Annotated in this window: 54 protein-coding genes and 3 tRNA genes (2 of these 57 running past the window's edge); 20 read left to right on the top strand and 37 right to left on the bottom strand. The window is 35.1% G+C overall.

Annotation, left to right across the window (positions count from 1 at the left end; all coding sequences use genetic code 11):
* The 12 genes from darH to flxA all read right to left on the bottom strand — a co-directional run.
* A protein-coding gene (gene darH / locus AC3IS6_RS05575; protein WP_291286425.1) for a BtrH-related acyltransferase DarH crosses the window boundary here: on the bottom strand, positions 1 to 913 show its 5' portion. 86 nt of this gene lie to the left of the window's left edge; only the first 913 of its 999 coding nucleotides appear in the window; it begins with the start codon at positions 911 to 913; its stop codon lies beyond the left edge, outside the window.
* Positions 913 to 1,317 (bottom strand): flexirubin biosynthesis protein DarG, encoded by a 405-nt coding sequence (DarG, locus tag AC3IS6_RS05580; RefSeq protein WP_489164030.1) that lies wholly within the window; start codon positions 1,315 to 1,317, stop codon positions 913 to 915. The genes darH and DarG overlap by 1 nt, the downstream gene beginning before the upstream one ends.
* Before the next feature lie 23 nt (positions 1,318 to 1,340).
* The gene (locus AC3IS6_RS05585; RefSeq protein WP_489164031.1) at positions 1,341 to 1,805 is read right to left on the bottom strand and encodes a hotdog family protein; all 465 of its coding nucleotides are present in this window, start codon (positions 1,803 to 1,805) and stop codon (positions 1,341 to 1,343) included.
* A gap of 10 nt (positions 1,806 to 1,815) precedes the next feature.
* Positions 1,816 to 2,247, bottom strand: a complete 432-nt coding sequence (locus AC3IS6_RS05590; RefSeq protein WP_489164032.1) for a hotdog family protein — start codon at positions 2,245 to 2,247, stop codon at positions 1,816 to 1,818.
* On the bottom strand, positions 2,247 to 3,380 hold the full coding sequence (darB, locus tag AC3IS6_RS05595; protein ID WP_489164033.1) for a dialkylresorcinol biosynthesis protein DarB: 1,134 nt from the start codon (positions 3,378 to 3,380) through the stop codon (positions 2,247 to 2,249). Before darB ends, AC3IS6_RS05590 begins: the two co-directional genes overlap by 1 nt.
* Before the next feature lie 16 nt (positions 3,381 to 3,396).
* Positions 3,397 to 4,299: an NADPH-dependent FMN reductase family protein gene (locus AC3IS6_RS05600; RefSeq protein ID WP_489164034.1), complete on the bottom strand. Its 903-nt coding sequence runs from the start codon at positions 4,297 to 4,299 to the stop codon at positions 3,397 to 3,399.
* 328 nt (positions 4,300 to 4,627) lie between these two features.
* Positions 4,628 to 5,506, bottom strand: a complete 879-nt coding sequence (locus AC3IS6_RS05605) for a lysophospholipid acyltransferase family protein (RefSeq protein WP_489164035.1) — start codon at positions 5,504 to 5,506, stop codon at positions 4,628 to 4,630.
* Positions 5,506 to 5,760, bottom strand: a complete 255-nt coding sequence (locus AC3IS6_RS05610) for an acyl carrier protein (RefSeq protein ID WP_173964737.1) — start codon at positions 5,758 to 5,760, stop codon at positions 5,506 to 5,508. Before AC3IS6_RS05610 ends, AC3IS6_RS05605 begins: the two co-directional genes overlap by 1 nt.
* Positions 5,753 to 6,988, bottom strand: coding sequence for a beta-ketoacyl-[acyl-carrier-protein] synthase family protein (locus AC3IS6_RS05615; RefSeq protein WP_489164036.1), 1,236 nt, complete (start codon positions 6,986 to 6,988; stop codon positions 5,753 to 5,755). Before AC3IS6_RS05615 ends, AC3IS6_RS05610 begins: the two co-directional genes overlap by 8 nt.
* A gap of 186 nt (positions 6,989 to 7,174) precedes the next feature.
* Positions 7,175 to 7,906: a flexirubin biosynthesis SDR family reductase FlxB gene (gene flxB / locus AC3IS6_RS05620; protein ID WP_173964739.1), complete on the bottom strand. Its 732-nt coding sequence runs from the start codon at positions 7,904 to 7,906 to the stop codon at positions 7,175 to 7,177.
* 93 nt (positions 7,907 to 7,999) lie between these two features.
* Positions 8,000 to 9,235 carry a WG repeat-containing protein gene (locus AC3IS6_RS05625; RefSeq protein ID WP_489164037.1) on the bottom strand — a complete coding sequence of 412 codons (1,236 nt, stop codon included), beginning with the start codon at positions 9,233 to 9,235 and terminating at the stop codon, positions 8,000 to 8,002.
* Between the two features lie 39 nt (positions 9,236 to 9,274).
* The gene (flxA, locus tag AC3IS6_RS05630; RefSeq protein ID WP_263362345.1) at positions 9,275 to 10,795 is read right to left on the bottom strand and encodes a flexirubin biosynthesis tyrosine ammonia-lyase FlxA; all 1,521 of its coding nucleotides are present in this window, start codon (positions 10,793 to 10,795) and stop codon (positions 9,275 to 9,277) included.
* 101 nt (positions 10,796 to 10,896) lie between these two features.
* Here flxA and AC3IS6_RS05635 point away from each other — a divergent pair, with 101 nt between their 5' ends.
* Positions 10,897 to 12,147, top strand: coding sequence for an NAD(P)/FAD-dependent oxidoreductase (locus AC3IS6_RS05635; RefSeq protein WP_489164038.1), 1,251 nt, complete (start codon positions 10,897 to 10,899; stop codon positions 12,145 to 12,147).
* A gap of 630 nt (positions 12,148 to 12,777) precedes the next feature.
* Here AC3IS6_RS05635 and AC3IS6_RS05640 read toward each other — a convergent pair.
* From AC3IS6_RS05640 to AC3IS6_RS05660, 5 genes are all read right to left on the bottom strand, one after another.
* Positions 12,778 to 15,627: a T9SS type A sorting domain-containing protein gene (locus AC3IS6_RS05640; protein ID WP_489164039.1), complete on the bottom strand. Its 2,850-nt coding sequence runs from the start codon at positions 15,625 to 15,627 to the stop codon at positions 12,778 to 12,780.
* A gap of 442 nt (positions 15,628 to 16,069) precedes the next feature.
* A complete protein-coding gene (locus tag AC3IS6_RS05645) occupies positions 16,070 to 17,755 on the bottom strand; it encodes a sodium/sugar symporter (protein ID WP_489164040.1) in 1,686 nt (561 codons plus the stop codon).
* A 243-nt stretch (positions 17,756 to 17,998) separates the two neighbouring features.
* The gene (locus AC3IS6_RS05650) at positions 17,999 to 19,054 is read right to left on the bottom strand and encodes a UDP-glucose--hexose-1-phosphate uridylyltransferase (RefSeq protein WP_489164041.1); all 1,056 of its coding nucleotides are present in this window, start codon (positions 19,052 to 19,054) and stop codon (positions 17,999 to 18,001) included.
* Between the two features lie 17 nt (positions 19,055 to 19,071).
* Complete coding sequence (gene galK, locus AC3IS6_RS05655) at positions 19,072 to 20,232, bottom strand: galactokinase (RefSeq protein ID WP_489164042.1); 1,161 nt, start codon at positions 20,230 to 20,232, stop codon at positions 19,072 to 19,074.
* A 51-nt stretch (positions 20,233 to 20,283) separates the two neighbouring features.
* Positions 20,284 to 21,339, bottom strand: a complete 1,056-nt coding sequence (locus AC3IS6_RS05660; protein WP_489164043.1) for an aldose epimerase family protein — start codon at positions 21,337 to 21,339, stop codon at positions 20,284 to 20,286.
* Between the two features lie 102 nt (positions 21,340 to 21,441).
* Here AC3IS6_RS05660 and AC3IS6_RS05665 point away from each other — a divergent pair, with 102 nt between their 5' ends.
* Positions 21,442 to 22,440: a GntR family transcriptional regulator gene (locus tag AC3IS6_RS05665; protein ID WP_489164044.1), complete on the top strand. Its 999-nt coding sequence runs from the start codon at positions 21,442 to 21,444 to the stop codon at positions 22,438 to 22,440.
* Between the two features lie 78 nt (positions 22,441 to 22,518).
* Here the strand turns inward: AC3IS6_RS05665 and AC3IS6_RS05670 are convergent, their stop codons facing one another.
* The gene (locus tag AC3IS6_RS05670; protein ID WP_489164045.1) at positions 22,519 to 23,208 is read right to left on the bottom strand and encodes an NUDIX hydrolase; all 690 of its coding nucleotides are present in this window, start codon (positions 23,206 to 23,208) and stop codon (positions 22,519 to 22,521) included.
* 574 nt (positions 23,209 to 23,782) lie between these two features.
* On the opposite strand from AC3IS6_RS05670, the gene AC3IS6_RS05675 reads away from it, so the two are divergent.
* Both AC3IS6_RS05675 and AC3IS6_RS05680 read left to right on the top strand, forming a co-directional pair.
* Positions 23,783 to 24,253 (top strand): OsmC family protein, encoded by a 471-nt coding sequence (locus AC3IS6_RS05675; protein WP_489164046.1) that lies wholly within the window; start codon positions 23,783 to 23,785, stop codon positions 24,251 to 24,253.
* Between the two features lie 400 nt (positions 24,254 to 24,653).
* Positions 24,654 to 26,057 (top strand): hypothetical protein, encoded by a 1,404-nt coding sequence (locus AC3IS6_RS05680; RefSeq protein ID WP_489164047.1) that lies wholly within the window; start codon positions 24,654 to 24,656, stop codon positions 26,055 to 26,057.
* A 394-nt stretch (positions 26,058 to 26,451) separates the two neighbouring features.
* Here the strand turns inward: AC3IS6_RS05680 and AC3IS6_RS05685 are convergent, their stop codons facing one another.
* Complete coding sequence (locus tag AC3IS6_RS05685; protein ID WP_489164048.1) at positions 26,452 to 26,733, bottom strand: hypothetical protein; 282 nt, start codon at positions 26,731 to 26,733, stop codon at positions 26,452 to 26,454.
* 177 nt (positions 26,734 to 26,910) lie between these two features.
* Between AC3IS6_RS05685 and AC3IS6_RS05690 the strand changes: the two genes are divergently transcribed.
* Both AC3IS6_RS05690 and AC3IS6_RS05695 read left to right on the top strand, forming a co-directional pair.
* Positions 26,911 to 27,312 carry a helix-turn-helix domain-containing protein gene (locus AC3IS6_RS05690; protein ID WP_489164049.1) on the top strand — a complete coding sequence of 134 codons (402 nt, stop codon included), beginning with the start codon at positions 26,911 to 26,913 and terminating at the stop codon, positions 27,310 to 27,312.
* Positions 27,313 to 27,896: 584 nt separating this feature from the next.
* A complete protein-coding gene (locus tag AC3IS6_RS05695; RefSeq protein ID WP_489164050.1) occupies positions 27,897 to 30,941 on the top strand; it encodes an ELWxxDGT repeat protein in 3,045 nt (1,014 codons plus the stop codon).
* A gap of 123 nt (positions 30,942 to 31,064) precedes the next feature.
* Here the strand turns inward: AC3IS6_RS05695 and AC3IS6_RS05700 are convergent, their stop codons facing one another.
* The 3 genes from AC3IS6_RS05700 to AC3IS6_RS05710 all read right to left on the bottom strand — a co-directional run bounded on the left by AC3IS6_RS05700 (position 31,065) and on the right by AC3IS6_RS05710 (position 34,684).
* A complete protein-coding gene (locus AC3IS6_RS05700) occupies positions 31,065 to 32,576 on the bottom strand; it encodes a hypothetical protein (protein WP_489164051.1) in 1,512 nt (503 codons plus the stop codon).
* Positions 32,577 to 32,606: 30 nt separating this feature from the next.
* The gene (locus AC3IS6_RS05705; RefSeq protein ID WP_489164052.1) at positions 32,607 to 33,284 is read right to left on the bottom strand and encodes a hypothetical protein; all 678 of its coding nucleotides are present in this window, start codon (positions 33,282 to 33,284) and stop codon (positions 32,607 to 32,609) included.
* A 203-nt stretch (positions 33,285 to 33,487) separates the two neighbouring features.
* On the bottom strand, positions 33,488 to 34,684 hold the full coding sequence (locus AC3IS6_RS05710) for a C1 family peptidase (RefSeq protein WP_489164053.1): 1,197 nt from the start codon (positions 34,682 to 34,684) through the stop codon (positions 33,488 to 33,490).
* Between the two features lie 242 nt (positions 34,685 to 34,926).
* Between AC3IS6_RS05710 and AC3IS6_RS05715 the strand changes: the two genes are divergently transcribed.
* Positions 34,927 to 35,724, top strand: a complete 798-nt coding sequence (locus AC3IS6_RS05715) for an AraC family transcriptional regulator (RefSeq protein ID WP_489164054.1) — start codon at positions 34,927 to 34,929, stop codon at positions 35,722 to 35,724.
* Positions 35,725 to 35,803: 79 nt separating this feature from the next.
* Complete coding sequence (locus tag AC3IS6_RS05720; protein ID WP_489164055.1) at positions 35,804 to 36,664, top strand: CPBP family intramembrane glutamic endopeptidase; 861 nt, start codon at positions 35,804 to 35,806, stop codon at positions 36,662 to 36,664.
* Positions 36,665 to 36,819: 155 nt separating this feature from the next.
* On the opposite strand, the gene AC3IS6_RS05725 is transcribed toward AC3IS6_RS05720, so the two are convergent.
* From AC3IS6_RS05725 to AC3IS6_RS05750, 6 genes are all read right to left on the bottom strand, one after another.
* Positions 36,820 to 37,401 carry a DUF4136 domain-containing protein gene (locus AC3IS6_RS05725; RefSeq protein ID WP_489164056.1) on the bottom strand — a complete coding sequence of 194 codons (582 nt, stop codon included), beginning with the start codon at positions 37,399 to 37,401 and terminating at the stop codon, positions 36,820 to 36,822.
* A gap of 457 nt (positions 37,402 to 37,858) precedes the next feature.
* A complete protein-coding gene (gene pyk, locus AC3IS6_RS05730; RefSeq protein WP_489164057.1) occupies positions 37,859 to 39,292 on the bottom strand; it encodes a pyruvate kinase in 1,434 nt (477 codons plus the stop codon).
* A gap of 5 nt (positions 39,293 to 39,297) precedes the next feature.
* Complete coding sequence (locus tag AC3IS6_RS05735) at positions 39,298 to 39,786, bottom strand: IPExxxVDY family protein (protein ID WP_173964763.1); 489 nt, start codon at positions 39,784 to 39,786, stop codon at positions 39,298 to 39,300.
* A gap of 125 nt (positions 39,787 to 39,911) precedes the next feature.
* A complete protein-coding gene (gene rnc, locus AC3IS6_RS05740; protein ID WP_489164058.1) occupies positions 39,912 to 40,652 on the bottom strand; it encodes a ribonuclease III in 741 nt (246 codons plus the stop codon).
* 9 nt (positions 40,653 to 40,661) lie between these two features.
* On the bottom strand, positions 40,662 to 41,915 hold the full coding sequence (gene fabF / locus AC3IS6_RS05745; RefSeq protein ID WP_173964765.1) for a beta-ketoacyl-ACP synthase II: 1,254 nt from the start codon (positions 41,913 to 41,915) through the stop codon (positions 40,662 to 40,664).
* A gap of 242 nt (positions 41,916 to 42,157) precedes the next feature.
* On the bottom strand, positions 42,158 to 42,394 hold the full coding sequence (locus AC3IS6_RS05750; protein WP_007137004.1) for an acyl carrier protein: 237 nt from the start codon (positions 42,392 to 42,394) through the stop codon (positions 42,158 to 42,160).
* Positions 42,395 to 42,569: 175 nt separating this feature from the next.
* Here AC3IS6_RS05750 and purN point away from each other — a divergent pair, with 175 nt between their 5' ends.
* Positions 42,570 to 43,133 (top strand): phosphoribosylglycinamide formyltransferase, encoded by a 564-nt coding sequence (gene purN, locus AC3IS6_RS05755; protein WP_489164059.1) that lies wholly within the window; start codon positions 42,570 to 42,572, stop codon positions 43,131 to 43,133.
* 143 nt (positions 43,134 to 43,276) lie between these two features.
* Entirely contained in the window at positions 43,277 to 43,753 is a 477-nt protein-coding gene (gene rnhA / locus AC3IS6_RS05760; RefSeq protein WP_055097607.1) for a ribonuclease HI, read from the top strand.
* 67 nt (positions 43,754 to 43,820) lie between these two features.
* Here the strand turns inward: rnhA and AC3IS6_RS05765 are convergent, their stop codons facing one another.
* A complete protein-coding gene (locus tag AC3IS6_RS05765; protein WP_173965406.1) occupies positions 43,821 to 44,168 on the bottom strand; it encodes a DUF6249 domain-containing protein in 348 nt (115 codons plus the stop codon).
* A gap of 262 nt (positions 44,169 to 44,430) precedes the next feature.
* On the opposite strand from AC3IS6_RS05765, the gene AC3IS6_RS05770 reads away from it, so the two are divergent.
* Both AC3IS6_RS05770 and AC3IS6_RS05775 read left to right on the top strand, forming a co-directional pair.
* Positions 44,431 to 45,018, top strand: a complete 588-nt coding sequence (locus AC3IS6_RS05770) for an RNA polymerase sigma factor (protein ID WP_281923131.1) — start codon at positions 44,431 to 44,433, stop codon at positions 45,016 to 45,018.
* The gene (locus AC3IS6_RS05775; RefSeq protein ID WP_489164060.1) at positions 45,002 to 45,397 is read left to right on the top strand and encodes a hypothetical protein; all 396 of its coding nucleotides are present in this window, start codon (positions 45,002 to 45,004) and stop codon (positions 45,395 to 45,397) included. The genes AC3IS6_RS05770 and AC3IS6_RS05775 overlap by 17 nt, the downstream gene beginning before the upstream one ends.
* Before the next feature lie 3 nt (positions 45,398 to 45,400).
* Here AC3IS6_RS05775 and AC3IS6_RS05780 read toward each other — a convergent pair whose 3' ends face one another.
* Positions 45,401 to 45,958 carry a hypothetical protein gene (locus AC3IS6_RS05780; RefSeq protein WP_489164061.1) on the bottom strand — a complete coding sequence of 186 codons (558 nt, stop codon included), beginning with the start codon at positions 45,956 to 45,958 and terminating at the stop codon, positions 45,401 to 45,403.
* A 246-nt stretch (positions 45,959 to 46,204) separates the two neighbouring features.
* Between AC3IS6_RS05780 and AC3IS6_RS05785 the strand changes: the two genes are divergently transcribed.
* Complete coding sequence (locus AC3IS6_RS05785; protein WP_173965402.1) at positions 46,205 to 47,128, top strand: PfkB family carbohydrate kinase; 924 nt, start codon at positions 46,205 to 46,207, stop codon at positions 47,126 to 47,128.
* A gap of 82 nt (positions 47,129 to 47,210) precedes the next feature.
* Complete coding sequence (locus tag AC3IS6_RS05790; RefSeq protein WP_489164062.1) at positions 47,211 to 49,109, top strand: amidophosphoribosyltransferase; 1,899 nt, start codon at positions 47,211 to 47,213, stop codon at positions 49,107 to 49,109.
* A 467-nt stretch (positions 49,110 to 49,576) separates the two neighbouring features.
* Here AC3IS6_RS05790 and AC3IS6_RS05795 read toward each other — a convergent pair whose 3' ends face one another.
* On the bottom strand, positions 49,577 to 50,185 hold the full coding sequence (locus AC3IS6_RS05795; protein ID WP_489164063.1) for a superoxide dismutase: 609 nt from the start codon (positions 50,183 to 50,185) through the stop codon (positions 49,577 to 49,579).
* A 138-nt stretch (positions 50,186 to 50,323) separates the two neighbouring features.
* Entirely contained in the window at positions 50,324 to 50,950 is a 627-nt protein-coding gene (pth, locus tag AC3IS6_RS05800) for an aminoacyl-tRNA hydrolase (protein WP_489164064.1), read from the bottom strand.
* Positions 50,951 to 51,038: 88 nt separating this feature from the next.
* On the opposite strand from pth, the gene AC3IS6_RS05805 reads away from it, so the two are divergent.
* The gene (locus AC3IS6_RS05805; RefSeq protein WP_489164065.1) at positions 51,039 to 51,221 is read left to right on the top strand and encodes a hypothetical protein; all 183 of its coding nucleotides are present in this window, start codon (positions 51,039 to 51,041) and stop codon (positions 51,219 to 51,221) included.
* A gap of 107 nt (positions 51,222 to 51,328) precedes the next feature.
* Here AC3IS6_RS05805 and AC3IS6_RS05810 read toward each other — a convergent pair whose 3' ends face one another.
* On the bottom strand, positions 51,329 to 51,940 hold the full coding sequence (locus AC3IS6_RS05810; protein ID WP_489164066.1) for a 50S ribosomal protein L25/general stress protein Ctc: 612 nt from the start codon (positions 51,938 to 51,940) through the stop codon (positions 51,329 to 51,331).
* A 116-nt stretch (positions 51,941 to 52,056) separates the two neighbouring features.
* Positions 52,057 to 52,998 (bottom strand): ribose-phosphate pyrophosphokinase, encoded by a 942-nt coding sequence (locus AC3IS6_RS05815; RefSeq protein ID WP_173965398.1) that lies wholly within the window; start codon positions 52,996 to 52,998, stop codon positions 52,057 to 52,059.
* 228 nt (positions 52,999 to 53,226) lie between these two features.
* Here AC3IS6_RS05815 and AC3IS6_RS05820 point away from each other — a divergent pair.
* Both AC3IS6_RS05820 and AC3IS6_RS05825 read left to right on the top strand, forming a co-directional pair.
* Positions 53,227 to 53,306: transfer RNA gene (locus tag AC3IS6_RS05820), tRNA-Leu, on the top strand.
* 286 nt (positions 53,307 to 53,592) lie between these two features.
* Positions 53,593 to 54,021: an SRPBCC family protein gene (locus AC3IS6_RS05825; RefSeq protein WP_489164067.1), complete on the top strand. Its 429-nt coding sequence runs from the start codon at positions 53,593 to 53,595 to the stop codon at positions 54,019 to 54,021.
* 144 nt (positions 54,022 to 54,165) lie between these two features.
* Here AC3IS6_RS05825 and AC3IS6_RS05830 read toward each other — a convergent pair.
* The 3 genes from AC3IS6_RS05830 to rseP form a co-directional block, all read right to left on the bottom strand.
* Positions 54,166 to 54,239 (bottom strand) — tRNA-Asn (locus AC3IS6_RS05830).
* Positions 54,240 to 54,275: 36 nt separating this feature from the next.
* Positions 54,276 to 54,349, bottom strand: a tRNA-Asn gene (locus AC3IS6_RS05835).
* Positions 54,350 to 54,435: 86 nt separating this feature from the next.
* Entirely contained in the window at positions 54,436 to 55,776 is a 1,341-nt protein-coding gene (gene rseP / locus AC3IS6_RS05840) for an RIP metalloprotease RseP (RefSeq protein ID WP_489164068.1), read from the bottom strand.
* Positions 55,777 to 56,137: 361 nt separating this feature from the next.
* Between rseP and AC3IS6_RS05845 the strand changes: the two genes are divergently transcribed.
* The 3 genes from AC3IS6_RS05845 to AC3IS6_RS05855 all read left to right on the top strand — a co-directional run.
* Entirely contained in the window at positions 56,138 to 56,458 is a 321-nt protein-coding gene (locus tag AC3IS6_RS05845) for a hypothetical protein (RefSeq protein WP_489164069.1), read from the top strand.
* Between the two features lie 60 nt (positions 56,459 to 56,518).
* Complete coding sequence (locus AC3IS6_RS05850) at positions 56,519 to 56,665, top strand: hypothetical protein (protein WP_489164070.1); 147 nt, start codon at positions 56,519 to 56,521, stop codon at positions 56,663 to 56,665.
* Between the two features lie 346 nt (positions 56,666 to 57,011).
* Positions 57,012 to 57,671: the 5' portion of an NADH:flavin oxidoreductase/NADH oxidase gene (locus AC3IS6_RS05855; protein WP_489164071.1), read on the top strand. 411 nt of this gene lie beyond the right edge of the window; 660 of the gene's 1,071 nt are visible here — the first part of the coding sequence; the start codon lies at positions 57,012 to 57,014; the stop codon falls past the right edge of the window.

Genomic DNA, 57,671 nt, shown 5'->3' on the forward strand with positions numbered 1-57,671 from the left:
CATCTTCTTTGGCGCTTCTGTTTTTGTAAATTCGGGAAGCTTCAACCGCAAAGTCTCTCCATGAATCTCCAATTTGTGTCATTTCTTTAGAAAGCACTTTCAATTCTTCATTATTTAAGATAACCGAAGCTTCCTGTAAAAAAGCGGCATAGATAAATCGAAAACCTCCGCCACCTGTACCAATTTCTTCCTGCATGCGCACCATTTGTGCCAAATAGTGATTGGCTTTTTTAGTACCGTGTTTTACGGGCCATTTTCTAATTTGCTTCGAAACAAATTTAATTCCGCGTACCCCAATAATAGGCATGGGTGCCAACATATCGCGACAGGTATTTTTGATTCCTTTGATAATGGCGCTTTTCAAATCGACGTCTTTCGGAATTTGAATCGGATAGTACATTTGTCCTCTTGGTGCAAAAGCTCCTTTGGCAAAACGTACCTTGTCCAGTTCGTCATGTGTCAGGGTGGTAACGGTTTCCATAACAGGATCACTCACCAGATAATCAGTTTCGGTTTTTCCGTAAACGACTAAATTGTGTGCGTTAAAATGAAAGCGGTATTCATCAGGAAAATAACTCAAATGATACACGCCAACTTGTAATCCGGTTGGGATATTGTTCTTTAAATTTTCGTCCAAAGCCTTATTGGCATTTGTTGTTGAAGAAAACTTTTGTCTTTTTATTTTTAAGTTTAAACGGCTTGCTAGTTTGTTAAAGATCTGTCCAGGCAAAGTTCTGTAACTAATTGCGGGAGCATGATTTACTTTTATAAACGGCAGGTATACGAAGAAAAGTCCCGAACCAATACCAAAAACCATCGGCTCGCTGATATTTAGTCCGTTGTTTTTTAACAAATTCGAAGCCACTCCATTTTCGCAATGAGCAGATTGATGATGTGTAAAATTAGTTTGCATTACGCGGTTTTAATATTTTTTAATTCAGCGATTGAAATTTCAAAAGCATCGGCATATTTCTGTAAAACAGAGTTGTTTAATTTGGCAAAAACGGCTGGTTTAAAATGTCTTTTTACGCGCCATTTCCACATTCCAACATAACTGGATAAAATAGTAAGATCCATTTTGTTGAGTTCCATATAATAACAAATCGGACTTACTTCTCCAGTTTCTACCTGTTGTTTTGCTTCGGCAATTCGTTCGTTTATTTCATCGATCGAATTGGATAATGCGATGGTTTTAGGTTCCCAACCAGTGCTTAAGGTTGTGGTATAGTCGCCATTTTCATCGGTGGCATAAAGCAGTTCTTTCAGATTGTTTTTGGTGAGATTGCCTTTGTCTTGTGGTACATTTTCTTTTTCCATGGCCTTTTTCTTTTCGATTGTAACTATTCCGGAACCGAAATTGTTTTTTGAATGAACAGATTAATTTCGCATTCCAAAAGTATTTTGTCAGCAAGCAGACTTTCGCAGCTCATGGTACATAGCGTATAATCGTCGCCCGCAAATTTTGAAACCAGATTGGCTTTGGTAATAATAGTATCACCTACTTTTGGTAGTGTAAGTATTTTCAGGTTTTTTATCGCACTGATAAAGCCTAGTACATTTACATTTTCGTTTTCTGTTCCGTCTTCGTCAAAAAAATATTTTTTGCCTACAATAGACGAACAGGTTTGTGCGGTGTTTTCAATTAACCCGGCTTCAATAAAAGTGTTGTTTTCAACAAAAATATTATCTTCCCGGATCAAAAATGTGGTTTCTACAAAACTGGAATCTATATCCAAAATTAAATCCACCATAAGCAGCGGTGCTCGGTGGGGCAAATAGTTTTGTATGTCAACTCCGGTTTTCATACCTAATATATTATTTGGCTAAAACGGTTTTCATTTGTCCGTTCGCAATTTCTTCGTTATTCAGATAAGTTACAATGTTTACTAGCGTAATTCCGGCAAACTCCTGTAAAATAGTTATGTTAGATTGAATCGTTTCATTGACTTTTGGCAATTTTTTGATTTCAATTTCTTTGATCGAACCAATGTAACCCGTTGGGGCAGTTTCGTTTTTCAGGAAAAACTGGTAGCCGGTGTGCAAAGCCACGGACTGTGCCATATGTTCGATTAACCCTGCTTCTAAAAAGGTGTCGTTGTCAGAAAAAATGTTGTCGCTTTGGATTTTTAAACCCGCAACCAGTGAAGTTTCGTTAAACGAATACATTTTATCTACCATTACAAAAGGAAACTTTTGTGGCAATAAATTCTCGACGGCGTCTTTCTCTAAAAGTAAAGATGTTTCCATTAGCAAACCGTTAAATAAGCATAAGCAAAGGAGAATCTTCCGCTCTCGGGAACAGACAATAGAATACGATCTCCCTTTTTTAAATTTCCTGAATTCATTAATTCTTCCAAAGCTAAGTAAATAGAGGCTGAACCAACATTCCCCACTCTTGAAAGATTCATGAACCATTTTTCATCGGCCATCCCGATTCCTTTTTCGGTCAGTCCTTTTTTTAATCCTTCCACAAAAAAGTTAGAAGAAACATGAGGAATAAAATAATCAATCTGATCGGAGGTGATGTTGTTTTTATCCATAGCCTCTTTCATGCTCTCCGCTCCTTTAGAAAGAATAAATTCATCTAATAATTTTACATCCTGTTTGATGGCAAAAACCGATTCGTTTAACCATTGCTCCGGTGCATAATCGCTCCAGGCTTTGATCTCGCCATTTTCTAATTTATCACCACCGGCATACATACAGGTTTCTAATTCGTAAGCATAGGAAAAGGCTTCCATCCATTCAATTTTTAAAGAGACAGGTCCTTTTGGCTGGTTCTCTAATAAAAATGCTCCCGCTCCATCAGACAACATCCAGCGTAAAAAATCTTTTTTAAATGCAATGATAGGCTGTTCTTCCAGGTTTTTCAGATTGGCAGCTTCATGGTTGTACATCTGGGCATTTAGCCAGGTCGAAACTTTTTCAGATCCTGTGCAAACGGCATTTTTTGAGTTTCCTGATTTTACAGACAGAAAACCAAATTTTAAAGAATTCATACCCGCACAGCAAACTCCTGTTGATGAATTTAGTTCTACAGATTTGTTTTTTAATAAACCGTGTACCATCGCGGCATGTGAAGGCAGGAAGATATCAGGAGTTGAGGTTCCGCACGAAAGTACTTCAAGGTCCTGTGCTGTAAAGTTTTCGTCGAACAACTGCACGATTGCATTTCGCGTTAACTCGGCGTTGTTATGGGTGCTTTTTCCGGATTTATCTATAGCGTAATAACGGCTTGTAATTTTATTATTGCGCAAAATAATGCGTCTTGCTTTAGAAGCAGCATCATTAATGAGGCCTAAATAGCTTTCCATCTCGTCATTAGAAATGGCTTCATTTGGCAAATATTTTGCGGCTTTGGTAATATATACTTCAAACATAATCTAATTTCGTCTTCTAAACTCCTTGATAATATTGAGTTTCTCTTTTTATGGTTTTTAACTTAAAGGGGTAGGTAATAAGGTGCAATATATACACTATTGGCGAGATTAACCATATTGCCAGGAATAAATAAACATTAAATACTTTAAGAAGCGTTTTTCTGTTTTTTTGATTTTTATAAATCAGATTCGACCATTTATTAAAAATTTTATTTGCAGTTTTATCAACGGTTACCAGATAGGGGCTGATTTTAACGGCGTCAATGGCAACCAGTTTAGGTTGTAAATGCTGTAATTGATTTTGATTGAATTCAGAAAGGATCACTTCTCCAAATTTATCTGACTCCTGTATGTCTTTCTCGGATACTCCCGGTAACGGAAAAATGCCAAGATATTTTTTCTTAACGCCTGAAAACATCCATTCTACAATCGTGATTACACTGATTAAATTTCCAACGCGATCTACTAAAGCAACGTTTCCAACTAACTGAGAATTGGACTCTTTTAGTAAAACTTTGATTTTTTCCTGTGCCATAATCCACATATTGCGAGAGCCGCTGATGGTGATGACAGGGGTGTTGTTTAGTATTTTTTTAGCATCGGCGCTTTTTAGAAAGGAATTTATAGGAATGGAAGGAGATAAATACCAAACCTGATAATGAAATAATACCAAATCGTATTTTGTGTTTAGAATTTCTTCCGGAAGGGGTTTTAATTCGGTTGGAATTTGTAGAAATGATTCCGGGAAAGCGTCAAAAAAAGCAGCTTTATTCCATGGAAAAGGAAAGGGTTGCTGCAGTTGTATTTCGTGAAAAGTTACATTTATTTCTTCTGAATTTAGGAACGGTTTTGCAATATTTTGTGCAATTGTTCCCAGTTGTCCAGACTGCGTATAATAAATAACGAGAACGTTTTTCATGGAGGTTTACTTACTTTGGTTGCGAACAAAAATAAGTAAATTTATTTAAACGAATTTTCTTGTTTAAACGAATCGTTTTTGGCGATGAATTTTTGTTGTTTTTTTATCTCGCAAAGATGCGAGGGCGCAAAGTTTTAATTTGAAATGAGTTTTTAAGTACAGTTTGTCATTTCGACCGAAGGGAGAAATCACACAAGAAACTCCGCAAACTAAGTCGACAATCTTTGTGACTAAAAGGGTGTGATTTCTCCCTTCGGTCGAAATGACAAAAAAGAAGAAAAAACGTTGCGCCCTCGCGTCTTTGCGAGATGCTGAGATCCTTTAAGTCTTATCTCAAATCATTCCAGAAATCGAAATAATTGAACCATTGCAAAGGATATTTTTGCAGAATAGTTTCAACGCTTTGTACATATTCTTTCAGTAACCCTTTTTCATCACGATGTTTCACGGTAGCTTCTCTGGCGTACAAATGATAATGTAAATTGGGTTCTTTCATGACATACACAAAAACAACAGGAACTTTTAATCGTGAAGCAATTAAAAACGGACCTGCCGGAAAATGAGCTTCCTGACCCAATATTTTTTCCGAAAGAGATTTTGTGCCTTCAAAGTAGCGGTCACCGGTAAAACAAACCAATTCGTTATTGGCCAATGCAGCATTGATCTCAAAGATATGAGAAAGATCCTCTTTGATAATGATAAATTTTACAGTAGGTTTTTGAGTAACGCTTTCCAGATACTTTTTTATGGAAGAATGTTCCAGATCAGTAGTAACCAGATTGATTTGAAAATTGAGATCGATATCACCAAGGAAATGTTCGGCAATTTCAAAATTTCCAACATGGGCACTAATCAAAACACCTCCTTTTTTTTCAGCCAAAAGCTTTTTCAGGACCTCAATTCCGTCAAATTCATAAGTGAACTTATTTCGCATTCCTGCCGAAATCGAGATTTTATCAATGATGGTTTGTCCAAAAGTGTAATAACTTTTGAAAACCATTTTTTTAGATTTGAACCAGGAATACTGTAGCCTTTCTTTAAAGTAATAGAAAATGGCTTTGTTGCTTTTTTTTAAAAACAAAAAGTAATACGAAGCAACAAAATAAAGCAGGACATAAGCAGCCTTAACACCCGCTTTTTGTATTAAAAAAACGAATATTCTATAGCCTAAAACTGTACCTTTTGATTTGCCATCCCATTGACTCATTAAACAGCTTTAGCTTTTAGTTTGGTTTCGATAAGGTCATAGAAATTCTGAAAAGTAGCAATTCCAACAAAATCAACTTCTACCAGTTTTACACCAAAGTTAGCTTCGATTGAGACTACTAAGTCTACATAATCTAAACTATCTAATCCAAGTGTATCTTTTAAATTAGCATCTGGTTCAATATCATCATTGTCTACTTCAAATTCATCAACCAAAAAACCATTAATTCTTGCTATAATCTCTTCTTTATTCATCGTTCAATTTAAACTTTTTAACCACCAACGCAGAGTTGGTTCCTCCGAACCCGAAGGAATTGGACAAAAATATGTCAAATTTTTTGTTTAAAGTAGTTTTGACCAAATTTAATTTAGCAGCATCTTCGTCTGGATTCTCTAAATTGATGTTTGGGGCAATGAAATCGTGCTGCATCATTAAGATAGAGTAAATTACCTCACTTGCTCCGGCCATCCAGCATTCGTGACCTGTCATTGATTTGGTAGAACTTACATACGGATTTTTCTCTCCAAAAACCTCAAAGATCGCCTTGGCTTCATTTCCGTCCCCCACTGGAGTTGAGGTTGCATGAGCATTTATATAATCAACATCGGTTGCTTTTAGTTGCGCATCATCAAGCGCTCGCTGCATGGCTATAGACGGGCCTTCGACATTGGGAGTTGAGATATGTCCGCCATTTGAAGAGAATCCGTAGCCGGCAACTTCGGCAATAATGGTAGCACCTCTGGCAATTGCTGATTCATAGCTTTCCAGAATTAACGTTGCACCGCCACCACTTGGAATTAATCCGTCGCGATCCTTGTCAAAAGGGCGGGAAGCTTTTTCGGGTTCGTTTTCTCTGGCCGAAAAAACACCCAAACCATCGAAACTGCTCATGGCGTATCTGTTGATTTCCTGCGCGCCTCCGCAAATGATAACATCCTGGAATCCGCTTTTTATTAAAAAATAAGCGAGACCTATAGAGTGTGATCCACTGGCACAGGCTGCACTTATGGTAAGATTGATACCACGAAGTTTAAAAATCGTTGATAAATTCATTGTAACCGTTGAATTCATCGATTTAAAAATAGCTCCCGAACCTATTAAGGCGGTGTCTTTTTTTTCTCGTACAATGTCATTAGCGTCAATAACAGCTTTTGAGACACTGTCATTTCCGTACATAATACCGACTTCGCGATTATCAAAAAAAGCGTCATCAATATTTGCATTTTTCAATGCTTCGATAGTAGCCATATAAGCATATTCGGTTTCTTCACCAATGCTCATACGCTGTCTGCGGGTCAATAAATTTTTTAAATCAGCTTTCGGAACCATTCCCGTTAGGGCAGATTGAAAACCAAATTCTTTTCTTTCAGAATCAAACTGAATACCAGATTTTCCGTTGTATAAAGATTCCTTTACTTCATCTAAAGAAGTTCCGATACAAGAATAAATTCCCATCCCAGTAATTACAACTCTCTTATTCATCGTCTTTAAAAGTAATTTTTATCCGTTACTTGCAATTTTTAACACATAGAAAGATAGCTTTTGTAAATTCAAAATAGGCGTTTCACTTATTTGAAATACACATAGCGATCTATGTGAAAGAAATCTATTTCTTTTTTGTAGTCTTTGTACATAAAAATCTATGTTTCTATGTGTTTAAAATATTTTCTAAGAATAAATTCCTCCGTTTATATTTATAATTTCTCCTGTAATGTAACTTGATTTTTTTGAAATCAAAAAGCTTACCAAATCTGCAACTTCCTCGGCTTCACCAAAACGGCTTGCCGGAATTAGTTTTAGTAATTCTTTTTCGTCCAATTGGCTTGTCATATCGGTTTTGATAAAACCTGGCGCTACAGCATTTACAGTAATGTTTCGTTTAGCAACTTCCTGAGCCAATGCTTTTGTGGCCGCAACAATTGCACCTTTTGCTGCCGAGTAATTGGTTTGTCCGGCTGTTCCTTTTACACCCGAAACAGAAACCATATTAACAATTCGGCCATATTTATTGCGCAGCATTTTTTGGATGAAAAACTGCGTTACATTAAAAAATCCGTTTAAACTCGTGTTTACTACACCGTTCCAGTCTTCGGGAGTCATCCACATAAAAAGACCGTCTTTTGTAATTCCGGCGTTGTTGACGATAGCTTCTACAATAGCTTCAGGATTAGCTTCCTGCCATTGTGTTAACGTTTTTTGTACCTCTTCAAAATTGGAAACATCGAAACCTAAGATTTCGCCTGTTGCTCCTAATTTTTGTATTTCCTGAAGTGTTGCTTCAGCAGCTGTTTTATTCGAGTGGTAGTTAATCAGGATATGATAATTTGCATCAACGGCTAATTTTTTACAAATAGCACTTCCAATTCCTCGTGAACCGCCAGTTACTAATACACATTTCATATTCAGAATTTATTTTTTTAATCGCCCGGTATGGAATTACTTTTCTTATCGGTAATTGCATAGACAGCGTTTGTTTTTATGAGTTAATAGGTTTTATTTTTTCTTTTTAGCTGTCGATTTTACAGCTGTTTTTGTCTCTGACTTTGTCGCAGTTTTTGTTTCTGCTTTTGGTTTTTCAGGAGCGACTTCGGCTGTGCTATTTCTTTCTCCTGATTGCGAAAATAGTTCGGCATTTTCAAACCATTGATTGCCTAACACGGTTCCGTCTGGTTTAAGAAATCCCCATTTTCCTTCGTTTTTTACGCGTGCCACACCATCAATAAAACCTTTGTCTTGTTTTACAAATAACGCAATGACAAATCCGTTTGCCGTGATACCGTATTGCGTTGGAATAACCAATTTTCCGGTTTGATTGATGAATCCCCAGTTTTTTTCTTTTACGGGAGCCAGTCCGTCTGGACTAAAAACTTCGGCGTCGCTGTAAGTAGGTTCAATTACAAATTCTGCTTTCGGATTGATAAACCCCCATTTTGAACCTACACAAACCGGAGCTAAGTTTTTTGAGAACGCTTTTACTTTGTCGTATATCGGGGTAATCACCCAATTTCCTTTTAAGTCAATAAACCCAATCTTACCATTTTTCTTGGCATAGGTCAGATCCTGAGTGTCAAAATCCCAGATTTTTTCAGCTCCATCGACCGGAATAAAAGTTCCGGAGCTAACAATTCCAAAGATCTTATCTTTTCTTGCCCAGCTTGTGTTTTTGAAATAATTGCCTATTTCCTCGTAAACAGGCTCAATCACTTCTTTACCGGCAGCATTAATAATTCCCCATTTTTTATTGTTTTCAACTCTTGCAAAACCGTTTTCAAAAGATTTGATTTGATCGTATTTTGGTTCCAGAACAACGGCCATTTTCGAATTGATTAATCCTACTTTACCGCTTTGTCTGATAAATGCTACGCCATCTTCAAAGTCAAAAAGTTTTTCTGAAAAAGGAGCTTTCTGGATTTCACCTTTTGTATTAATATAAACCCAATCCTTGTCTTTTTGAACAATTGCAATTCCGCTGTTGAAATCTTTTACATTCTTAAAATCAGCAGGAATTACCCATGCACCTTTAGCATCTATAAAACCCCATTTTCCATTGTTTTCTACAGCCGCCAGTCCCTCAGAAAAGCTTTTTGCCGATTTGTACTGAGGCTCAATCTTAAAATTTCCGTCTTTGGAGATGTATCCAATTTTAGAATCTTTTTTAACTAAAGCCAATTCCTGACTATTAACAAATTGAATAGTGAATGCAAATAAAAAAATAAGTGTCTTTTTCATGATTTTAAAGGTTCAATATTAATAATGTAAAAATAAGTATTAACTGTGAATCAGGTAATCTTTTACTTTTTGAACAAAAGGATACATGACCTGATCTTCTTTAAATTCAGGAATGATGTTTCGAACATCGTCATACCATTTTTTGGTAACAGATGAAATTTTGTCTTTTTGTCCTAAGTAATCAATTGCCTGAACAATAGTAATCATTTCGATACTTAAAACCTCAAAAGAATTCTCGATCACTTTTGAAGTAATAACTGCTGCATTGGTTCCCATACTCACAATATCCTGATTGTCGTTGTTGTTCGGGATGCTGTGAACGTACATTGGGTTAGATAACATTTGGCTTTCGGCAGTTGTTGAGGTGGCAGTAAACTGTACCCCCTGCATTCCGAAATTAAATCCTAAAGTTCCTAAGTTGACAAACGGAGGAAGAATTTCGTTGATTTTTGAATTCAACAAATAATTCAGCTGACGTTCAGCTAACATGGTCAGTTTGGTAATAACAATTTTTAGTTTATCCATTTCAAGCGAAATATAATCACCGTGGAAGTTTCCTCCGTGATAAACGTGTTTGTTTTTTACATCTATAATAGGATTGTCGTTTGCTGAGTTAAATTCGTCTTCGAGAATAGAAGCAACGTTATTAATTGTTTCTAAAACCGGACCTAAAATTTGAGGTACGCAACGCAACGAATAGTATTCCTGAACTTTTTCTTTAAAGATTTCTTCAGTGTTTTCTCCTGAATATAAGTGATCTTCTCTTTTACGGATTAAGGTACTGTCGGAAAGATTTTGTCTCATTCTTGAGGCTACTTCCTGTTGCCCTTTGTGACGTTTAGTTTGGTTTAATTCTTCAGAGAAGTGATCGTCGTATGCCTGAACCAATTCGTTAATTGCACAGGAACATTTTAGCGACCAGTCTAATAATTTATTGGCATGATGCACATTTACAACCCCAATTCCGGTCATTACCGAAGTTCCGTTTATTAACGCCAGACCTTCTCTGATTTCTACCTGAATAGGTTTTAAACCTTCGATTTCAAAAACTTCAGAAGTTGGTCTTCTGTCTCCTTTGTAAAAAACTTCGCCTTCACCAATTAAAACCAAAGCCAGGTGTGACAATTGTACCAAATCTCCGCTGGCACCTACACCACCGTGTTCAAAAATAAGAGGAGTAATATCTTTGTTGATTAGTTCTGCCATTAGGTGAATTACAGAAGGATGAACACCTGAATTTCCTAATGATAAAGTATTTAAACGAGCCAGTATTGCTGCTTTTGCACAAACAGGACTCAAAGGTTTTCCTGTTCCTGAAGAGTGGCTTCTAATTAAATTGTATTGTAATTGTATCTGGTCGGATTCTTTAATTCTATATTGAGCCATTGGTCCAAAACCAGTGTTTACACCATATATTACTTTGTTTCCTGAAAATTCTTTTAGGAAATTGAAGCTTTCATTCACTCTGTTTAAAACAGCATCGCTTATCGAAACTTTGTTGTTTGAAAATATAATAGATTCGAATTCTGCTAAACTTAAATATTCATTAATTGTATTCATTAAACTGGTTTTGATTGTGCTAATTTAATTTTATTTATCAAAATAAATGTAGTTATTTTGATGATGGCAAATGTAGGTTAATAATTGATAATAATTTTAATATGATAAAGGAGTTTGTTGATGTTTTAGTCATTGGCGCAGGACCATCAGGATGTGTCTCGGCATCGTATCTTCATAAAAATAATATTAAGATAAAAGTAGTTGAAAAAACGAGGTTTCCGAGGCTTGTAGTAGGGGAAAGTCTTATTCCGCGAGTAATGGATCATTTTGCTGAGGCTGAGCTTTTTGAAAGTCTCGATGCTATGAATTTTGAGAAAAAACTTGGTGCTCGTTTTATCAGAGGAGAAGAAATTTGTGTTTTTGATTTCAGCAAAAAATTTGGAGAAGGCTGGGACTGGACCTGGCAGGTGCCACGTGCAGATTTTGACCATACGATGGCGCAGGAAGTACTTAGGAAAGGGATTGATCTGGAATTTGAAACAGAGGTACTGGAAGTGTCTTTTGAGGGTAAAAACTCTAAAACAATTGTAAAAGATAAGGATGGAAATCTAAAAGAAATCCATGCTAAATTCATTATTGATTCCAGTGGATACGGACGTGTTTTACCAAGACTTTTAGATTTGGATACCCCTTCAAAATTAGATCCGCATTCTTCGATATTTACACACGTAAAAGATATTAATAGGGAAGAAGGAGAAGAAGGAACTCAAATTTCATTTGATATTCTGGAAACCGAAGTCTGGTTATGGGTAATTCCTTTCTCTAACGGAAATACCAGTTTAGGAGTGGTAGGGCCAACCGATTTTATTAATTCGCTTTCAGAAAATAAGGATAATGCCGAGGCTTTAAAAAATGCCATTCAGAAATCCGATTATTATATCAAAAGATTTAAAGGAACAGAATTTTTGTTTGAACCGGTAAAACTCGAAAATTATTCACGAGCGGTAAAAAAAATGTACGGTGATGGTTTTGCTTTGACGGGTAACAGTTCGGAATTTTTAGATCCTGTTTTCTCCTCGGGAGTTGCCTTTGCAACTGAATCCGGAATGTTGGCAGCAAAATTATACCTTAAAGAATCACAAGGAATCGCTGTGGATTGGGAAGTCGAGTTTACACAATATATGAAACGCGGAATAGCCGTTTTTACTACGTATGTACAGGAATGGTATACAGGAAATCTTCAGACTTTATTTTTTCATCAGCCGGAAAATCCGGATGTGAAGGAAAAGATATGTTCGGTACTAGCGGGATATGTTTGGAATGAGGAAAATCCGTTTGTCAAAAAACACGATCATGTGATTAAGAATATGGCGTATTTACTGAATATGCAAAAAGAACAAAGCCCTGAATAATCAGGGCTTTTTATTTGGGTAATTGTTTCTATTGGAGTATCATATTTCGCCCCTATGGGGCTCTTTTTTGTGGTTTCTTTTCTGTTTTTATTTAGATAATCGGCCTTGTCTGCTCTGTCGGAGCAAAATATTTATACCAAATAAATCCAGTCGGGAAGGAAGCTCCAGTGGAGCGGTATATTTCGCCTCCACAGTTTTTCTTCATTTTCCTAAAATTCTTTAATTGCAAAATATTTAATGTACAGCTTTCCTTACAAGAAATAAGTTCCGGGAAGCTGTTGCTCTGAAAGAGCCCTGGCAATAACATGGTGCGAAGTACCATGAATAATGATGATGCTTCTTTTAGCCCTGTAGGGGCGAAAGCCTAACCCAAAAAGTACGTGTCTTATTTTATTATATTTTTGAAAGTAAGCGGTTTTTTAATTAAGATCTTATGTTTTGTTTATCGCTGCTTATGCCCTTTCAGGGCAATATGGTTCATTATCTTAATTCATAGTGTGTTGTACTATTTTTATACTTTTGGGTTTTCATCCCTTTTTTAAACAAAAGATGTCGTTTAAACAATAAAAGAGATGCCGAATAACATCTCTTTTATCTTATCTAAAAATAATTTTACGCTTAAGATCCTGTTTAGTTTTTTAATATTTTGTTAGAGATCTTTTTACCATTTTCAAGTTTTACGGCTACTATATACCATCCGTTTTGAAGCCCCGAAAGATTTACTTTGTTTTTATTTTTCAGGGTGATAACATTTTCACCATTCATATCAAAAATATATACGACTTCAACTTTTTCTTTTGTGTCGATACTTAGCTCTTCCTTAACGGGGTTAGGGTAAATAATCAGAGAAGAATCAAAACTTAGATCATCATTTATTGTAGTAGCAGTACTGGACTTGCTAGTGCTAGAAGTTTGATTGATATAATAATCCTGCAATTTTTGAATCCAAAAATGATCATCAGTCAGAGTAGTTCCCGGGTTTCCAATTCCATCCGTACTAGCTCCTACACCTGCTCCCATTAAGACAAGCTTGGTTCCGCTACTTTTTACCTCTGCAAAGTGATTTCCAAAAGTGACTTTTTTTGTGACGGGATTAACCTGAAGTTTAGGGTCGGCATGTTTATTCTGGCTGAAATAGTTATAACGATTCGTGTCATTTGAGAAATTTACGGTATCCCCAAAGAAAAAAGTAGTAGCAGAATCTTCGTAGTGCTGGCTGGTATTATTTAAAACTTGGAAAGGACCTGCTGTTCGTTCATTTAGAGTCTCTGAACCATTGATATGTCCTACCGGGATTTGCCAGAGAACAACATGTTTACCGGAGGCTTCATAAAGTTTTTGAACAAAATTTAGGTAATTCATCCAGTGGTCATTATTCCAGAACCAGGTATAAGAGAAGGGATCAGCAGGGTTTCCAGTGCTTCCGGCGCCCATGGCATCAAGACCATATTTGTCGATAGAAATAAAATCTGCATTATTAGACATAATTCCCATACTATTGGTGTATTGAAAAATATCTGCAGCGGTTTGTTTAATTTTGTTAAGCTGGGTAGTAAAAGTCCCGGTATCCGTTTCTCTGATAATTCCTTTTGGACCGGCTACACCAGCTTTTGCCCAAAGATTAAGCTGCCATCCAAATTCCATATTGAGGTTTTCGTCTGTTCTTTTCTTGTTGAGCTCAAAATTGATTCTTTCTACCAGCGTTTTCAAAGTACCTACATTTTGGGCAATACTTGTTGCATTTACGGCTGTTGTAGTAGTTATAGGTTCGTTAAACTGTTGCATATAGCCCAGGAAATCAGGCTCTAATACCACTCCAAAAAACTCATCTCCCAGTTCAGCTTTAACCTGATTCAGAAAAAGGTTGAGATTATTGAAATAAGCCGTCATATAGGAAGGATCTTTTACGTGTGCCAGATCCAGCTCGTAAGATTCGCTTCCGTCGGGAATGTTATAAAAAACAAAGAAAGGAATGAGCCCCATTTTTATAGAATTCCTTGCAAATTTTATAGCTCTGTCAGGCTGCCAGGTATTCCATCCGGCGATTGGCCCTCCATTGATATAGATGTATCGTACATCCATTCGGTTATTCTTGAGCAGATTGCTGTCGTCGATATTGTTGTTGTAAAAATTGACATCATCGGTAGTGTCTTCGGATACAGATCCTACAGAAACATAATCAGGATAGCGTAACGGGCTTCCATTGGTATTGTCTATTCTTAAGCCAAGATGATATATCGTACCATCTGAAGTTGTGATCTGAAGTCCGGATCTGCCTGCTTTTTTAGGAGTGATTTTTAAAGTATTTCCGGTAATCGTGTAATCAAATACAGTAATGTTTCTTCTTTTTAATGAAGTGATACTCTTATCAAACACGAATGTTTTAGGTATTCCATTAACCGCTTTTATTTGATTGGGAAGTGAAGCAAAGGAAATATTTTGTGTGGCAGGATTCACAAGATTAAGTTGTAAACCGGATGTTGTTGTGGTACCATTGTTGTCTGTGACTGCTATTTGTAGTGAATTGTTTCCATAATTCTGAGGTGTCCAATTAAAGGTATAAGAATTTTGTGGATTGGTAGTCACAGTAGTATTCGTTCCGGCGGTGAGATCCTTAAAAAGTATGTTGCTAATTGAACTCCCGGACGAAGGCTGAATAGTAAAAGTAATGCTTATAGGCGAAAAATTAAGTTGAGTATAGGAAGTGGCGTTAGGTGGACCGGTAATGGTTACAACAGGAGGAGAAGTAACCGCAATTTTAACAGTTGTGTTTACGATGGTGCTTACCCCAACCGAATTTATAGCGGTATATCGAACGTTGTAATCCCCATAAGCGATTGGGGTCCAGTTGTACAATACAGTGTTACCGGATAAGCTCATATTGTAAGTTGTATAAGAAGATTCCGTTGTCTTTTTTATATCGACCTTAGTTTGTGTTGCCGACAAGCCATACAGATTGAGTGATGCGGTAAGATTGATAGCCGATAATGTGCTTTTTATAATAATTTGCCCATCTGCGTAGGCAGGAGAAATGGTTATGGGCTTGATACACACACCAAGAAAAGTGTAAGCAGAAGACTGATCAGGAATTTCTGTTCCGACGACCCAGTACTTGGCTTTATAGACACCATTATTGTATCTTATAATGTTGTTTACATTGTAGTTGGGTGTTGAGCTGTTCCAGTCAGAAACAGTATTACATGCGGTATAAGCCAGAGATGGATTATTAATAATTAATTGTTCGTCACAGCTTCCTACTGCAGACCAGACACTGCTTGATCCGGGAGTACTGCCGGCTCCTTGAGACCAGGAATTGTTTTTGTACACAATATTGTTATAACGGACATAAGAGTTACTGGAATATTGCGTGACGGAGTACCAAGCTGGAATTCCGCAGGAGCTGCCCAACTGGGCTTTAGCCAGAGTTGGAATAAAACAGACAAGAAAAGAGAAAAATAAAAGTTTATAATTTTTTATCATAGTAAAAACATTTAATACGTTATACATTCCGTTAATTGTGATTGTTTGAAAAAACGTATAGTTTTAGTCTCTTTAAATTTGGTACCTAAAGTTTAAAGATTAACCATACGTAAATCAAATATAGTAAGAAATTACTTTACACAACCACTCAGGAATGTAAGTGAAATATTTGAATTTCAGTAGTTTGGTTTTCTATTTCGAAAAAAAATGTAAAAAATTTAGTGACAACTATTTTGTGAGAAATAGTGTAAAATAAGGCAGTGACCTACAATAATTAAAAACCCGACAAGCTCTAAAACTTGTCGGGTTTAATAAAATTTGGTATGTAAAAGTTTGATTAGCAATGGTTAAAAAAGTGCATTTTTCCTAAATTAATAACATAATTTTTAAAAAATGTGATTTTCTTGGAACCGTTTTATTTTTTTGTTTTCAAAAAAATATTCTACCAGAACTTAATGTACAAACCTGCAATTATCAATACTGTAATGACGATTAAAACGGTCGTTTGCGGTTTTACTTTAAACATTTCGGAATCGATTTCAAATGCCTTAGGATTTACTTTTGGTCCTGCAAAACTTATCGCGATCATTGCTAAAGCGGTAAAGATGAATGATAGTCCCATACAAATGTGGAAAGGAATTTCAAATGCTCCTTTTCCGTTTGGATATGCGGTGTATAATAAAGTCTCATTTCCAAATAATGCAGGAGCATATTCGTTGAATAATATTGACAATGCAAACCCTAAAATTACACCCACCACGGCAGCAGCTCCAGTAGTTCGTTTCCAGAACATCCCTAATACGAACATGGCAAAAACTCCGGGACTGATAAATCCGGTGTATTTTTGGATGTAGGTAAATCCTCCGACACCTCCAATTCCTAAAACATCATTCCATGTAAACAACACAGCCAAAAGCATTGCGGCAAAAACAGCAATTCGGCCAATGTTTACCTGTTGTTTTTCACCAGCTTCTTTCTGAATGTATTTTTTATGAATATCTAGTGTATAGATAGTCGAAATACTGTTTACTTTTCCGGCTAACGAAGCTACAATTGCAGCGGTTAATGCTGCTACCGAAAGCCCTTTTAATCCTGTAGGCAAGAAAGTAAGTACGGCAGAATAGGCTCCGTCTTTTCCTCCAACTAATTGTGGTAAATGTCCGTTTTGATATAAAACGTAAGCAGCAATACCGGGTAACATTACGATTAAAGGCATTAACAATTTTAGCATACCTGCAAATAAAATACCGGTACGGGCTGTTTGCAAATCAGCACCCAGAGCTCTTTGCGTAATGTATTGATTACATCCCCAGTAATTTAAGTTGATGATCCAGATACCGGCAAGGTAAGACATCAATCCAGGGAAAGTCAGATATTTGTTAATGTCAAGCTGAGAGGATGTTGCGGTTGGTTTTGGAATAATCATTTTAAAATGTTCCGGAGCTTCTCTCATCAAAACTTTAAAACCTTCGATTGCATTTTCACCAACATGAAAATAGTGTCCTACAGTTGTTAAAGCGATATAAGAAGTGACTAAACCTCCAATGATTAAAACAGCAACCTGAATAACATCGGTATAAGCGACAACCTTCATACCTCCAAGAGAGATAAACAAAGCAAACAGAGCCAATCCGATCATGATAATGTGAAGATATTCTCCTCCGGCCATGCCATTAATAGCGACAGCACCCAAATACAAAATAGAGGTTAAGTTTACAAAAACGTATAAAAACAACCAGAAAACGGCCATGATTAAAGCAGTCGATTCATTATAACGTGTTTTTAAAAATTGCGGCATCGTGTAAATCTTGTTCTTAAGGTACACGGGAATAAACCAAACGGCAACGACTATCAAACTAATGGCTGCAATCCATTCGTAAGCGGCAACGGCAATTCCTAAAAAGAAACCTTCACCACTCATTCCAATAAATTGCTCTGCCGAGATATTTGAGGCAATCAAAGATGCTCCAATAGCCCACCAGGTCAGGTTTCCTTCGGCCAAAAAGTAAGCTTTAGCATCTTGTTCGTCTTGTTTACGTTTTCGGTAAACCGTATAACCGTAGGCCGAGACTACGATGAAGTAAATAATAAAAACCGCATAATCTGCGAAAGCAAGGTTCTGGTTCATTGATGATAATAATTTTATAATTAGTAAAGGTGATTGTTTGATTAATACAGGGTGAAAAAACAGTATTTCGATGAGGTGGTTTAAATACTGTTTTTTCTTTTTAATGTTGGTTTAAGATTTAATATTCGTTTTTGTTGTGATTTGTATGGTAAAAATGAGGGGCCAGAACCAAAAGGGAAAACACACAATTGCGAACACACTGTTTTTTAGTGATTCTTAAAAGGTGTATATTTTTTTTGTTTCTTATTTTTTCTTCGATTTGTAATGGATGTCTGATTGCTGTCTTAAAACTTCGGCACTTCTTTCAGGAGTAATGTCTCTTTGGGATTCGCCTAACATTTCATAACCAACCATAAATTTCTTTACTGTCGCTGATCGCAACAAAGGCGGATAAAAATGCATGTGAAAATGCCATTCCGGATGCTCTAAACCATCTGTAGGAGACTGATGGATTCCTGACGAATAAGGAAATGAAGTACTAAATAAATTATCGTATTTGATAGTTAGTTGTTTTAAAATCACTGCAAAGGAATTGGTTTCTTCTTCCGTAAAATCAGTAATTTTATTCAGGACTCTTTTGCTTACAATCATAGTTTCATAAGGCCATGTTGCCCAAAACGGAACGAGAGCAATAAAGTCATCGTTTTCGATTACCACACGATCCCCCGTTCTTAATTCAGCCTGAATATAATCCTGAAGTAGTGTTCGGTTGTTTTTATCAAAGTACGATTTCAGGCTGTTTTGTGTTTTTTCAACCTGAGTTGGAAGTGATGACTGTGCCCAGATTTGTCCATGAGGATGGGGATTACTGCAACCCATAATACTTCCTTTGTTTTCAAAAATCTGAACGTGATTGATGTATTTGATACTTCCCAGATCAGTGTATTCTTTTTGCCAGATTTTAATAATGTTTTCAATTGCACCAATTTCCATCTCTGGCAAAGTGAGGTCGTGCCTTGGCGAAAAGCAGACTACTCTGGAAATTCCCTGCTCGGGTTTTGCTTTAAAAAAGGTGTGTTTGATATCTTCTTCAAATATAATTTCGTCCTGCTTCATAGCAGCAAAATCATTCTCAAAGACAAAGCTGTCTTTGTAGGTCGGATTATGTTCCCCATTAGCGCGAACGTTGCCTGGACATAAGTAACAGGTTGGGTCATGCTCTGGAAGAGTTTCGGTTGCAAGGGTCTCGTTTTGCCCTTGCCACGGACGTTTAGCACGGTGTGGTGATACTAAAATCCATTCGTTTAGTAATGGATTGAAACGTCTGTGTGGATCTTCGTTAATGTCAAAATTTTTCATTTGTAGTTTTTATGATATTAAAGTAGTCTTGTTCCGTTAGATATTGTTACATCATAGAATTTTAATTCAATCCCAAATGTATTTAAATAAAGATTTGAAAACTTGTTTTTTACCTCATTTTCATACCCTTTTTTAATAAAATTGATGGTGCACCCCCCAAAACCACCCCCCATTAGGCGTGACCCAACAATAAAATCATTTGTTTTTGCATTATTTACGAGCATATCCAGCTCGGGACAACTTACTTCGTATTCTTGTGATAAACCATAATGTGCTTCAAAAAGCAATTGTCCTAAAAGTTCAATATTTCCCTGATCTAAAGCTTCGCAGGCCTTTACTACGCGGTTAATTTCCTTTACGACAAAATGTACTCTTTTAAAAATGGTCGGTGTCATTTGATCCTGAATGCTCAAAAGCTGTTCTTCGGTACAATCTCTAAAGCTTTTTATTTGTGGAAAATGATGTTTTATAATCGTTAGACCTTGTTCGCACTCCAGTCTTCTGGTATTGTATTCAGAGGTAAAAAGGGAATGTTTTACATTACTGTCAAACAAAACCAGAGCATAATCTTTAAAATCAGCATTGTGATATTCAAAATCCAGCGTATTACAATCTAGCTTTATAACCTTGTTTTCAAGACCATGAACGCTTGAAAACTGATCCATAATACCACAATTGATACCCACCCAGTGTTCGGCCTTTTGTCCTAGTAAAGCGATGTCGGCTTTTTTGATTTTTAAATCGAAGAGTGCTGTGATTCCGAAAATCATTCCGCATTCTAAAGCCGCCGAAGAAGATAAACCTGAACCCACCGGAATGTTACTGCTAAAAACACAGTTGAAACCTTCGAATACAAAACCGTTCTCCTGTAATTGCTTGATTACACCGCGAAGATAATTTGTCCAGACATCGTCACTTAAACGGATTTCTGCTTTTAAATCAATTTCAAAGGCTTCGTTCAAATCGATGGCAATTATTTTAGAACTGTTGGTATTGTTTTTCTCAAAGGCAAAACAAATTATTTTGTCAATGGCCGCTGGTAAAACATAGCCGTCATTGTAATCAATATGTTCTCCGATAATATTGATCCTTCCGGGAGAGAGCACGACTTTTTGAGGAGCCGATCCGAACGACTTTTCAAAAAAGGCGATTGTGTTTTGTATTAGAATATCATTCATTATGTTGGGGTTGAAAGAAATAGCTTGTAATTCTGGTTGTCTTTTTAACAGTTAGTTGATGTTTTCAAATTGGTAAAGGGTTTTGTGGTGATAGGTTTCGCCTTTTTTTAAAACCGAATTCGGAAAATGTCTGTGGTTAGGTGCATCCGGAAAGTTTTGTGTTTCGAAACAAATTCCGCTAAATGGGTGGTAAGTTGCATTTTCTTTTCCTCTTAAAGTCTCGAAACAATTCCCGCCTACATAAATATGAATGCTGGGCTGATTGGTAAAAACCTTCATCTGCAGATTGTTTTTAGCACTTGATAAAATGGCAGCGACCTTATTTTCTGACTCGATTACAAAAGAATTGTCAATCGATTCCGGACACTTTTTAGGCACTCTAAAATCAAAATCATGCTGAGAAAGAGCAATGAAATTTCCTGTTGGGATATTCTCTGCATTAGTTTCCAATATTTTATCAGAATCAATAAATAGCATTTGATTTGACAAGTCTGCATCATGTCCGTCAAGATTAAAATAACTGTGATGCGTAAGATTTACGACAGTATCTTTGGTTGAGGTGGCCGTATATTCTAATTTTAATTCGTTTTCTTCGGTTAAGGTATAAGTTAAATCAACCTGCAAAGCTCCCGGGTAATGCTCTTCTAAATCTTCACTCAAAAGACTTAAAATTATCGAAGGATTATCGCCGGAAGTAATATGGGTAATGTTCCATATTTTTTGTCCAAAGCCAATGTTTCCGCCATGTAAAGCATTACCGTTATTATTGGTATTCAGTTGAAAGGTTTTATCGTTTAAAGTAAAAGCACCTTTATCGATTCGTCCGGCGTAACGCCCAACAGTAGTCCCGAGGTAAGGAGCACTTGGTAAATCATAAGAAGCCAGATAAGATTGCAAAGTATCGAAACCTAAAACAACATCAACAAGTCCGACCGTTGCAACCGGAATTTGCAGAGAGGTTAATGTCGCACCGTAATTGATAATTTGTGCTTTCATCCCGTTTTTATTACATAATTCAAAAGAAAGAATTTCTTCGTTATCGGGTAATAAACCAAATGATTTCATGGCAGATTTATCCAGAATATGTGATATACGTTTTATTTCCATATTTTTTTTACCAAAAATGAAATCCAAAAATAGAAACAATATCTGTTTTTACATACCAGTACCTACCAGTTTTTTGTATATTGCACCAAAATCCATTTTTGTATGAACATAATTTCCATTCAAAGTAATATTGGTTTGCCCAAATACAAACAGATAATTCTGTCTGTAGAAAAAGCAATTGAAGAAGAAAAATTGGTAAAAGGGGATCGGCTTCCGTCAGTAAATAAAGTTTGTCTGGCTTTTTCGTTATCACGTGATACCGTATTATTAGGTTATGATGAGCTCAAAAAAAGGGGAATTATTTATGCCATTCCGGGCAAGGGTTATTATGTTAAAAGCGTTGAAATCAATATCAAACAGAAGATTTTTTTACTGTTTGATGAGTTAAACAGTTTTAAAGAAGACATCTACAATTCGTTCATAAAAAATATTGGAAAAAATGTTCAGGTCGATATTTTCTTTCATCACTTTAATGTTCAGGTATTTCAAAAACTGATTACTGACAGTAACGGAAATTATACAAAATACATTATAATGCCGACCAATTTAACCGATGTGACCGATGCTATAAAAAACCTACCAGTAGGGGAAGTTATCATACTGGATCAAACCAATTCGGATCTAAAATCGTATCCGGCGATCTATCAAAATCACGAGAAAGATATTTTCGAAGGTTTAATTAAAGGAAAAGCGAGAATGAATAAGTATAAAAAGCTCATTCTGATTTTCCCTGGATTTAGAGAACCATTGGGAATGAAAACCGGCTTTATTGCTTTTTGTACAAAGTATGATCTTAAACATGATATTATCACCGAATTTACAAACGGTGAGATTAGTGTAGGAGATTTGTACATTATTCCAAACGATCGTGATTTGGTTCGTGTAATTGAAAATGCAAGATCGCAAAGTCTCAAACTCGGAACCGATTTTGGGATTATTTCCTATAATGAAACTCCTTTAAAAAAGGTTGTTGCCAATGGCATTACCACCATTTCAACGGATTTTGAAATGATGGGAGAAATTTTGGCCAATATGGTATTACTGGGGCACAAGGAACAAATAGAAAATAAATCGTCTCTACTGATTCGAAACTCATTATGATTTTTTAGTTTTTGTACAATTATTTGGACTGTGCCGTAAAATTTTAAGCTTATTTTTTAAGACCGTACCGCCAGACTTTTACAAGTTCAAAACAAAATTGTTGCGTAATTTTTCCTCGTATTTTTCCTTATTGAAGGTGTAGAGATAAGATCCTTTTCGGGAAGACTGCATGTCTTTTTCGTCCAGTTTGTTCAGAATCTCCATCGAATTAATTTTGCTGATAAAGTTTCGTTTGTCTAATTCTTTGCTCAAAATAGCTTCATACAATTCTAATAATTGACGCATTGTGAATTTTTCAGGAAGCAATTCAAAACCAATTGGTTTGATAGAAGTTTTATAACGCAACATTTTAATGGCTTGTTCTACCATTTCGTTATGATCAAAAATTAAACTTGGGGCATCGGCAACGCTAAACCATTGAGCATGGTAGTTTTTAATTAGCTCGGCATTGTGGTTTTCAATATTAATCAAAGCATAATACGAAACTGAAATGGTTCTTTCTGCCGGGTCACGATCAATGTCGCTGTAAGCATATAACTGCTCCATATAAACATCGTGTAAACCTGTATAAGTATTTAAAACTCTTATAGCGGCATTGTCCAGTACTTCATCTTGTTTTAATAAACCTCCCATCAATGACCATTTTCCTTTTTCGGGTTCAAAGCCTCTTTTGATTAAAAGAATTTTCAAACCTTCACGATCAAATCCAAAAATAATGCAATCTACTGCTAATAAAACTTTATCTGCAGCACTATAACTGTTAAGCATATTCAAATTTTTAGTGGTAAATATTTAAGCCTTTTAATTTTGTTATTCAATTTATTAAATGTCGTATTTGCATTTAAAAATGTAACTGTTTGTAAAAGTTACATCCTACAAAAGTAATGGTTTTTTGATGCTAATATCATTATCAAAGCGATCATTTTTTAACTTTTTTCGCGAGTTTTTTTGAATAAAACGCCTATTTATACTGCAAAGTGTCATTTTTACGCAATACAATAGAAGGAAAATTCGTACTTATATGAGAAGTATTTTAAAGATCATTTTGAAGATAAACGGGTTTTGTTAAACATGATTTTGATAAAGATTATTTTATTGGTGTAACAAGACCATTAGGTAAACAAGCCTGTTTGACGGGAATAAATTATGTGGATAACCGAATTGCAACTGTTCAATTGATAGCGCCACATCCAATAAAATAATTACAGACTCAATTCCCCAATTAGAGAGAATGACCGGAAGCAATTCTGGCCACTTTTTGTTTTAGAGAAGTTTGAAGTTTGCTCTTTCGAAGGATTAATTCAAAAACCATAACTTCGCAAGAACAAAAGCGACAATCGAAATGAAACATCTATTTAGAGCAGTAGTAAAATGGACTTTAAAGCAAAAGCAGGAAGATTCAACTAAGAGGTTTTACAGCAAAAGCCACCAGATTCGGATTGAGGGAAAACCGGTTTTAGATGTTTCGGCAGCCAAAGCTTTTAAGGGTGATCCTGAATTGTACAATCCCGAAGATTTGCTATTGAGCAGTTTGGTTTCCTGTCACATGATGTCGTATTTGTATGTATGCTCTCAAAACGGAATAGAAGTTCTCGAATATTCAGATGAGGCAGAAGCAACGCTTGAAGTTTCCCCCAACGGAAGTGGGCGCTTTGTTTTGGCTCATTTAAACCCTAAAGTAAAAATTGCTAACGCTAATCAGATCGAACTGGCGAATGCACTTCATACCAAAGCCAACCAATTGTGTTTTATTGCCAATTCCTGTAATTTCCCTGTATTACATCATGGGAGCTGCGAGGTTCTTACCGTGTAAGTTATAAATGACGTCTTACCCCAAAAAAATGAAAAACTAAAGGTTTAGTTTTGATTTGCTTTTTTCGTGACTACTTTATAAGTCAATTTTTTTAATTTCAAACAGCATCATCATTTTAGAAGTTTTCTCTAATTTGACTAATTCCTTTTTGATAGCTGCTTATAATCTCTCTTTTTTAGGCATTTTTGAGCTTCTGAAGAAGCAGTAATTTCAATTTTAAGGGTTTAAAAAGAGTGTGGTTTTACCAGTTCTTACACAGAAAAACCAGTTATTACATCATACATACCACTTCTTACATACCAAAAATGTTACGTTTTTCACATTATATCTTTGCACTTAAGTATTGAATAATAAGTTATTGATCGTTTAAAGGTATTTTTTTAAAACAAAAACAAAAACAATGAAAAAGATTATAAGTTTAAGCCTCATTCTTATGGCTTTCGCCTCATGCTCTCATGAGGAAGAGAAATCAAGTGAAAATAAACCGGTTGTAGTTGAAGAAATTAAAGATAAGGACACAAGTATATTAGGTGGCTATTCTTCTTTTGAAGTAGATGTAAATGGTACGCCATACAATATAAATACTATTGCCAGTATGGGATACCGAGGCGCAAAAAGTAGTTATGGTTTTAGTCCCTATATTAATTTTGAGATTAATGATGACAATAGCGTTGATGTGTTATGGCTGAATAAAAGCGAAACTTCAAGCGCTGGTCGTAAGCTGAGCAAAATTTCTCTTGACACCAAAAGCTTTGTAAAAAACATTCCTGTACCTGCTGTTGCTAATGTACGAGATAGCTGGTATTTGAACTTTTGCGGTTTAAAAAACGGAGATTATATTGTAGGTTATTCTAAACCAAACAAAGGACCAAATGATGCAAGGGTTTATCATGATGCAGTATATACCAGATTTGATGAATCGGGCAGTGTAAAGTTTTCCGGAATAGGCATGAGTGCTAATTTTGGAGACGGATTTTGGGATCCGGGAACATCGAGTACAAGTCAAATTATATATAATAAAAAAGAAAATGTTTTAGGGCTGTATTCTGGACGTCATGGATATGGAGGACATCAGGCAGGATGGATTGCTTTTATGAATGCGTCAACAGGAGAACCAATAAAAGATAGTAAAGGTCAGAATAGTGGGGATGAGTGGTATATCTCGCATAATTTTGATCAAAGAATCTTAATACCATCTCATAACAGTAAAAAGTACTATACTTTGGCACATGGAGATGCTGGTAATAACAGGGCACTTTTGACAGAGATATGGGATCAGGAAGTTTATTTAGTCACTGGAAACGGAACGCGTTACCGATATTTCGATAAAATTCCCGATAATCCCGGAAATAATAATTATACCGGAACCAGAACGGGAGATTTTATAGAATTGCCCAATGGAAATGTAGCAGTGATGTATTGCACAGAACATGGCAGAAAACAAAGAGATCTTAAACTTGTTATTCTTGGAGGAATGCAAGCAAATAAACCTAGTACATTAAAAGAAGCCTGGGTAACAGAAAATACCGAAAATTTTGTTGGATGGGGCATGCAGATGCATTTGTATGGAAATGATAAAATACTTCTTGCATGGAATGTATTTAAGGATGAAAAAACAGCTGTAGGTACTTATTTTGCGCTTGCAGATCTTAATGGAAATATAATCTCTAAAATAGAAGAATATCCAGAGGCTTTATTAAATCATGGTCAATCTATGAAAATAACCAAAGACGGCAAAAAACTGGTATTTGTTTCTGCCGGAAGTGGAAACAAATTGAAAATAAATGTAATTAATATTAAATAAAAACATCAGACTTTTTAACCCTATAGTTGATGATTCTTTTGTTTACGGATTCGGATTTCTAAATCATTCATAATTTTTTTAAAACAGTTTTTACTAGGAAGCGCTGCAAATTTTGCAGCGCTTTTTTTTATAACAATGTCATGGATTCAGGATTTGAATACAGGCTTTTTCGATTTCCTAATCAGTAAAAGGTTTCTGCGTTCCTTGCGTAAACCTTTGCGGTCTTTGCGGTTAAAAAAGCACGCGGATGTACGCAGATTTTTTTATATTATTTGTCTGAAGATAATTTTTATTCTTAATGTTATAAGTTCTTTTTATATGTCCCTTAGAAATCCGTTTTTATCAGCGTTTTTGCAAAGCGAATCTGCTTAATCCGCGTTCATTTTTTTAAGTGCTAATTTGGGTTCAACATTTCGATACTGGCTTTTTCGATTTCCTGATCAGTAAAAGGATCTAAGGCTTTTGCCAGCATTTTACTGGTTTTAATACAACTGATCATTTTGGTTCGCAGATCGAGATCGTCTCCAATTTCGGTTTTGAGAATGTCCTCAAAAATTTCGGTTAAATAATCGGGTTGGTATCTAAATTCTCCTTCCATCCAAAGCACCGACAGAAATTGAGCTACTGCTGAGATTACTTCATTTTGATTTTGCGGAGTGTAATTTTCTTTTTGCATGGCGTTAAGTTTTTAGATTTATAATTTTTCATTCGTATGAAAAAGATTACTTTTGTTTGAGTCGAAATTAAGCAATAGATGGCATGATTTCCAACAAAGTAAAATTGTATATCACTAAGGCAGACTTGTGTTTTACTACAACAATAATTTCTCAACAATTTTAAATATCTTTGAACTATGAGCACAGTAACAAAACCAAAACATATCGGCAGAAACATTAGCCGAATCAGAGAACTGAGAGGTATGAAACAAGAAGCTTTAGCAATTGCTATTGGTGTGAGCCAACAATCTGTTTCTAATATTGAAGGAAGCGAAATCGTTGATGATGAAAAACTGGCAAAAATTGCTGAGGTACTTGGCGTTTCGGCTGAAGCAATTAAAAATTATAGTGACGAAACAGTACTTAATGTTATAAATAATACTTTTACCAATACTAGTCACGATAGTTCAACTATCAACTCAATTTGCATTCAGCCTAATTTCAATCCACTTGACAAAGTCGTGGAACTTTACGAACGCTTGGTTTTGGCGGAGAAAGAGAAAGTAGAATATTTAGAAAAATTATTGAAAGAGAAGTAATTCTTTTTTAAACATAATATCATTCATATAAAAGAGAGATCTCAAACGAGATCTCTTTTTTTGTTTTAGCGTGTCTGTTTACATTTAAAAGTTTTTGAAACAAAACAGGAATTAAAAATATTTTGTTACGCTTTTTGAAACAAAATTAGAATTTTAGAAAAAATGTTACCGTTTTTGGAACAAATTTGAATAAAATAATAATTTGTTACGGTTTCTTCTTGAAAATAAAATAACAATCAAATTCAAAATTTAGTTCGATTGATAAGGTTGTAGCACTATACAAATGCTTGGTTCTGGCTGAAAATGATAAAGTGGAGCATTTGGGGAAGTTGTTGAAGGGCTAGTAGGGGTTTTGTGAGATTTTATTATGTTCTTCTGAGGATTAGAATTAGATTAAATAGATCCATTTTTGTATAATCAATCTTGTGAAAAACATTTAATAAACACACACATACACATATTTCTTACTTTTAATTACTAAACAGTTTTAAATCTTAATGTTTTTTTTAAATTCGTCATTTGATTAAATCAAGCTAAAATCGCTATTTAACTAATTCAATTACTTTTAGAATAAAAAAAAATACATGAAGAAAACACTACTATTTGCATTATTTCTTTTTATAAACTTTATAAAAGCTCAGACATTAGCCACAACTTATGATGCAACTGCGATCGAAATTAACCTTACTGGGCAAGGTTACGGTCCTAAAAATTTAACTAAAACAAAGACGAAAATCTTCTTTTCGGCTGAAAATAAGACCGAGGGAAGAGAATTATGGACATTCAATCCTGTTACAAACATTACGACGTTGGTTAAAGATATTTATCCAGGAGAATATAGTGGTATTGAAAATTCTGTTTTTTTTGTGATAGATGAAATTTTATATTTCTCTGCAAATGATGGGGTAAGTGGACAAGAATTATGGAGAAGTGATGGCACAACTAATGGAACTTATATTGTAAAAGATATTAATCCCGTCGGAAGCAGCTCAATAACTAACCTTATTGCATACGAAAACAATATTGTATTTAGTGCAAATGATAATATTAATGGACAGGAGCTATGGATTAGTGATGGAACTGCTTCTGGAACAAAAATTCTAAAAGATATCAGAAATGGAATTAAAGGCAGTGATATTTCAGAGTTTTTCTTTTTTAATGATGCATTGTTTTTTTTAGCTAACGATGGAATAAACGGAAATGAATTATGGAAAAGTGACGGTACAACAGATGGTACAACTATGCTAAAAGATATAAATCCAGGACTATACAACAGTATGATGCCTCCAGGTAAATTTATCGTTTTTAAAGATAATTTTTATTTTCTTGCAAATGATGGTGAAAATGGAAACGAATTATGGAGAAGTGATGGAACAACAAATGGTACACAATTATTTAAAGAACTAATTCCTGGATATAGTGGTAATTTTAGCAATATAAATGGGGCTACAACAGATTCCTATTTTGTTTTTGCTGCTGCAGCTCCATCTGTTGGAATAGAATTATGGAAAAGCGATGGAACAGCTGCTGGAACCTTTTTCTTAAAAGATATTAATCCTTTATCATTACAGAGCTCCCTATTTAACGCTCAATTTGTTACCTTCAACAATAAAGTTTTCTTTACGGCTAATGACGGGACTCTAGGAACAGAATTATGGGCAACAGATGGTACAGAAAATGGAACACAAATAGTTAAAGATATCTGGCCAGGACTACTTGGCAGTTATATTTACAAACTGACTTCAACTGCTAATTTCTTAATTTTCTCAGCATCAGAAAACAATCATGATTCCAGTAGTTTATGGAAAAGCGACGGAACAACCTTGGGGACTAACATTCTAAAGGACATTGAAACAAGATCGACTACAGCTTATGAATTAGATTTTATAGAATTAAACAATAACATTTATTTCCAAGCGGGATATAATGGCATAAATGGCGTTGAATTGTGGAAAACTGATGGTACAATAAATAACACTGTATTGGTTAAAGATATTGATCACAGGGGCTCTTCTAATCCTAAAAAATTTACCCATTTTGATGGTAAACTAATTTTCGCAGCTAATAATGGAGTTAATCAAGAAGAAGTATTTATAACCGATGGTACAATTGAAGGTACCAGAATGCTTAAAGACATAGAGGTTAGAAATAATTTTATTTCTAGTGACTATAAATTTATTTTTACTAAGTCAGGAAAAAATGTTTTTTTTAGAACAACAGATGGTTCTACCGGTTTTGAATTATACAAAACAGATGGCTCAGAAAATGGAACTCAATTAGTAAAAGATATTGCTCCAGGAAGCGCTAGTGGTTTAAGTGATTATCAGTTACTTATGGAATTTAATAATGTTTTTTATTTTAAAGCTGATGATAAAGTTCACGGTGAAGAGCTATGGAGAAGTGATGGAACTGACGAGGGAACTTATATGCTTAAAGACATTAATCCCGGATCAGGAAGTGGGATATATGGTTCGAATATACCGTATTTTAATCCCTATCTTATTACAAACGAGAAATATTTTGCAGTAATAAATAACACGTTATACTTCTCTGCTTTTGATGGTAATGATTATTCTATTTGGAAAACGGATGGGACTTCAGGAGGAACAATTAAAATTATCAATACTCAATCAACAGGAGGTCTAAGTAATCCACCAATAATAATAAATTCAGTAAAGGGAAAATTTTTCTTTAAAACTACTACAGCTAATCCTAATTACGGATCGGGATATGATAGTTTGTGGTCAACAGATGGTACACAAAACGGAACAAAATTATTAGGTAAATGGATGCCTGTAGATAATCAATTTGTACAAGGTGTTGTATACAATAACGATTTTTATTGTACTCTACAAACGGATCAAGGGCAAGCAATACTAAAATCTGATGGTACAACTTCAGGTACAAATATTTTAAAAAACGATTTACCGATTGGTAATTATTTTAAATCTCTAAAATCTTGTGGGAAATATTTATATTTTACTACGAGTAGTGATCTTTATTCGATTGAAAATGAAATATGGCGGACCGATGGAACAACTAATAATACTGTTTCTCTTGAAAAAATAGAGCCACTACCCTTCGGATACATTTCTAATTGCACTTGTGTTCAAAATAATTTACTTTATATCAAAAATGGTATGTCAAGCAAAAAAATTTATTATTTCAATGATGGAATAAGGACACCGAACTATTTTGAAGTTAACGTAAGTAATTCTGAAAATTTTAAAGAAAATGAAGGAATTATGAGTTTAGTAAATTATGGTCAGAACTTAATTCTAACAGGATATACCGAAAACGGCGGAGCTGAACTTTATTACTTAAAAATGGAAGGACTGCTTGGACTGAATAATCCCGATAAAGACAATTCAAAGTTAGATAAGTTAAGTAATATTAACCTTTTCCCAAATCCAGCCTCCTTAAATGAAAGAATTTATGTTACTACTAATGACCATACTGAAATAAAAAATATAGAAATATATAATGTTTTAGGTGCAAAGATTCAAAGTGGGGATTTTAATGTTTCTGAAAAGACTAATTTGGATTTAAAAATACTTAGCAAAGGAATCTATTTTGTTAAAATAGAAACTCAAAATTATACAGAAGTTAAGAAGTTGCTTATAAATTAATTACTGTGATTTATGAAATAGAAAAAGCGCTACAAATTTTTGCAGCGCTTTTTCCATTTTATAAAAGAGCTCGAATAAACCCCTAACTTCTTAACCATATCTAGAGGAATTCTCGATTTTATACTACGCCGGAATTTTCCCTTCTGAGATGAATTTCAAACCTGAAATACTGGGTAAAAACAAATACAAACTACCATCTGTACGCACAAAACGTGTTAGGTTTGGGGTTTCTATATAAGTTCCCTTTTTATTATAAGCAAAAATAGAATTGTCCGGACTAGTATCTTCGACCTGTGGTCCAAAAATTGGATCAACTCCACTACGATTGGGTGATGTATCCGGATTTCTAAAACCTCCCCGCTCCAACCAGGCTTTGGTAACAAAACGAAACTGAAAATCAAGAACAGCTCCAATAAACAATCCAACCAATCCTCGTTGTATGCCAGGTTTTTCGGCAGGATCATACACGGGACCGTAAGGTGATGCCCGCCTTAGAATTCGATGGGTTTCGGCATTATCATCATTGTCGGTCACGTTTATGTCATCACGTGGGTTTGCTCTCCGTATGTGTGCTGCATAAGGACATTTTAAAGCCAGTTCATCACTGCTTTGATCGCCTTGCTGATTTGGACTTGCCTTTAAGTAATTAAAGTTGGTAAAGTTGAAGTTTTTGGTACTGGGTTCTCCCAGACTTTTATCTTCTTTATTGGGAGATACAACAAGAGGTGTACCGTCGCGCCAGCGTCCGCAAATCTTTGCAGCCATTAATTCGGGTGAAGTTTCACTGTTGGAATGAATGAAAGCATTAAACTTGGCTTCGTCCTGATACAACAATCTAAAAGCCGCAAAAGTGCCATTTACTAATAGGGTATGGGCATTATAATCCTTTGCTTTTTTACTTATTACAAAGCGATCCAAAGGTACTTTTGGTCGGTCATCGATACTGCTTATGCCCATTAATTTTAGCATTTTGGGTTTGTTCCACAAAATATCATCAATACGTGGCTGAGACAAACTATCGCGATATCCAAAATGTACATAATCTGAATTTCCGTCGACGGTTATGGGATCTGAATCCTGATAATATGCCGGAACTACAGCTGGTCCTGATGGCGTTTCGGCTATCATACCCAACAAATCCGAATAGTATTTTTCTCTGTTTTCAGTTGTTAAGGTAAAAAGCGTCAATTGAATATGAAGCTCACTGCCATCAGTACTTGGTGCTTCTTTTGCAATCCACCCTCCGTTTTTCCACCAGTTTGCAGGAGCACTCTCTCCGGTGTCACCCATTAGTCGGGCATCAGTTATTGCTCCTTTTTTAAAGGCTAGAAATACTTCGGCACTCGAGTCATCCTTGACCGTTTTACTATTATCTTTACCTATCAGTTTTTCTAAACCGAAGTATGTAAAACCAATATTAAGACAATAGTCCGGTTTTTGCATGTTTTCCCAAGGCTCTGCACTGGTGATCGACAAACCACCGGGAGCGGTTCCCGAAGCAAGATCTGCACAAAATTGTTTTGCTCCGTCGGGATCTTTTATACTGAAAATAATATATCGGATGTGAGGGAAATTATAACCTCGTAATATTAGTCCCTGTATATCATTCATCTCAATTTGATTGGAATTACTCATCGTTTATCTTCATTAAGATTAGATTTAAAACTATTCGCAATCCGGTTTTTGAGCTTTTGGGAAATTATAACTTACCTGACCCGGAACTGCTGGCCATGTTTTATCGGCATTTGGATAGTTATCAATAATTTTTGCTACTGTAAGTCCTGGAAAGTTGGTGCCAAAAATATATTTTCCATCTTTATCACCTGCAGAAAAAACAGGATCTCCAAAATTGTAACGCATCAACAAGCAGTAAAATGCAGCTTTATTTTTAACCACTCCGCCTCTGTCTTTGTCTCTTATAAATTTTGCCGATGTTGGTCCATCCGGATCCACACCCGGAATTCCTTCTTCGTCCATAAGATGTAACAAGAAGTTTAAACCCTTCACAACCTCCTTTATCTTGAAGAACGCTCCGATATAATCATCAAATTGCCCGTCATAGATAGACATTACTACCAATACATCTTTTCCCGGATAAGACTGAAATCCCGGAACAGGTATCCCTGGAGTTGGAGCTCCGTCTGCTTGTGCATAAATGGTAAAATAATGTACTCCTGTTGTTTTACGGAGATCTCCAACGGGAGGTTCTGTAGTGGCAGCTTCTCTAATGCTTTGAGCAGCAAGTAATGCTTCGGGCAAAGTGCCTTTTTTTAATGGAATAAATAAAAATAACAGATGTTGCTGATCTGTAATAGGTACTGTGATTACTGGGGGTGTTGACATGATTTAGTTGTTTATTGGATTGCCCTACTCTGTTAAGGCTTTTCGGGAGACGCCTCTTAATTGCTTAAGCAAGACGAATTTAGACATACTAAACACAATCAATACCAGTACTTATACCTGATTTACAATAGGTTAAATTTCAAAAAAAATAGCGCTGCAAGTAATTGCAGCGCTATTTTATATTTTTGAAAATATGGAATAAATTATACCCCTAATTTTTTAGCAATCTCAGCAGGGATTCCGCCTTTGTTTACTAATAAAGCAGTTGTTTTGTATTTTACAAAATTCTTAGTTACAAACAAGAAACCTTTGTAGTCGTTTGTTTCTCCCCATGAATTTTTAACGATGTAATATTCTTTTCCGCTTTGATCTTTGGCAAGACCAATGATGTGCATTCCGTGATCGTCAGTAGTAGTGTAGTTGTCAAATGCAGTCTGACGCATTTCAGGAGTAATTTCCGGCTCAGCTTTTGGTCCGTTAAACATGTCTGCTTTTTCTTCAGCAGTCATGTCGTCGAATTTTTTTGTAGCCACATAAGCTACACCATTTTTCCAGCTAAAGCTTTTCTCGCTCACATCTGTTGCCCACGCTACAGTATATCCTTTTTTCAGTGCATTGTCGATAACATCGGTCATGTCGTTTACTTTTACGTTGTAAACCTGATCCAATGACCAGTTATCCGGCACCATCATAGTCGTTTTTTGGTAGTATGGAGAGGTAGTAAAAGAAGACATTTCTATATACTCATCAGGATTAATTCCTACCACTTCTTTAGCAAAAGTTTGAGGTGTATAGTTTTTTCCTTTGTAGTTAAAGTTATCCGGTACTTTACCTAAATAAGAATCAATTACCGCTGCATAGGCTTTTTTCCAGTTTGGTGTCAGCTCTCCGTTAGGGTTTTTTACTACTACTGCCAAAACACTTTCGATTAAAGCGCCCATTTCGCCAAATTTGTTTTTATCTGTTCCGTAGTTTAATCCTGTATATACTTCTCTCGGAACAGTTCCGTACTTTTTGTACATATTAATTACATCATGCAAAGCTCCACCGTCACCAAGACTAATAGCTCCATGCATACGAACATAGTTTTCTCCTTTGTCAACATATACGTTTCTTGCCGAAAAAATTTGAGACAATTCAACCGGTTGCTTTCCTAAACGAATCATTTCTGATTCTAAGAATGAGTTGGTTGAATAACTCCAGCAAGTTCCTGATGAACCCTGAGCTTTTACAGAAGTTGTTCCTAAATTGATAACCTCGGTAAATTTAAAGTTTTCTTTACTTTTGTCGCTGGCGTTTAATTTAAGTGAGTTTACTAAAACGTCCTGCGCAAAACAGCCTGCTGTTCCAGCCAAAAATACCGATGCTGCAAACACTGATTTGAATGAAAATGTATTCATAATTTATATTTAATGTTTTGATAAATTAGTTGTCGTAATTTAAATTTTGTTACAAAACAATTAAATTTTAACTAATAAAACTAACCTGAAACCGTTAATTTTTATAAAATGTTTTTTTTAAGCTAGAAAAACCTACAAACAATGTAAAATCAGATACGATTTTAGAATCAAATCCAAATGACGATTTGTTTCTCTAAAATATGTAGTATTTTGGTTCTTGTAATTACCTTTAATATTACAAAATGTACGAGCTCGAAAAAGAGAAATATCTAGGAAACACCAAAAACATTTTTAACAATACGCAAGGGATTGCTGTAGTTGAAACTGAATATAAAAGTAAGGTTTACGAAGGTTGGCATTCGCACAATAATGCGCACATTACTCTTTTCCTAAAAGGAGGAACAGCCGAAAAACGAAAAAACTCCAGTACTATTGTGGGCCCGGGATCGTTATTGTTTTACCATAGTGATGAACTGCATCTTAATCAGGAGACGCTGTTTCCGTCTAAAAACATTAATATTGAAATTGAAGAAAATCTGTTGAAAGAACTTCAGTTAACAGAAGCCATTATCGAAAGATCGGTTCAGAATACGACATTGGCTAAATTTTTAATTCTGAAGATTTTTAAAGAATCTCAGATTGCCGATGCTTTTTCCGGAGATACCATTGCAATGTTGTTTGCACAATTATCCAAAGACAATAATCATTTGGACCAATTTGAAAAAAGCCCGTTCTGGGTAAAAAACTTAAACGAATTATTAAATGATTGCTGGAACGAGAATCCAAGTCTGCACGATCTGGGACAGATTTTAAATTTAAACCCCATTACGATTTCTAAACATTTTCCTAAATACTTTGGCTGTACTTTGGGAGAATATATGCGTCGAATTAAAATAGATCGTTCGCTTACGCTTATACAATCTAACCAAACGAATCTAACCGAAATTGGTTTTCAATGTGGTTTTGCAGATCAAAGTCACTTTATAAGAACCTTTAAAAATCAAACCGGATTTTTACCCAAACAATTTCAAAAATTATAACGAAGGCAAATTTCATTCTATTTTTTGGTTTTGGTGCCAGCTACTTTTGCTACATCATAAATCACTAAATCAAATTAAAATGGAAACGCTTACTTTAAAACAAAAAACGTTTAATTCTCCCATAACCAAAGTTATTCTTGCCTTACTTACTTTTATGGCAGTTGTTATTATTGGTCAGCAAATTGCAGCAAAATTACTGGGATTAACTCCACTTGATAAAGATTATCGTAATCTTTTAAAAGGGCTTTTTGTTTCGGCATCATGCATTTTTAGTTACATTCTTTTTTTTAAAAAGTATGATAAAAGAATAATAAAAGAATTAGCATTAAAAGGGCTTTCAAGAAATCTGCTTATTGGAACTTCAATCGGTTTTATTTTGCAATCACTCACTATTTTAGTGATTTATATTAACGGAAGTTATAGTGTTGTAAGTATCAATCCTATTTCGTTTATCTTGATTCCGTTTTCCATTATGTTTACTGTTGCCATTATTGAAGAAATATTGGTACGTGGTATTATATTTAGAATTATGGAGGAAAAACTGGGAAGTTATATTTCACTTACAATTTCCTCAATACTATTTGGTGTTTTTCATCTTGCAAATCCGCATAGTAGCTTTCTGTCGGGCTTATGCATTACTACCGCAGGTTTTTTATTTGGCGCCGCTTTTATTTACAGTCGTAGTTTATGGTTTCCGATTGCATTACATTTTGCCTGGAATTTTACACAATCAGGCATTTACGGAGCAATCACATCTGGAAACGAAAAAACGAGTAGTTTAATCGTGAGCAAAATACAAGGTTCAGTATTGATAACTGGAGGAGAATTTGGACCCGAAGGAAGTATTCAGGCGACATTGTTTTGTCTTATTGCGACTATTATCTTATTGGTATTAAGTCATAAAGAGCATAAGATTATAAAGCCTTACTGGATTAAATAGTTTTTAGCTACTAATTTCACGTATTGATATATCAATACAAATTCCCGACCTGGTTAAGTCGGGAGTTTTTTAATTCCATCCTAGATGGGCTTCGGTTACGATACTGAGTTAACAGATCTGTAGTGTATTTTAGAGATTGTTTTTAGGGTATAAGCTTATTTTTTTGTTAATCCGGGAGGAAATCCGGCCATAATTTTTTTGATAGATGAGGTAATAAATTCTTCCGGATTGTTGGGTTTGCTGTCTATTTGAGCATTACCAATTCCTTGCCATACCAGTTTTTGTGTTTTTGTAGATACAATATCAATGATCAGAGAGCCATCAACATAATCGTAGGTATTGACTGTTGTATTGGCGCCTCCCATGATGGGACCTCCACCCCAATATCGATATGGACGATACATACCGCCATAACCATAAAAATCTGTGTTTGCTGATACTGAAGTTTTGGTTTTTAAGATCGATACTGCATTTACTTTGAGATCCGGGTTTGTAGTGGTTTCTGTAAAACCTTTACTAATCATTTCGCTACGGATGGCTTTTGTTACACGATCAACATTTAATTGACTGACCTGTCCTTCCTGTGCTTTTAAGTCGTAAACAGTAAACGTTTTGTACTCGTTGAAATTAGTACTGGGATCATAATCGGTGGTAACTTTTACAGTAGGTGAGCAGCTGTAAATTAAACCCAATAGAAGTATTGGGATTATACGAAGATTCTTTCTTTTAATATTCATCTTGTGGTGTTTAAATTAATGATTAAATTAGTTTAATTTGATATTATTAAAATTTTGATAAAATCCAGAGTATAAATAAAAGGGAATGTTTTTGTAAGTAATTATTATTAATATATATATCGCTACGTAGTTAAAGATAAATTATTTTATTTAAACGGCATAATACTAGATGTAAAATTCTTACTTGTTAGTCTTCAACAATTGATCACGATTAAAGAAAATTCCAGGTTTTATGCGGGTATTGTTTTCCCTGAAGTACAACCTAATTGTTCTGTTCATCTTTAGAAATAATCCGATAAAACAGATCTTTGTAAATCATGTATTTCCAGCTTCGACTATGATTTTGACCACAGAGCTGGTGGTAAGATTTTTTTTAAGTGTTTTAAAATTAAACAATAAAAAAGCCATTCGATAATCGAATGGCTTTTCGGTGTGAATGTATACTTTAAAAAGTGAACTATTCTATTTCAGAAACTCTCATGGTGTTTACCATTCCTTTTTCTTTAATTGGCATTGCTGCAAGGTTGATTAGATAATCTCCTTTTACAACATATCCTTTTTCTCTTGCGATTTCGTTAACATCAGTTACAGTATCATCTGTACTTTCGTCTTTGTCATAGAAGTAAGACCTTACTCCCCATAATAAATTCAATTGTGTTAAGATTCTTCTGTTTGAAGTAAATACTAAAATATGTGCAGATGGTCTCCAGGCTGAAATTTGGAAAGCCGTATAACCACTGTTTGTCAAAGTACAAATTGCTTTTGCCTTGATTTCATTAGCCAATAAAGCTGCTTGATGGCAAACCGTTTTAGTAACAAAACGTTTTGTTTTAATTTGTGGCGTGTTTTGTGGAACCTGAATAAGCGGAGAATCTTCAACCGCCTCACAAATTTGTGTCATTTTTTGAATAACCTGTACCGGATAGTTTCCTGTAGCAGTTTCTCCGGATAACATTACCGCATCGGCACCATCCATTACTGAGTTAGCAACGTCGTTTACTTCAGCTCTTGTAGGAGTTAAACTTGTAATCATTGTTTCCATCATTTGTGTAGCAACGATAACCGGAATTCTCGCAGTTTTTGCTCTGCGGATCAAGTCTTTTTGTACCAATGGTACTTCGTGAGCTGGAAGTTCAACACCCAAATCTCCACGAGCTACCATTAAAGCATCACAATAAGCTACAATTTTATCAATGTTCTCAAGAGCTTCCGGCATTTCAATTTTAGCTACAATTGGAATTTTATGCTCTGAATGTTTAGCGATTAATTCTTGAAGATCTTGCAAATCGCGAGGTGTTTTTACAAACGAAAGTGCAATCCAGTCTACTTTTTGTTCAATAGCAAAAATAGCATCAGCAATATCTTTCTCTGTTAAAGCCGGTAAAGAAATCTTAGTGTTTGGAAGATTAACTCCTTTTTTAGACTTTAATTCTCCACCCTGAATAACTTTAGCAGTAACTTCTGATTTTTTATCAGTAGTAAGAATTTCGAAAATCAATTTACCGTCGTCCAATAAAATGCGCTCTCCCGGATTAACATCATTTGGGAAATTTTGATATTTCATGAATACTTTCTGAGCAGTTCCAATAATATCTTCAGCAGTTGTAAAAGTAATGATGTCACCATCATTTACAACTGTTCCTTCTTCCATTGCCCCAACTCTAAGCTTTGGCCCCTGTAAATCTCCTAAGATTGCAGTAGTGTAACCAAACTCTTCATTAAGACCTCTAATAATATTGATTTTATCTTTTACTCCTTCGTAATCAGCATGCGAAAAATTGATTCTAAACACATTAACCCCTGCCTCGATCATATCCTTGATAATCTCCCTCGTACTACATGCAGGCCCAAGTGTAGCAACAATTTTGGTTTTTTTGTTTGTTTTTAGCATTTTTTTTAAAAAATTAGATTGTTTTTTGATTTTATTTTGTCGGTATCGACAGCATATATAGCTGCAATACTTTCTATTTTGTTTAATTGTTGTTGAATTTCTGAAAAGTCAAGAGCTTCTTCGCTATTGTCTACTTTCAGGAAAAAATCTACTTTTTTGAATTCAGGAAGTAAATGAATTGTTGTTGAAACCTCACTTGTCTCATTGGAAAACAAATCTTGAGAATCATTTTTACTCACTGAAATGATCTCATTTTTATTCTGAATCAGATTCCATGAAACTGCTTTTTCGGAATCATAATAATAAAATCTCGAAAAATTTGCCTCGCCTTCTTTAGTTTGAGCATGGATCTCGTTTTTGCTCTTACTTAAGTTTATCGGAAGGTTTTTATTGATAAAATAGGCCAATCTGTAATCTTCCAATGAAGTGTGGATTGCCATTAAATAATAATCAATTTCGTCAAATTCGTCTAAATCCAATCTATGAATAGCCATGTCATGAAAAATAAAGGTGTAAATATACTATTTCTAACGGAGCATCGATAGTTAAGAAGTGTATGTTTTTGTTAAATTATAAACGAAAACGTTATAGCTTTAAGATAGTTACAAGTGTTTTGTAGCTATTTCTTGTCTATTTTTTCCTGAAATGCAAAATATGCCCTTTGTGAGGCTTTTTCTTCTGCTTTCTTTTTTGAAGTTGCGCGTGCTCTTGCGACTACTTTATCGTCTATACTTAATTTGACGCCAAACAGGCGTTGGCCATCAATGCCGTTATCTTCAAAAATGTCATAGTGAAAGATTCTTTTTTCTTTCTGACACCATTCGATAACCAAGCTTTTATAGCTAATTACTTTTCCCTCAAGTCGAGCTATATCTACATAAGGTGTAATCACTCTTTTTTGAATAAATTTTTCACAAAACGAATATCCTTTATCCAGATAAATGGCTCCAATAAGGGATTCGAAAATATTACCATGAATGTTTTCTCCAAAGTGCTGGATAGGAACTTTGCTTTCTACAAAGCGAACCAGATTCAGATCTTTACCCAACTCATTCAAATGCTCGCGACTTACAATTTTCGAACGCATTTTAGTAAGATAACCTTCGTCACCGTTGGGCGCTTTATTAAACAAATGTGCTGCAATTACGGCACTTAACATAGCGTCTCCTAAAAATTCCAATCGTTCGTAATTGATCGGGTGTCCCGACTCGTCTAATTTATTTGAAGATCGGTGTGTAAAAGCTTTCTTATAAAAATCGATAGAGGCAGGTTGAAAACCAAGTATTTTCTGAATAGTGTCAAAAAAAATCCCGTCTTCTAGAGAACGGGATTTTGAAAATATTTTTTTGATAATATTCATATGCAGAAATTAGTCCACTAATTTTTTAAACAATACGCAAGCATTGTGTCCACCAAAACCAAAAGTGTTACTCATAGCAACGTTTACTTCTCTTTTTTGAGGTTTGTTTAAGGTAAGATTCAATGAAGGATCAATGTTCTCATCTACTACAGTATGATTAATCGTTGGAGGTACAATTCCGTGCTGCATTGCTAAAATAGAAGCAATTGCTTCAATAGCTCCAGCGGCACCAAGTAAGTGACCTGTCATTGATTTTGTAGAGTTAATGTTGATTGTTTTTGCATGTTCTCCAAAAACAGCGCTGATTGCTTTTAATTCAGCAACATCTCCTAAAGGAGTAGAAGTTCCGTGAGTATTGATATGATCAACATCTTCAGGATTCATTCCGGCATCTCTAAGGGTATTTTTCATTACTGCAATAACTCCAATTCCTTCCGGATGTGGTGCTGTTAAGTGGTAAGCATCAGATGACATTCCGCCACCGCCAATTTCACAGTAAATTTTTGCACCTCTGGCTTTTGCATGTTCGTAATCTTCAAGAACTAATGCTCCGGCTCCTTCTCCTAATACAAAACCGTCTCTGGTTCCGTCAAAAGGTCTTGAAGCAGTTTCAGGGCTTTCGTTTCTTGTTGATAAAGCATGCATAGAGTTAAAACCTCCCATACCGGCAATGGTAATAGCAGCTTCTGAACCACCGGATACAATAACATCGCACATTCCTAAACGGATGTAGTTGAAAGCATCAATTAATGCATTTGCAGAAGATGCACATGCAGAAACAGTAGTATAATTTGGTCCCATATATCCGTTACGCATCGAAATGTGTGCAGGTGCTATATCGGCAATCATTTTAGGGATAAAAAACGGATTAAATTTTGGAGTTCCGTCTCCTTTAGCATAATAAATTACTTCTTCCTGGAAAGTTTCTAAACCTCCGATTCCTGCTCCCCAGATAACACCTACTCTTTGTTTGTCGATATTGTCATTAGTAAGTCCGGCATCTTTAATAGCTTCATCACTGGCAGCAACAGCATATTGAGCGAATTTATCTAATCTACGAGATTCTTTACGATCCATAAAATCTTCAATATTGAAGTTTTTTACTTCACAGGCAAATTTCGTTTTATGCTTCTCTGTATCATAATATGTGATAGGAGCCGCTCCGCTAACTCCATTCACAAGTGCATTCCAATATTCCTGGATATTATTCCCGATAGGAGTAAGTGCACCTAATCCTGTTACAACAACTCGCCTTAATGCCATAAATATGTATTTTGTACTTTAAACAAATAAAACCCACGCTTTCTTAACTGTACTGTTTACTTAAGAGCCATGGGCATTACAATATAAATATATCTTTTTGATTGAAAATCAATCGAAATTTAAATTTGAAAAAAAATAATAACACCCGACTCTTAAAAAAATCAAATTTCAAAAATCAAATTCCAATTTTGGAATTTTGAATTTCAAAAATTGGGGATTTTTAGAAATCGGGTGCAGTATTATTATTTTTTAGCTTCTTCGATATAAGAAATAGCTTGACCAACAGTAGCAATGTTTTCTGCTTGATCGTCTGGAATTTGAATATCAAATTCTTTTTCGAATTCCATAATAAGCTCAACAGTGTCTAATGAGTCAGCTCCTAAATCATTAGTGAAGCTTGCTTCTGTTACAACTTCGTTTTCGTCAACACCTAATTTGTCTACGATAATCGCTTTTACTCTTGATGCAATGTCTGACATAATCTTTAATTTTAGAATTTAATTTGTTGGCAAAAATAAAAAACTTTATTTTAAAACAACTATTTAGTTTATAAATGTAACACTAATTTATAAAATTAATTTCAAGAAAGACTTTTTAATGCTATTTATTTTCGATTTTTATTCCGTTTTTTGCAGTCTAAAAATAAATTGGATTATGAAAAAAATTATTGTTTTTGCCTCAGGATCAGGTACTAATGCTGAAAACATTATAAAATATTTTGCGAAGACCAAAATTGCAAGCGTCGTTTCGATTTTTACAAATAACGCTTCAGCAAAAGTTATTGAAAGAGCAAAAAATCATCAAATTCCAGTCGAAATCTTCTCAAAAAACGAACTTTTGGAAAGAAATGTTTTACAAAAAATACAAGAAATAGATCCGGATCTGATAGTTCTTGCAGGTTTCTTATTGAAATTTCCAGAGAATATAATAGAACAATATCCGGATAAAATAATAAACATACATCCTGCGCTTTTACCTCATTATGGAGGTAAAGGAATGTATGGCATGCACATACACAGAGCTGTAGTTGATAATAAAGAGAAAGAAACAGGAATCTCTATTCATTTTGTAAATGAAAATTATGATGAAGGCGGTATCATCTTTCAGAAAAGTGTAGCCCTAACCGAAGAGGACACCCCGGAAACAGTGGCCGAAAAGATTCATGAACTGGAACAAAAGTATTTTCCGGAAATAATTTCGAGATTACTAGAGGATTAAACTTTCAAAAAAAACAAACCATATAAGCCATATAGGAATATATAAGTTATACTCTTAAATAACGATTATCATATTTGACAAAGAAATATAAGACGTAAGTATTAAATGAACTTATATCTCTTATATGGTTAAAAAAAACAAAAATGAATCACGAAGTACATATATATACGGATGGCGCTGCAAAAGGAAATCCCGGAAACGGGGGGTATGGTGTGGTGATGGAATTGGTAGGAACTCCCCATAAGAAAGAATTCTATGAAGGTTTTCGTCTTACTACCAATAATAGAATGGAGCTTTTGGCTGTAATTGTGGGGCTCGAAAAGTTAAAAAAGCCAAACATGAAAGTTTTGGTAGTTTCCGATTCAAAATATGTAATCGATTCTGTTGTAAAAAAATGGGTTTTTGGTTGGGAGAAAAAAAACTATACCGGTAAGAAAAATCCTGATTTATGGAAGCGTTTCCTGATTATCTACCGTAAACATCAGGTCGATTTTAAATGGATTAAAGGTCATAACAATCATCCTCAGAACGAACGTTGCGATGAATTGGCAGTTATGGCATCCATGCAAAAGAATCTTTCTGTCGATGTTTATTACGAAACCATTGGCTCAAAGTCATAAAAAAAAACGCGTCGGAAACAATGGTTTCGACGCGTTTTTTTGTTGTTAAAAGTATTACTTACTGTTTTTACTCTTTGTCTAAATCTTTTGCTTTGCTGAATCCGGCAAGTAAACCAACTCCTGCCATAATAAAAATAATAGACGGATATACTGCTGAATCTGACAGCGAAGTATAAGTTGTAATAAGTAAGGCAACAAAAATACCAACACCGCTTCCTATTAATAGAAAGGCCAAGTTTAAAACAAGAACCTTCCAGGTCGGAACACCTTTTCCGCTCCCTTTTAAAAAGATGCTAGCGTCAACGCCTTTTTCGATAAGTGCTAAACGCTCTCTGTTTCTGGTCGAGTAAATAAGATAAATGATCCCGAAGATCATTAGAAACAGGCTGATTGGTACTAAAATTTCTGGTCCCATATTTTTTATTGTTTAATTGATTGATACTCCATAGGACGATACCTTTTAATTTTAGGTTACAACTTTTTGTAAAAAAAATCAATTTTTAAATTCAAAATCCCAAAACATGCTGATTATGAGTTAATTTTGAATGTTGAAACTTTACCAAAGTTCTAACAAACTCAACAATTGGAATTTAGAGTTTGAGATTTGAAATTTATTTTTTTGAGATTTATTTTAAAATTCTTGTAACCTGGAATAACAAACTATCGTCCTATATAATATGAGTACAATACCAGATCAACATTATATCGATAAAATTCTGCAGGGCGAGACCAATGCGTTTGCCGTACTGGTAGATCGTTATAAGAATATGATCTTTACTCTGGCACTTCAAATGGTTAAAAACAGGGAAGAGGCTGAAGAAGTTTCGCAAGACACTTTTGTTAAAATTTATAGTTCGCTGGGTAAATTTAAGGGTGATTCGAAATTTTCAACCTGGGCCTATAAAGTAACGTATAATACCTGTTTAGATCGTTTGAAGAAAAATAAAAAAGAAGATCTTAATATTTCGATAGATGAGTTTTCGGCACATTTGATTAAGACTATGGACAATGCTTTGAGTGCTTTGGAGGATAAAGAACGAAAGCAGACGATTCAGAACTGTTTAAGCATGCTGCCGAGAGAAGAAAACATTCTGCTAACTTTATTTTATTTTGAAGATCAGAATTTAGAAGAAATTGGAAAAGTTATGGGAATTACAGCCAACAATGTCAAGGTGAAATTATTTAGAAGCCGACAAAAACTAGCCGTAATTTTGAAAAAACAATTAGAACCAGAAATAGTACAGTGTTATGAAAGAGAGCGATAAAAACTTAGAAAATCTTATTGATAAAATGATGAGCGAAATCCCTTTGGATGCGCCATCAATTGATTTTACCTCAAAAGTAATGGCTCAGGTTTTGGTGGCTGAACAGAGCAAGGTTAAAATTTACAAACCTTTAATTTCTAAGTTTACCTGGTTTGTGATTGGCTTTGGTTTGGCGGCTTTGGCTGTTTATGCTTTGTTTTTTAACGGAAGCAATGCTACTGTAGAAACAGGAAGTTCTTATGCAGATAAAATTTCGGCACTGTTTTCAGGTATTCATTTTTCTGAAAATGTTTTATATGCTATTTTAGTAGTTCCTTTTATGATGCTCATTCAGCTTGGGGTTTTGAAGAATTATTTTGATAAGAAGTATGAGTTGTAGAATTTATTTAAAAGAATCTTCTCTTTTTCTTAAATAATCAATTGCCAGATAACAATCGGAGCTTATATCATATTTGTTCTTGTATAAAAAGTATGCGATAGTTAAATATTCACCGTCTTTTATAGTTGCTCGATTAAGAGCTAATCTTTTAGATGTTGTTTCTTTTGAGTATTTTTTTAGAAATTCCTCAAACCCTAAATCCGAATATTCCTTTTCTATTTTTGAATTCAGTTTGAAACTTTCTAAATAATAACTTTTCTCTTTAAAAAGCTTTTTATCAAAAACAAAATTATTATTTAGGCCAGCATCTAGGAACTGATTAAAAGATTTGAATTTCTTAGAATAATACTTTTTATAAAAAAACATCAATTCGTTATTATTTGTCTGATGTATTTCGTTGTTATTTGTGATAACATATAAATCTAATCCGAGGTAATATGGAGGCAATCCATCATCTTTAAATACTAACTTCCCAATCATCTCTTCAGAAAAATTTGGTTCTTTTCTTTCGCAGGAACTTAAAAAGCAAAAAAGCATTAATAAAGACAAAATTTTCTTCATAAATAAGGTTTGATATTTACACAAATCTAATCAAAAACATTCAAACCTTTTTTCGAAAACAAGTATTGCGATTTAAATCCTAAAAACCTATTTTAATCTTTTAAAAGATTTTAATATAAATATCTCATTTACAATAGTTTTATCCCCGAAAACGGCCTTGATTTTTTATGAAAATTTTGAGAACCTAAACCGTTGCAATATTGTAACTTATGAAGTATCTTTGCACCCTAATTCGAAATTCATAAAATGAATAAATTATTGATTGTTGGAACGGTTGCTTTCGACGCGATTGAAACTCCTTTCGGGAAAACAGATAAAATATTAGGTGGTGCTGCGACTTACATTGGTTTATCAGCATCTTTTTTCAACCTGCAATCGGCTATTGTTTCTGTAGTTGGAGACGATTTCCCTCAAGAGCATTTGGATTTATTGACTTCAAAAAATATTGATATCTCAGGTATCGAAATTGTAAAAGGCGGAAAAACCTTTTTCTGGAGCGGTTTGTACCACAACGATCTAAATTCAAGAGACACTTTAGTAACAGAACTGAATGTTTTGGCTGATTTTCAACCAAAAGTTCCGCAAAACTATAAAGATGCTGATGTGGTAATGTTAGGAAACTTACATCCATTAGTACAAAGCAGTGTTTTGGATCAATTAGAGAAAAAACCAAAATTAGTAGTTTTAGATACAATGAACTTCTGGATGGATTGTGCTTTACCTGAATTATTGGACGTTATTAAACGTGTAGACGTAATCACGATCAATGACGAAGAAGCAAGACAGCTTTCGGGAGAATATTCATTAGTAAAAGCGGCAGCTAAAATCCAGGAATTGGGACCAAAATATGTGGTGATCAAAAAAGGAGAACACGGTGCACTTTTATTCCATAATAGAGAAGTATTCTTTGCTCCGGCATTGCCATTGGAAGATGTTTTTGATCCAACAGGGGCTGGAGACACTTTCGCCGGCGGTTTCTCAGGATTCATTGCGCAAAGCGAAAACATTTCGTTTGGCAATATGAAAAATGCGATTATCTACGGTTCAAATTTAGCTTCATTCTGTGTAGAGAAATTTGGAACAGAAAGGATGGAAACCCTAAGCAAAGCTGAAGTGGCGATTCGATTACAACAGTTTAAGTCGTTAACTCAGTTTGACATAGAAATATAATGCCCAAAAGCCTCGAATAATAACGGGGCTTTTTTATTACGTTAATACACACAACTTACAACAACACAAAATACAAAACACAATGAGCGACGCTTTAAAACACGAATGTGGTATAGCTTTGGTTAGACTTCTTAAACCGCTTGAATATTACAAAGAAAAATACGGAACAGCTTTTTACGGAATACAGAAAATGTATCTGATGATGGAAAAGCAGCACAACCGTGGACAAGACGGAGCTGGTTTTGCAAGCATCAAATTAGATGTGGCGCCTGGTGAACGTTATATCAGCAGGGTTCGTTCCAATCATTCACAACCCATTCAGGATGTTTTTAAGCAAATCAATGAGCGTATTAATGAAGAGATGAGTTCTCATCCTGAATATGCAGATGATGTTGCTAAGCAAAAAGCAAACATACCTTATATAGGAGAGTTGTTTCTGGGGCACGTTCGTTATGGAACTTTCGGAAAAAACAGTATCGAAAGCGTACATCCATTCCTGCGCCAGAGCAATTGGATGCACCGTAATCTAATTTTAGCAGGTAACTTTAACATGACCAATGTTAAGGAGCTTTTTGAAAATTTAGTAGAACTTGGTCAGCATCCAAAAGAAATGGCTGACACGGTTACTGTTATGGAGAAAATTGGGCATTTCTTAGACAAAGAGGTGATGCAGCTTTATCAGGATTGCAAACTTGAAGGTTATTCTAAGAGAGAAGCTTCTCCTGTGATTGCAGACCGATTGGATATTGCAAAAATTTTAGCCCGTTCAGCTAAAAACTTAGACGGAGGATACGCAATGGCCGGACTATTAGGTCATGGTGATGCTTTTGTTTTTAGAGACCCGGCCGGAATTCGTCCAGCGTATTATTATCAGGATGATGAAGTGGTGGTTGTTGCTTCTGAAAGACCGGTTATTCAAACGGTATTTAATGTGCCTTTTGAAAGTGTACAGGAAATCGAACCAGGGAATGCTTTGATCATCAAAAAAAACGGAACAGTTTCTATGAATCAAATTCTGGAACCAACTGTTAAAAAAGCATGTTCTTTTGAAAGGATTTATTTCTCAAGAGGAAGTGATGCAGAAATTTATCAGGAACGTAAAAATTTAGGAAAATTAATTTTACCTGCTGTTCTGGAGTCAATTGACAGTGATACAGATAATACGGTTTTCTCTTATATTCCAAATACAGCCGAAACATCCTTTTATGGTTTGGTTGAAGCGGCTCAGGATTTTTTAAATCAAAGAAAGAACAATTATATTTTAGCCAACAGAAATACACTTACAGCTGAGACGTTACAGGAATTATTGGCTGTAAAGATTCGTACAGAGAAAGTGGCGATCAAAGATGCAAAGCTAAGAACTTTTATTACAGAAGACAGTAGTCGTGATGATTTGGTTGCGCACGTTTATGATGTTACCTACGGAGTAATCAAGCCAACAGATAATCTGGTTATTATAGACGATAGTATCGTTCGTGGTACCACTTTAAAGATGAGTATTATAAAGATGATGGATCGTTTAAATCCTAAACGTATCGTAATTGTTTCATCGGCACCACAAATTCGTTACCCTGACTGTTACGGAATCGATATGGCGAAACTGGAAGGTCTTGTGGCTTTTAGAGCGGCTTTGGCTTTATTGAAAGAAAGAAATTTATATCATATCGTTGACAAGGTTTATGCCAAGTGTAAAGCTCAGGAAAATTTTATAGACAGCGATGTTGTAAACTATGTTACTGCGATTTACGATCAGTTTACCCCTGAGGAAATTTCAGCTAAAATCGCCGAAATGTTAAGCTCTCCTGAAATTAATGCTGAAGTAAAAATCATTTTCCAAAAAGTAGAAGATTTGCATATTGCCTGTCCGAAGAACCTTGGAGACTGGTATTTTACAGGAGATTATCCAACCCCGGGAGGAAACCGTGTTGTGAATAGAGCTTTCATGAACTTCTACGAAGGGAAAGACGCTAGAGCGTATTAATAAAATACTAACAAAAGGTTAATTTGTGCATTTCATCGGTTTTTTTTACCGTTCATCTTATTTGTTTGGTGAAAATGAAAAGCTACAATACTTTTGAAATACCATAACATTAGTAGGTTAAGTTTATGGTAGATTTGGGGCAAAAAGGGTGGAAGTAATTCCACCTTTTTTATTGGAATAAAGTCAAGTATTTCTAAAGTAAGATTTTACGTCACTTCATCGGATATATTTGCTTTTCGTCTAGAAAGTTTTTTTCATTAAAATAGCTGCCATACATTTACTGAACCATAACATTAGTAGGTTAAGTTTATGGTAGATTTGGGGCAAAAAAGGTGGAAGTGATTCCGCCTTTTTTATTTTCTTTTTTTTAGAGAAAAGAGTATAGGGGAATGACGAAATATAATGACAAAAAAAAGACGAGTACCATTTGGTACTCGTCTTTTTTTTATACTCTTTACTCTATTTTCTTATTTGTCTAAAGCATATCTTCTTGCAACTTCAGTCCAGTTAATTACACTAAAGAAAGCTTCAATATAATCAGGTCTTCTGTTTTGATAGTTTAAGTAGTAAGCGTGCTCCCAAACGTCCATTCCTAAAATAGGAGTTCCACCACAGCCTACTTCCGGCATTAATGGGTTGTCTTGATTTGGAGTTCCGCAAACATCTAATTTTCCACCTTTTTGTACACATAACCAAGCCCATCCTGAACCGAATTGTGTAGCACCAGCTTTAGCAAATTTTGCTTTAAATTCTTCAAAAGTTCCAAAAGAAGCTTCAATAGCTGCTAATAAATCACCTGTTGGTAATCCGCCACCATTTGGAGTCATTACAGTCCAGAATAAATTGTGGTTGTAAAAACCACCACCATTGTTACGAACCGCTGCGTTTGATTTATCTAGATTGATTAAGATGTTTTCGATTGTTTTTCCTTCCAAATCTGTTCCCGCGATAGCTGCATTTAGATTTGTAGTATATGCATTATGATGTTTTGAATGGTGAATTTCCATTGTGCGGGCATCAATATGTGGTTCTAATGCATCATATGCATAAGGTAATTGAGGTAATTCAAAAGCCATGATATTATGATTTTATGATTTATAATAATTTATTCCAAATTTAGACATTTAACTTTGGAATAGAAAATACTATTTCGTTATTATTCTATTTAATTAATTGATGGTTTGGTTTTTTGAATATTAACTTATTGAAAATCTTTACTTTCCGTTGAAAGTGGTCATTGTGTTTTCAAGACCGGCCGTTCCAAAAGATTTAATAATTTCTGAAGCGACTTCTAGACGTTCCGGTAATTTTGCTTTTTCTTCTTCGTCCCAGTCTCCCAAAACGTAGTCTATCTGTTGTCCTTTTTTAAACTGATCACTGATGCCAAATCTAAAGCGGGTGTATTGCTGTGTGTTTAAAACTAAATTAATGTTCTTAAGTCCGTTGTGTCCTCCGTCGCTGCCTTTTGGTTTGATTCGGATAGTTCCGAAAGAAAGGTTTAAATCGTCGGTGATTACAAGAATGTTCTCCAGCGGAATATTTTCTTTGTCCATCCAGTACTTTACGGCTTTGCCGCTTAAGTTCATATAGGTGTTTGGTTTGAGTAGAAAAAAGGTTCTTCCTTTGAATTTATATTCGGCCAGGGCGCCCAATTTCACAGTCTCGAATGAAAGGCCTTCTTTTTTTGCTAAAAAATCAAGTACTTTAAAGCCTATGTTGTGTCGTGTATTTACATATTCGGCACCAATATTGCCTAATCCGACGATTAAATATTTTTTCATATAATCAGTGTTCTCTTCTTTTTGTGTTGATGAAAACAGTTTTGTTATCCATTTTATCATGGCACAAAAATAAACTTAATTAGGGAATGTGCCAATTCGTTAATTGGATAATTATATTTTTAGATTGTTGGATTTATTGAGGGGGCTTATGAAAAGAGAAATTTTAAAACTAGCCCTGACAGAAGCGGTATCCTTTTCAGCCGCTTTTTTGCGGGTGAAAAGATTTAGCGGATGGCAGGAGTGTCTGGTCTTGAAAAAAACGACATTTTCTGCTTCTGAAAAAAAACTAAGCACAAAAAAGGTTTCGACTTCGCCCAGTCAGACATTTTAGGGTTTTGTTCTAAAAAACTTAGCTCCTTAGCAGCCCAGCATCTCAGTGCCTCAAAAAAAAAGCACCAACCTTTCGATTGATGCTTTGTATTTTGAATTGAAAAAAAATTATTTTTTCTTTCCTTTTGCAGGAGCTTTTGCAGCTTTTGCAGCTTCTTGAGCAGCTTTCATAGCAGCACGAGAAATTCTTACCTGAGCAACAACAGTGTTGTCTGGGTGCATAACTTTGTATTCAGGAGTACCAACTTTAGTAACGTATAATTTGTTACCCATTTCAAGTGGAGTGATGTCTGCTTCAACAAAATCAGGAAGATTTTTAGGTAAAGCTTTAACTTTTAATTTACGAGTGTTCAAACGTAAAACACCACCTGCAAGAACACCTTTAGATGTACCAACGATTTTTACAGGAACTTCCATAGTGATTTCTTTGTCATCAAATAATTGGAAGAAGTCAATGTGTAAAATTTTGTCAGAAACAGGGTGAACCTGGATGTCTTGTAAGATTGCTGTAAATGATTTTCCTTTTCCAAGCTCAATCACAACTGTGTGTGCATTTGGAGTGTAAACCAAGTTTTTGAACGCTGCAGCGTCTGCTGAGAAGTGTACTGCCTGATTTCCTCCGTATAACACGCAAGGAACCGCTCCAGCATTACGTAAGGCTTTAGTTGACACTTTGCCCACGCTTTCTCTTTCTGATCCTTTAATTGTAATCGATTTCATTGTAAAAAAAATATAGTTATTAATAAATATTCTAAATTTGCTTTAAGCGCTAGGCTTTAGGCTTTTTTTGTAATCGTGAAATAGCTTATGGCTTAAAGCCTAAAGCGTATAGCTTCTTACATTATGAATTTTCCACTAATGGAATTGTTGTGATGCACCATGTGCATAACTTCGGCAAAAAGAGGTGCACAACTCACGACTCTTATTTTCTTTGATTCTTTCTTTAAAGGAATAGAATCGGTAACGATTAACTCACTTAATTTAGAGTTTTCAATTTTTTCATAGGCATCACCTGATAAAATAGCGTGTGTACATATGGCTCTAACGCTTAATGCTCCTTTTTCGATCATTAAATCTGCTGCTTTTGCTAATGTTCCACCCGTATCGATCATGTCGTCTACTAGTATTACGTTACGGCCTTTTACTTCACCAATTAGTTCCATAGTGTCGATAACGTTGGCTGCTTTTCTTTGTTTGTAACAGATTACTACATCTGATTCCAGGAACTTAGAGTAAGCGTATGCTCTTTTTGAACCTCCCATATCTGGAGATGCAATAGTCAGATTGTCTAGCTTTAAGCTTTCTACGTATGGTAAAAAGATAGTTGAGGCAAATAAATGATCTACCGGTTTTTCGAAAAACCCCTGAATTTGATCTGCATGCAAATCCATTGTCATTACTCTTGTTGCTCCGGCAGCATCTAATAAATTAGCTACTAATTTTGCTCCAATCGGAACTCTTGGTTTGTCTTTTCTGTCTTGTCTTGCCCAACCAAAATAAGGCATAACAGCTGTAATGTGTCTTGCTGACGCACGTTTCGCTGCATCAATCATGAGTAACAATTCCATCAAATTATCAGCAGATGGAAAAGTTGAACACACGATAAAAACACGTAATCCTCTTATTGATTCTTCATACGATGGTTGGAATTCTCCATCACTATACTTCGACATCGTTACTTTTCCTAACGGAATTCCGTACTGTTCTGCAATTTTTTCTGCAAGATAGACACTTTGTGAACAAGCAAAAATTTTAGCTTCTGGTTCTAGGTGCGACATTTAATTTGTTGTTTTGTAGTTAGTTGTGTGTGCTTCGTTTTAACGAGGTGCAAATTTAGAAAATTTATTGGACACTGAAAGGAAAAAATTAAGTATTTTTATTAGAATTTTTAATTTTATTTTTTACATTTGCACCGTGTTAAAGGAATAAGCATAGTTATGACATCATAATGAACTTGTTCTATTGCGTTGAAATGATCAAATTTTGATTGTTTTTTCGTCTGCTAAGCCCGGATGGCGGAATTGGTAGACGCGCTGGTCTCAAACACCTGTGGGAAACCGTGCCGGTTCGACTCCGGCTCCGGGTACATTAAAGCCTCTTCTTTTTAGAAGGGGCTTTTTTTTGCTTCATAAATTTTGAACTTGATCTTTGATTTGAATATTGCCTGCGGTTGAAACCACGGTTTTTTTGTTTTTGTTGTTGTTGTATTTTTTTTGATACTTGACTCTATTGTACTGTTTGTGTGGGTTTGTGGCTTATTGATGTTGTGATGTTGGTGAAGTAAAGTTTTTGGGGTTTTGAGGTAGTGCTTTGTGTTGGGGTGGTGTGAAACTTGTTAACTTTGAGATTGTAAATAATAATCAATTATGAAAATGGAAAAAATAGAACATGTTAATTATGTTAAAGCGCCAATTTCGGAGGTTTATAAGGTGTTAACCACGCAGGAGGGGCTTGGTGCTATCTGGACAGACGAGTTGGTTGTCAGGCCGGAATTGGGTTTTGTTAATGAGTTTAATTTCGGGGACGAAGATGTCACGAAAATGAAGGTGATTGAATTGATTGAAAATAAAAGAGTGTTGTGGGAATGTGTGGATTCGGACCCGGAGTGGATCGGAACGGGTATTTCGTTTGATTTAAAAGAGAAGGGCGGGGTAACGGCGGTTGTTTTAAAGCATTTTGACTGGCGTGAGCTGACGGAATTCTATCAATGGTGTAATTACAACTGGGCAATGTTTCTTTTGAGTCTTAAGGGGTATTGTGAGGATGGGGAGGGGACTCCGTATCAAAAGCGAAGGTTTTAACTTTAGTTTCGATTAAAAGCCAGCGAATGCGTGAGGTTATCAGATGTTTTGAGGAAATGATTGAATAGGGTATGGGCTGTGTGCTAGAATGAAATAAAAGGGCAAAAAAAATACCACTTACGTTTGTAAGTGGTATTTGATAAGCTCCCCCTCTTGGGCTCGAACCAAGGACCCTCTGATTAACAGTCAGATGCTCTAACCAACTGAGCTAAGGAGGAATCACCTTAAAGGTAAATATGTTTGCTAAAAAGTTGCTCCCCCTCTTGGGCTCGAACCAAGGACCCTCTGATTAACAGTCAGATGCTCTAACCAACTGAGCTAAGGAGGAAGTTGCTGTTCTTTTTAGCGAGTGCAAATATAAGAGGTTTTTTAGTTTCTCAAAAATATTTTGACACTTTTTATTGATTTTTTTTTCTATTTCATAATTGCCTTGTAAATGTCGTTCCCATTAGCAAATAAAAGCAGTGCTATAAGTAAAACGAAACCAACCATTTGGGCGTTTTCAAGGAATTTATCGCTTGGTTTTCTACCACTAATTATTTCGTATAATAAAAACATTACATGACCACCATCAAGAGCAGGAATTGGTAATAAATTCATTACTCCAAGCATAATTGACAATAAAGCAGTGATAGACCAGAAGGTTTCCCAGCTCCAGCTACTTGGGAAAATGTTAAAAATCGCTGCAAAACCACCAACTTGCTTGTAAGCTTTTGTTTCAGGATTAAAAATCATTTTAAGTTGTTTTCCGTAACCTACTAACTGATCTTTACCTTTTGTAAGTCCAACCGGAATTGATTCTAAGAAAGTATAGCTTTTTTTGCTTACCTTATAGTATCCTAATTTTTCTAGGGATTCGATATTTAAACCTCCAACGCCAACACCAAGTTTTCCGGCTGTAGAAATTTTAACGGTAATTGGTACTTTCTTTAAATCACGTAAAACAATAGCGGGAATAGTTTTGCCTTTGTTGCTTTCTAAAATCGTTTTTACCTGATCGTAGTATCTTGCGTCCTGACCGTTAAGGCTAACAATTAAATCTTTTGCTTTTAAAGCTGTATTTCCGGATTCTTTTGTAACACTTGCTACCGCAAAAGGGATTCTCATGTCTACAAGATGCGCTTTTTCCTGTTTTGACAATTGATCGACAAAGTCAGTTGGCATTTTTATGGTTTGCTGTTGTCCATTTCTTTCGATTAAGATTTCTTTGGCCATGATAATTTTCATGTTGATATCATTATCGAAATTTTCGATCTTTTGTCCGTCAACAGCAAGGAATTTGTCTCCGGTTTTGAAACCTGCTTTTAGCATTACAGGGTTTTCAACCAAAACACCATCTTTCAAGTCCGCATTGGCTACATAAATATCACCGTAAGCAAATGCCATTCCAATGTAAATAATAAAGGCCAGAATAAAGTTTACCGTAACACCACCCAACATAATAATTAAACGCTGCCATGCCGGTTTCGAACGAAATTCCCAAGGTTGTGGAGGAAGGGCCATTTGATCCTTGTCCATACTTTCATCAATCATTCCGGAGATTTTTACATAACCACCTAATGGCAACCATCCGATTCCGTATTCAGTTTCGCCAATCTTCTTTTTTAAGAGAGAATATTTAATGTCAAAAAATAAGTAGAATTTTTCGACTCTTGTTTTAAACAATTTTGCAGGGATAAAATGCCCTAATTCGTGAAGAATAATAAGTAAAGATAAACTCAATAGAAATTGAGAGAGTTTGATAACTATATCCATTTTGTATTTTTAGTTCGTATTTAACGCACAAAAGTAACGTTTCTATTTTAATTTGGTAGTGCAATATAATACATAAGGTTTTAAATGTTTGTTAATACTTCACTCTTATTTTTTTTAAGACAGAACTAAAGCCTTTTTCGTAAAAAGAGGGAAAAACAGCAGGTATTTTTTTCTTGCTTCATGCTAAAATGATACACGGATGTAAAATAAGTCTTATTACGATAGTCTTATGGCTTATTTAGACGGCTTTTTGCAGAAATCTTTTATAATTTTCCTGCTTTTTAAAAATGTAGTTTTCTTTATGAAGAAATAATAGTGGGTTTTTAAGGGTTTATGTTTCACTTATTTTTTAATGCAGACGATGGATTTTATAAAGAAAATAGAGCGAATTAAAAGAATTCATGAGTTAATCTGTGAGGAAAAAACAGGTTCTCCGGCTGTTTTTGCAAAAAGAATGTTTCTAAGCAGAAGTCAGCTTTATAATGAACTGGAAATAATCAAAGAACTTGATGCGCCTTTAAAGTATTGCAAAAAGAGAGAGAGTTTTTATTATGAAACTTCGTTTGAATTAGTATTACATTATTCTCTAAGTATAATTAAAGATGAAGAAGCGAAAGAAATTTTTGGAGGCTCAGAGTTCCGTCCAATTTTATTAGACGGAACTCTGATAAGTTTGTCATAGCAAAAAAGAATCAGACGAAAATGATTTTGTTAGAAAGTATGAATGAACGGTTTTAAAATTATGGAATCAGAAGGGTTTGATTATGGGAAGCTAACAACGGAAGAAGTAAGCAGCGAAGTTTTTCTAACTTTTACAGTGCTAATTATTATGGTGTTAGTAGTTGCAGTAATAATTGTTTTAAATTATAAGAATAATAAAAAAAAGTAAAGGATTTGAAGGGAAAAAATACTTAGTGAAATACTATAAAATTGCGGGGAGACAAATCATAATGATTACTCCGGAATTTGGTATTACGTTTATAAAGTTCTTATGTCTGTATAGAGTATGTTCTATAAGGTATATTATGGTGTTGTAGATGAATCCGGGAATCAGAACAGTTTGCTCGATCAAAAAAAGGAATACTAAAAGCTGTGGAGCAAACAAAATTTGCTTTAAATGTTTGTTAATTAATAAACATTTAGATTTCTATTTTTGAATAGATGCTTTAACTTTACTTTTTGATACACTAACTTACCCAATTGATAGTGTAAAATCATTAAAAAAAGTTACACCTATGGCTTCATTATTGTTTTCACCGCTTAAAATAAAAAATATTACTTTAAAAAACAGAATCGTTATTTCACCCATGTGTCAATATTCGGCAATAGACGGATTTGCAAACGATTGGCATTTGGTTCATTTGGGCAGTCGGGCCAGTGGAGGGGTGGGTTTAATCATTCAGGAAGCCACTGCAGTTTCTCCTGAGGCGAGAATTTCTCCTTCAGATTTAGGTTTGTGGAAAGAAGAACATATTGAGAAACTTCAAATCATCAATAAATTTATTGTGTCGCAAAATGCGATTCCCGGAATTCAATTGGCGCATGCAGGACGAAAGGCAAGTGTTTCGGCACCGTGGGAAGGTAACAAAAAACTGGATATCGCTCAGGGTGGATGGCATACTGTTTCGGCAAGTGCTATACCATATCATGATGATGAACCTTTTCTTCCAGAAGCTTTAGATAAGGATGGAATTCAAAAAGTAGTTTCAGATTTTAAAGCCGCCACCAAAAGAGCCGTTAAAGCAGGTTATCAGGTTATGGAAATTCATGGAGCGCATGGATATTTGCTGCACCAGTTTTTATCACCTTTAACAAATGTCAGAACTGATGAGTATGGAGGAGCTTTTGAAAATAGAATCCGTTTTACCTTAGAAATTGTAGCCGCGGTGCAATCA

This window comes from Flavobacterium sp. KH_035 (genome assembly GCF_057839565.1).

Bases quoted from the DNA above. Each gene is read 5' to 3' on its own strand.
- DarG (WP_489164030.1), bottom strand. From the start codon at position 1,317: ATGGAAAAAGAAAATGTACCACAAGACAAAGGCAATCTCACCAAAAAC.
- AC3IS6_RS05585 (WP_489164031.1), bottom strand. From the start codon at position 1,805: ATGAAAACCGGAGTTGACATACAAAACTATTTGCCCCACCGAGCACCG.
- AC3IS6_RS05590 (WP_489164032.1), bottom strand. From the start codon at position 2,247: ATGGAAACATCTTTACTTTTAGAGAAAGACGCCGTCGAGAATTTATTG.
- darB (WP_489164033.1), bottom strand. From the start codon at position 3,380: ATGTTTGAAGTATATATTACCAAAGCCGCAAAATATTTGCCAAATGAA.
- AC3IS6_RS05600 (WP_489164034.1), bottom strand. From the start codon at position 4,299: ATGAAAAACGTTCTCGTTATTTATTATACGCAGTCTGGACAACTGGGA.
- AC3IS6_RS05605 (WP_489164035.1), bottom strand. From the start codon at position 5,506: ATGAGTCAATGGGATGGCAAATCAAAAGGTACAGTTTTAGGCTATAGA.
- AC3IS6_RS05610 (WP_173964737.1), bottom strand. From the start codon at position 5,760: ATGAATAAAGAAGAGATTATAGCAAGAATTAATGGTTTTTTGGTTGAT.
- AC3IS6_RS05615 (WP_489164036.1), bottom strand. From the start codon at position 6,988: ATGAATAAGAGAGTTGTAATTACTGGGATGGGAATTTATTCTTGTATC.
- flxB (WP_173964739.1), bottom strand. From the start codon at position 7,906: ATGAAATGTGTATTAGTAACTGGCGGTTCACGAGGAATTGGAAGTGCT.
- AC3IS6_RS05625 (WP_489164037.1), bottom strand. From the start codon at position 9,235: ATGAAAAAGACACTTATTTTTTTATTTGCATTCACTATTCAATTTGTT.
- flxA (WP_263362345.1), bottom strand. From the start codon at position 10,795: ATGAATACAATTAATGAATATTTAAGTTTAGCAGAATTCGAATCTATT.
- AC3IS6_RS05635 (WP_489164038.1), top strand. From the start codon at position 10,897: ATGATAAAGGAGTTTGTTGATGTTTTAGTCATTGGCGCAGGACCATCA.
- AC3IS6_RS05640 (WP_489164039.1), bottom strand. From the start codon at position 15,627: ATGATAAAAAATTATAAACTTTTATTTTTCTCTTTTCTTGTCTGTTTT.
- AC3IS6_RS05645 (WP_489164040.1), bottom strand. From the start codon at position 17,755: ATGAACCAGAACCTTGCTTTCGCAGATTATGCGGTTTTTATTATTTAC.
- AC3IS6_RS05650 (WP_489164041.1), bottom strand. From the start codon at position 19,054: ATGAAAAATTTTGACATTAACGAAGATCCACACAGACGTTTCAATCCA.
- galK (WP_489164042.1), bottom strand. From the start codon at position 20,232: ATGAATGATATTCTAATACAAAACACAATCGCCTTTTTTGAAAAGTCG.
- AC3IS6_RS05660 (WP_489164043.1), bottom strand. From the start codon at position 21,339: ATGGAAATAAAACGTATATCACATATTCTGGATAAATCTGCCATGAAA.
- AC3IS6_RS05665 (WP_489164044.1), top strand. From the start codon at position 21,442: ATGAACATAATTTCCATTCAAAGTAATATTGGTTTGCCCAAATACAAA.
- AC3IS6_RS05670 (WP_489164045.1), bottom strand. From the start codon at position 23,208: ATGCTTAACAGTTATAGTGCTGCAGATAAAGTTTTATTAGCAGTAGAT.
- AC3IS6_RS05675 (WP_489164046.1), top strand. From the start codon at position 23,783: ATGAAACATCTATTTAGAGCAGTAGTAAAATGGACTTTAAAGCAAAAG.
- AC3IS6_RS05680 (WP_489164047.1), top strand. From the start codon at position 24,654: ATGAAAAAGATTATAAGTTTAAGCCTCATTCTTATGGCTTTCGCCTCA.
- AC3IS6_RS05685 (WP_489164048.1), bottom strand. From the start codon at position 26,733: ATGCAAAAAGAAAATTACACTCCGCAAAATCAAAATGAAGTAATCTCA.
- AC3IS6_RS05690 (WP_489164049.1), top strand. From the start codon at position 26,911: ATGAGCACAGTAACAAAACCAAAACATATCGGCAGAAACATTAGCCGA.
- AC3IS6_RS05695 (WP_489164050.1), top strand. From the start codon at position 27,897: ATGAAGAAAACACTACTATTTGCATTATTTCTTTTTATAAACTTTATA.
- AC3IS6_RS05700 (WP_489164051.1), bottom strand. From the start codon at position 32,576: ATGAGTAATTCCAATCAAATTGAGATGAATGATATACAGGGACTAATA.
- AC3IS6_RS05705 (WP_489164052.1), bottom strand. From the start codon at position 33,284: ATGTCAACACCCCCAGTAATCACAGTACCTATTACAGATCAGCAACAT.
- AC3IS6_RS05710 (WP_489164053.1), bottom strand. From the start codon at position 34,684: ATGAATACATTTTCATTCAAATCAGTGTTTGCAGCATCGGTATTTTTG.
- AC3IS6_RS05715 (WP_489164054.1), top strand. From the start codon at position 34,927: ATGTACGAGCTCGAAAAAGAGAAATATCTAGGAAACACCAAAAACATT.
- AC3IS6_RS05720 (WP_489164055.1), top strand. From the start codon at position 35,804: ATGGAAACGCTTACTTTAAAACAAAAAACGTTTAATTCTCCCATAACC.
- AC3IS6_RS05725 (WP_489164056.1), bottom strand. From the start codon at position 37,401: ATGAATATTAAAAGAAAGAATCTTCGTATAATCCCAATACTTCTATTG.
- pyk (WP_489164057.1), bottom strand. From the start codon at position 39,292: ATGCTAAAAACAAACAAAAAAACCAAAATTGTTGCTACACTTGGGCCT.
- AC3IS6_RS05735 (WP_173964763.1), bottom strand. From the start codon at position 39,786: ATGGCTATTCATAGATTGGATTTAGACGAATTTGACGAAATTGATTAT.
- rnc (WP_489164058.1), bottom strand. From the start codon at position 40,652: ATGAATATTATCAAAAAAATATTTTCAAAATCCCGTTCTCTAGAAGAC.
- fabF (WP_173964765.1), bottom strand. From the start codon at position 41,915: ATGGCATTAAGGCGAGTTGTTGTAACAGGATTAGGTGCACTTACTCCT.
- AC3IS6_RS05750 (WP_007137004.1), bottom strand. From the start codon at position 42,394: ATGTCAGACATTGCATCAAGAGTAAAAGCGATTATCGTAGACAAATTA.
- purN (WP_489164059.1), top strand. From the start codon at position 42,570: ATGAAAAAAATTATTGTTTTTGCCTCAGGATCAGGTACTAATGCTGAA.
- rnhA (WP_055097607.1), top strand. From the start codon at position 43,277: ATGAATCACGAAGTACATATATATACGGATGGCGCTGCAAAAGGAAAT.
- AC3IS6_RS05765 (WP_173965406.1), bottom strand. From the start codon at position 44,168: ATGGGACCAGAAATTTTAGTACCAATCAGCCTGTTTCTAATGATCTTC.
- AC3IS6_RS05770 (WP_281923131.1), top strand. From the start codon at position 44,431: ATGAGTACAATACCAGATCAACATTATATCGATAAAATTCTGCAGGGC.
- AC3IS6_RS05775 (WP_489164060.1), top strand. From the start codon at position 45,002: ATGAAAGAGAGCGATAAAAACTTAGAAAATCTTATTGATAAAATGATG.
- AC3IS6_RS05780 (WP_489164061.1), bottom strand. From the start codon at position 45,958: ATGAAGAAAATTTTGTCTTTATTAATGCTTTTTTGCTTTTTAAGTTCC.
- AC3IS6_RS05785 (WP_173965402.1), top strand. From the start codon at position 46,205: ATGAATAAATTATTGATTGTTGGAACGGTTGCTTTCGACGCGATTGAA.
- AC3IS6_RS05790 (WP_489164062.1), top strand. From the start codon at position 47,211: ATGAGCGACGCTTTAAAACACGAATGTGGTATAGCTTTGGTTAGACTT.
- AC3IS6_RS05795 (WP_489164063.1), bottom strand. From the start codon at position 50,185: ATGGCTTTTGAATTACCTCAATTACCTTATGCATATGATGCATTAGAA.
- pth (WP_489164064.1), bottom strand. From the start codon at position 50,950: ATGATAAAATGGATAACAAAACTGTTTTCATCAACACAAAAAGAAGAG.
- AC3IS6_RS05805 (WP_489164065.1), top strand. From the start codon at position 51,039: ATGAAAAGAGAAATTTTAAAACTAGCCCTGACAGAAGCGGTATCCTTT.
- AC3IS6_RS05810 (WP_489164066.1), bottom strand. From the start codon at position 51,940: ATGAAATCGATTACAATTAAAGGATCAGAAAGAGAAAGCGTGGGCAAA.
- AC3IS6_RS05815 (WP_173965398.1), bottom strand. From the start codon at position 52,998: ATGTCGCACCTAGAACCAGAAGCTAAAATTTTTGCTTGTTCACAAAGT.
- AC3IS6_RS05825 (WP_489164067.1), top strand. From the start codon at position 53,593: ATGGAAAAAATAGAACATGTTAATTATGTTAAAGCGCCAATTTCGGAG.
- rseP (WP_489164068.1), bottom strand. From the start codon at position 55,776: ATGGATATAGTTATCAAACTCTCTCAATTTCTATTGAGTTTATCTTTA.
- AC3IS6_RS05845 (WP_489164069.1), top strand. From the start codon at position 56,138: ATGGATTTTATAAAGAAAATAGAGCGAATTAAAAGAATTCATGAGTTA.
- AC3IS6_RS05850 (WP_489164070.1), top strand. From the start codon at position 56,519: ATGGAATCAGAAGGGTTTGATTATGGGAAGCTAACAACGGAAGAAGTA.